The sequence below is a fragment of the Actinomycetota bacterium genome, from assembly GCA_040757835.1.
Classification (GTDB): Bacteria; Actinomycetota; Geothermincolia; order Geothermincolales; family RBG-13-55-18; genus SURF-21.
This window is the reverse complement of the sequence record JBFLWJ010000016.1, coordinates 1-57671: the sequence shown is the minus strand read 5'-3', so window position 1 is coordinate 57671 and position 57671 is coordinate 1. Positions and strand designations below refer to the sequence as shown.

Genomic DNA, 57671 nt, shown 5'->3' with positions numbered 1-57671 from the left:
CCCCCGTCCTCGATCTCGCTCTCGTGCTCGAAGAGCACGTCGCTCAGGATGTCCAGGGGTTCGACCCTGGTCACGGTGCCCGCTGCCTGGCCCGCCTGCGCGTATCCCAGCAACGACTCCGTGAGCTCGTCCATGCGCCTCGCCGCCGAGATGATGCTCTTCAGGTAAGCTTCCGTCTCTTCCACCGAGTTTCCCTCGGCGCGCATCAACTGTGCATACCCCTCGATGAGGGCCAGGGGGGTGCGCAGGTCGTGGGAGACCGTTGAGGCGAAGGAGTCCAGTTCCTGGTTCCTGGCCCGCAGCTCCTCCTCCATCAGCTTACGCTCGTTGATGTCGCGCGAGTTTACTATGAAGCCGCCCACCGCGGGATCCTCCAGCAGGTTGGTGATGATGGCCTCGTGCCAGTGGTAGGTGCCGTCCGCGTGCCTGAAACGCCTCTCCGCGGCGAGGCTTTTCCCCGGGTTGCCCATGATGAAGTCGTGGTCTTTTCGGGCACCCTCCACGTCATCGGGATGAAGGAAGCTGAGCATGGACTTGCCGTACACTTCCTCCCAACCATAGCCGGTGATGCGGGCGGCCGAAGGGCTGCCCCAGACGAAACGGAAGTCGCGGTCGAGGACGGAGATCATGTCCGCGGCGTTGCGGATGAGGGAACGGTAGTAGCTCTCGCTGCGCTGCAGCTTCTGCTCGACGGCTTTACGGTCGCTTATGTCCCTGGCGGTGAGGACCATACCTGATACGGCGGGATTGTCGGTGAGGTTGATGCCTTGCGCTTCGATGCTACGCCACGAACCGTCCGCATGGCGGTAGCGTAACTCCATCCTGATGGCCCGTCCGGGCGTGACCACGCCCACGGTGAAGGAGATAAGAAACTTGTCGAAGTCGTCTGGATGGATGTACTCGAAAGCATTGGCCCCGGTCAGTTTCTCGCGGCTGTACCCGGTTATCCTCTCCACCGAGGGGCTCACGTACTGTACCACACCGTCCTGGCCCAGGATGAGCAGGATGTCATTGGAGTTCTCGAGCACGACGTTCAAGGCCTCCATCCCTTTCTCGAGGGCCTTCTTGATGCGGTGCAACTCGTTCTCTGACCGCTCGAGTTCGCTAACGCGGAGGCGCAGCGCCTCCACTTCCTCGCCTGGACCTTCCCCCTCTTTTTTCTCGTTCATATCTCTCCTATGAGATCGCAGGGGCCGCGGGCGGGCCGCCGGGCTGCTCCCTGCCTCGACCATCCATCGATAGAACTCCTCAATATCGCTTTTCGGCACATGTGCGGACTTTGACAACCCTCTGGGCCTTCGCCTTGAACCAAACGCTGCCAGGGAGTTACAATTTCACCGCAACCGCAGAGAAGAAACGAGCTCTCCGAGTCGAGCCGCCTAAGGCGACAGCTAGGGCACTCGACCGCCAGGGTGCAGGTGGAAACGCCGGCGCCTCCCATGCTTGGAAAGGAGAGGGGATTGGTGGAAGAGGTACGCCCGCCCTCTCGGGACGGGCTTTTTTCGAGAGCCGACCGCCCCCGGATAATCACCATCTCCGGTGCGAACAAAGATATCGGCAAGAGTTCCCTGGTCGCTTATCTCGTCAGCCATTGCCGGGACTGCTCCGCCATGAAGGTGACGTTGCACGAGGAGCGCCCGCCCGGCGAGGCGGTGCTCGAGGAAAAGGAACCCGACGGGAACGGCGCCGACACCGCGAGGATGCTGGCGGCGGGGGCATCCCCCGTGTTCTGGATACGCACCACCGTGGACGGGCTCGCCGCGGACTTGAGGGAGGCCTTCTCCCGTTCGCAGGCCTCGCTGGTCATCGTGGAGGGAAACAGCGTGCTCGAGCACCTGGAGCCTGACTTCGCGGTGTTCATCATGGGCAGCGGGTTCGAGGACTTCAAGCCCTCGGCCTTCAAGGCCATAGAGAAAGCCCACACCATCGTGGTCAATGGAGAACGCCGGCTGTCGGGCGCGGAAGTCCTCGCTCTGGAGAAAAAGATCAAGGCGATGAGCCCCAGGGCAAAGATGGTGGTCGTGTTTGAGCTGGGCCGGGAGAGAGCCTGGGAGATAGTGCTGTCCCGTGCCGCGGGCAGAGTGGGAGGTGAATTGATGTCAGGCGAGATCGACGAGAAGGTTATGGAGGCCGTGAAGGCCAGGGCCGAGGAGGGCCGCATCGCGTGCGCGGTGGCCCTCAAGCTGGCCGAGGAACTAAAGGTCCCCACCGGAGAGGTGGGGAAGGCCGCGAATGCCCTGGACGTGAAGATCGTGAAGTGCTCGCTGGGGTGTTTCTAGAGAAAGCTGAACACTACCGGACAGGTACATTGACAACCGAGGTATAGACGCATCGGACCTCCGAGCTCCGTTCCTAAGGCCGCGTGAAACAAGGGCTATGGATATGAGCCGAAAGGGTATGGGGGGAAACCCCCATGCCTCCCGTGCTTGGAAAGGGGGTGGCGGTATCTGAACCGTGTTGCCCGCCTCCCGGTGGGCTTTGTCGTTGAAATGGTCAATTGAAGAAGGAGATGCAGCTATGAGTAAGAAATGGTTGGTTTTCACCATCGTGCTGCTGGTGGCCATCGCCATGGTCGCGATGATCGCGGGGTGCGGGGAAGAGGAGAAGACGGAGCCGGTGGAGAGGAGCGAACTCATCCTGGCCACCACCACCAGCACCCAGGACTCCGGCCTGCTCGACGCATGGGTACCCATGTTCGAGGAGGACAACCCGTACACGGTGAAGGTCATCGCCGTGGGCAGCGGCGCGGCCATGGAGATGGGCAAGAACGGCGAGTGCGACGTCATGCTGGTGCACAGCCCGGCCGCGGAAGAGGAGATGGTGGAGGCCGGTGAAGCCGTCGACCGCAACGCCGTCATGCACAACGACTTCATCCTCGTGGGGCCGGCTTCCGATCCGGCGGGGGTCAAGAGCGCCACCAGTGCGGTGGACGCTTTCACCAAGATCGCGAACTCGCAGTCCGCGTTCATCTCCAGGGCTGACGAGTCCGGCACCCACACCAAGGAACTGGCCATCTGGAAAGCGGCCGGCATCACGCCGGCGGGTACGTGGTACGTGGAGAGCGGCAAGGGCATGGGAGACACCCTGCGTATCGCCAGCGAGCAGGGCGCCTATACCCTCAGCGACCGTGGAACATTCCTGAGCCTGGAAGACGAGCTGGACCTGGTGATCCTCAATGAGGGGGACCCGATACTCTTCAACAACTACCACGTCATGAACGTGAACCCGGAGAGATGGCCGGACGTGAATTTCGAGGGGGCCCAGGCCTTCAACGACTTCTGCATCTCGCCCGAGGCGCAGGAGTTCCTCAACACCTTCGGCGTGGAGGAGTACGGCGAGCCCCTGTTCTTCCCCGACGCTCTCTGATCTGGATTAATATGATATAGGTCCCAAGGCCCCGGCGCCTGGCGCCGGGGCCACGTTCCGGCGGTGGCGGTCGTGGTGAGAGGTGGCGATCAACATGGGAGATATCTGGGAAGGCCTGGTCGAGGCCATCAAACTGATCTTCAGTTTCGACCCCTACGTGATGAAGATAACCCTCTTCACGCTGTACGTATGTGCCATTGCCACCTTTTTCGGGATGCTCATCGGCATCCCCCTGGGCTCGGTGCTGGCGCTCTACCGCTTTCACGGCCGAAAGTTCATGGTCACCCTGGTCAACGCGGGCATGGGGCTGCCCCCGGTGGTGGTAGGGCTCTTCGTCTATCTGCTGCTGAAGCGGAGGGGACCCCTTGGCTTCCTCGGCTGGCTTTATACGCCCAGGGCTATCATCCTGGCCGAGATCGTGCTGGCCATGCCCCTGATCGCGGGCATAACCATGGCCGCCATGATGAACGTGAATCCCAAGCTGAGGCTGCAATCGAAGTCGCTGGGGGCGGGTGAGGTACGCTCCACCATGACCCTGCTTCGCGAGAACCGCCTCTCCCTGGTCGCCGCGGTAATCGCGGGTTTCGGCGGCATCATCTCCGAGGTGGGAGCGGCCATGATGGTGGGGGGCAACCTGCTCGTGAACGGGGAGCCTTACACCCGTACCCTGACCACGGCGACCGTGCTCGAGGTCAGCAAGGGCAACAGCACCTCGGCCATCGCCCTGGGGATAATCCTGCTGGCCATCACCGTCCTCCTGGTATGGGTGATGACCCTGATCCAGCAGGGCACCCTGCTCAGCTTCCCGGCGCGCATCGCGCGCAACATGATGTCCCGGCATCGCAACGAGGAGGCAGTTTGAGCGCCTTTCTCAGGGTCGAGGGACTGCAGCACGCCTACGAGGGAAGGCAGGTCCTGGACGTTGACAGCCTCGAGCTCGGCGAGAGGGAGATACTCGCCGTCATCGGGCCTAACGGCTCCGGCAAGAGCACCTTGTTGCGCATAATGAACCTGTTGGAGAAGCCCACCGCGGGTGAGCTGACCTTCTGGAACGGCGTCCGCCTGTCCACCATGAGCCGGCAGGAGAAGAAGGAGCTCTCGGGCCAGATGGCCATGATCTTCCAGGAAGCCCTGCTCTTCAAGCGCACCGTGCGGGCCAATATCGCGTACGGGCTCAAGATGCACCGCATACCGAAGGAGGAGAGGAACAGGAAAGTGCAGGAGATGCTGGAGAGGCTGGAAATCGAGGACCTGGCCGGGCGTGACGCCATGACCCTGTCCGGCGGGGAGGCACAGAAGGTCACCCTGGGACGGGCGCTGGTGCTGCAGCCTCGCCTGGTGTTCATGGACGAACCCCTGGCCTCCCTCGACGTCCCCGCCCGCAAATCGCTGCGCGCGGACATATCGCGCCTGGTGAAAGAGATGGGAGTAACCGCCGTTTACGTGACCCACGACTACCACGAGGTGCTGGAGATAGCCGACCGGCTGGCGGTGCTGCTCGACGGCAAGCTGCAACAGGTGGGAAAGCCCACGGAGGTCTTCGCGCGGCCGGTCAGCGAACAGGTCGCCGAGTTTCTGGGGGCGGAGAACCTGCTGGAGGGAGAGGTGCTGGCATGCCGGGAAGGCATGGCAGATCTGGATATCGGCGGGACAAGGATAGAAGCCATTTGCGAGCAGCCGCCGGGCTCCCGGGTCAGGGTACTGGTACATCCCGAGGAAGTGGTGCTGCTGGCGGATTCCGGCGATGCCGGGTCCGCGCGCAACCGCCTGCCCGCCCGTGTGGTCGACGTGAAAGCCCTGGGAGCACTGGTGAAGGTGGACCTGGATTGTGGCTTTCCGCTGGTCGCCTACATAACCCTGGCCTCGCGGGAGGAGATGGGCATCGAGCGCGGACGCAGGGTGACGGCGGTGATCAAGGCGACTGCCGTCCACGTCTTGCCTTATATAGGTCCCAGGGCGTAAGGGTGTCCGTTGCCCGGGCCGCCGGGTGACGGTCTCCACTCCGCTGACACGCTAACGGAGGGACGGCGTTGAAGATCGGTTCCTTCGAGTTCAACCTGCATGAGCTGGCCGGATCTATGGGCGACTTCGGCACCCTGCTCCCCCTGGCCATCGGATACATCGCGGTATGCGGCCTCGATCCCGCCGGGCTGCTGGTGATGATGGGTCTGGCCAACATCGCCACCGGGCTGATCTACCGGCTGCCTATGCCCATCGAGCCCATGAAGGTCCTGGCCATTGTAGCCATAGCCCACGCTTGGTCTCCTTCCATGGTCTATGCCTCCGCTTTTGCCATGGGTATCGTGTGGCTTGTCCTGGGGGCGGCCGGGATCATGAAGAGGATAGCGCGAGTGACGCCGCTCTCCGTCATCAGGGGCATCCAGGTATCGCTGGGGATCCTGCTCGCCATCGAGGCTTTCAAGCTGATCAACGCGGGAGCCGCTGGGTGGATGATCGGCCTGGTTTCCGTAGCCATCGTACTGGTTCTGAGGACCAACCGTTACGCTCCCGCTGCTCTGGTGTTGGTGGCAATGGGCCTGCTGATCATGCTATTCAAGGGGGAATTCCAGAATATAGCGGGACCAAGCTTCACCCTTCCGAGGCTCACCAGTTTTTCCGCGAAGGAGGTGTGGCTGGCGCTCCTCGCCGGCGGTTTCGCACAGATACCCCTCACCGCCACTAACGCGGTCATCGCCACCTCATCCCTGATCAAGGAGTACTGGCCTGAGCGCGAGGTGACGGTTCGGCAACTCTCTCTGAACATGGCGGTCATGAACCTCGTATTCCCGTTCTTCGGTGGCATGCCCCTGTGCCACGGCGCGGGAGGTTTGGCGGGACAGTATTACTTCGGCGCTCGCACCGGCGGAACGAACCTCATCGAGGGCACGATCGAGATCGGGATGGGATTGTTCCTGGCCGCCTCCATCGCGGCGATCTTCGCCGCCTTTCCCAGCGGTATCATCGGGGCCATGCTCTTGATGGTCGGTCTCGAGTTGGTGAAGTTCGCCAGGAATATCCGCTGGAGGAAGGATCTTGCGCCCATGGCGACCACCGTGCTCGTCTCCGTATTCACCAACATGGGCTACGGATTCGCGGCGGGGCTGGCGGTTTATTACCTCCAGAGGTTCTATTTCAGGAAAAGAAACCGGTGCGCATGCGGTAGTGAGAAGCACGCCTAGAGGTTTAGCTTAGAGCGATGTACCTGATATGCAAGTGCTTTTCCGGCCCGGCGACAAGGCTGGTCGTCGTCGCAAGCTCCTCCGAGCACCTTGCTCGCCGGGCAAGGGACAGCGCAGATGGAGGTCGCCCGGACGTCGCGACGCCCCGGGGTGTTGGTTCTTATAAACAATACCCGGACCTGTACTCCTGACTTCTACCGCGGCTATACCCGTTCCGCTTCGACCGACCTGGTAGTTCTCGGGCAAGTGGTTGCGCAGACGGATTTGTCCCGACCGACCTCGCAGCGTAGTGTAGAATAATCTCCATGAAGAGAAAGGCCTTTCCTTTACTCGCGATGCTTGTTGCCGCATCGCTCCTCATCGCGCCGGCTCTCGTGACCGGTTGTGGGGGCGACGATGCCCCCCTGGTGTTCGCCGCCGCCAACGACCTGGAGGGAAGCGGCGTCCTGCAGGCCTGGGTGGAGGACTTCCAGGACAGGTCGGGCCGGCGCATGGAACTGGTGGTGGTCCCCGACGCGGAGGCTTTCGCCATGGCGCGGCACGGGGAGTGCGACGTCATCCTTACCCACATCTACGAGGCAGGACTGGAGCTGGAGCGGCTCGGTTTTCTCGAGGGCGGGCAGGACGTGATGGTGGGCGACTACGTCGTCCTCGGTCCCCCGGGGGACCCGGCCGGTATCCGGGGCATGGAGAGCGCCGTTGACGCCTTCGCGAAGATCGCCGCGGCGGGCCAGACCTTTATCCTGCGCTTTGACGGTTCAGGCACCGCCGACCGGGAGAGCACCCTCTGGAGCGTCTCCGAGGCCGGGACGACGGGAAACTGGCTCCTGCCCACGGACGCCGGCACCGAGGGGGCCTTGCGGGAGGCATCACAGCAACAGGCCTATACCCTGGCCGACCGCAGCACTTACTACAGGCTGGCGGACGAGCTCGACCTGGAGATACTGGTGCAGGGGGGAGCGGAGCTTACGGATGTCTACCGCGCGGCCGCGGTGAGTTCCGTTACCTATCCCGATGCCGACCAGGAGGGGGCGCTGGAGTTCATAGACTACCTGCTCTCCGAGGACGGCCGGTCTTTCCTGGACATGGGGGCATGGGTACCGCCGGAGGAGCAGAGCGAGACCGCCCCGCGGGAACAGGGCGAGGAATGAGAGAACGTGGAGGTTGCGTGAGATGTTGACGGTCGACGAGGCGAGGGAAAAAGTGCTGGGATCCATCACCAGGCTGGAGGAGGTCGAGCTGCCGCTCCTGGAGGCCCTGGGGCTGAACCTGGCGCAGGACGCCGTGGCGCCTTACCACATCCCCCCCTTCGACAACTCCGCCATGGACGGGTACGCGGTGAGGGAGGCCGACATCTCCGGCGCCTCCCGGGACGAGCCGGTCGAACTGGTAGTCCTGGGGGACCTCCCCGCCGGCTACACCGCTGACACTACGGTCGGAGAGAGACAGGCCCTGCGCATCATGACCGGGGCGCCACTACCCGGCGGGGCCGACACCGTTGTCCCCGTGGAAGCTACGCGAGTTGAGGGCGACCGCGTCCTCATCCTGGAGGCCCTGCCCGCCGGATTCCACGTGCGCCGGGCGGGGGAGGATGTGCGGGAGGGGGAGACGGTGATGGCGGCGGGCACCGCCATCGGCCCCGCCGAGCTGGGCATGCTCGCCAGCCTGGGCTACGCGCGCCCGCGCTGCACCCGGCGCGCGGTGGCCGGGATCATCTCCACCGGTGACGAGCTGGTGGGCCCGGAGGAGGAACTCGCCCCCGGCAAGATCCGGGACTCCAACAGCTACACCACCTACGGCATGGTGCGGGAGGCGGGTGCGGAGCCGCTGCGCCTGGGCGTGGTCCGGGACGAGGCGGCCCTGCTCGAGCGCACCATCCTCGATAACCTGGAGCGTGTCGACCTCTTCATAACCAGCGGGGGCGTCTCCGTCGGCGATTACGACATGGTCAAGGACGTGCTCGCGAAGCTGGGCGAGATGAACTTCTGGAAGGTGTCCATGCGGCCGGGCAAGCCCCAGGCCTTCGGCCATATTCACGGCAAACCCCTCTTCGGTCTCCCCGGCAACCCCGTGTCGGTGATGGTCTCCTTCGAGCAGTTCGTGCGCCCGGCCCTGCGCAAGATGATGGGATGCCGCGAGCTCTTCCGCCCCCAGGTCACCGCCGTCCTCGACTCGCCCCTGGGCCGCAAGACGGGAAGGACCGAGTTCATCCGCGTGGTGGCGGAATGGCGCGACGGCGCCTACCACGCGCGGGCCACCGGCCCCCAGGGCAGCGGCATCTTAAAGTCCATGGTGCTGGGCAACGCCCTGGCCATCCTGCCGGAGGATATCGGGCGCCTGGAGCCCGGCGCGGAGGTCACCCTCCAGCTCCTGCGCTAGGGTTATATTTCATCGTGCCCACAGGCCGCCTCAAGCTCCGCGAGTTCGCGGGCGAAGGTCTTCCAGGCAAATTGATCTTCTACACAAGGCGCAACGAACCACGACCGCGATCCAGCGATTACCATATCCTGGAGGTCACGGATTCTACGTTCCTCAGGGGACTGCTCTCGTCGGCCCCGGGGGCAAAAGCTGTCGTAAGAAAGGAACGCACCGTCTATCTGTTCCAAAACGTGCGCATACATCTCGACAAAGTCGACGGACTCGGGACCTTCCTCGAACTCGAGGCCTTGCTGGATGAAGACTATCTGGAAGAGGAAAGTCCGCGCTTGCTCGGGGAGCTCATGCGGGAGTTCTGCATCGCGGAGGAAAACCTGTTGAGCGAGTTCTATTGCGAACTGATCGAGGAAAACCGCGGTTCGTTATTGGAAAGGCTGTAGACTACAGACTCTAGATACTCTCCGTTAGTCCGGTCAATCCCACAGATGAATCCCTCCTCGATAAATCCCAGCTTCTCGAGACAGTGCCTCATCCTTCCGTTGAAGGAGTAAGTGCTGGCTATCACGGATTCGAAGCCCATCCCCTCAAGAAGAGCCGTTGTCATTAACTTGAGGGCGGCAGTCCCGAGGCCCCTGTTCTGGTTCTCTTCTCCTGCGATCAGGATATCCAGTGACGCAAGGTCTTTCCGCCCATCCAGGTCATGACTATCGTTGGTATAGGAGATCGTTCCGACAGGTCCTGACCTATCTTCGATAATGAAACACCTGCCCTTATCCGGTTCGCTTTCGTCGAAGTAGTCCGCCCAATCGCGAAGAAGCTCTTCCCGCTCAATCCTTCTGTGACTCCCATACCAGAAAGGAGAAACGGAATCGTCGTTGATCCAGAGCAGCAACAGGCCGATATCATGGTTGCTCATCGGTCTTATTTCGATTTCGCTGCCTCTCAAATACTCCATTTCGTATCGCCTCGACCATATTTTATAACGCGGGTATGACGCTTGCGGAAAAGACTCCGGGAGGAGCCGGCGGCCTTGCCAACATCAAAAGTAGATAGTAAGATAATATCCACGGGTCATAATCACTAGCTAATAGACGGGAGGTACCATGCCTGACTATGACGTGGTGGTGATCGGCGGAGGGATCGGCGGCCTGTCCACTGCCGCCCTGTGCCAGAAGGCGGGCATGAAGACCCTCGTGCTGGAGCAGTCGGACCGCATCGGCGGTTGCTGTTCGACCTACGAGGTCGAAGGGTTCAACTTCGATGTGGGAGCGAGTGTTGTCGAGATGCCCGGCGCCTTCGAGGAACTCTTCAAGCGCCTGGGCCTGGAACGCGAGAAATACATCCCCTTCGTGGAAGTCGACCCCATCTATGACTACTGCGATATCAACCGGGGCATGCGCTTCAATTACCCCACCTCGGTGGAGGGCACGGCGGAGGTGATCGCCAGGTTCGCACCCCAGGACGCCAAGGCCTTTCTGGATTTCGCCAAGAAGTTCACGCCCATCATCAGCGGGCTGGTGGACAGCTTCTTCTACGTGCCCTGCATGAGCTTCCTGGACTCCGTCAAGCTGGTCATCCGCTATCCCCAGATGATCAAGGTGCTGCCCATGTTCGTAACCACTCACCAGAAGGTGGTGGCCAAGTACTTCAAGAACGAGGACGTGCAGGCCTCCATGGCCTTCCAGTCCTTTTACGGCGGCATGCCGCCCGACCTCTGCGCCGGCCTCTACGCCATCATCGGCTTGCTGGAGCACGAGGGCATCTACTACCCTCCCGGAGGCATGATCCGCATCCCGGCCGGGATACAGCAGGCCTTCGAGGACCTGGGCGGGGAGACCAGGTTCGATGCCCGCGTGGTGCGCGTGATGGTCGAGGACCGCACCGCGAAGGGAGTAGAGCTGTGGGACGGCACGGAGATAACGGCCGGCAACGTCGTAGGGTCCATAAACGCCAGGAAGATGTACATGGACATGATCGGCAGGGAACATCTTCCCTGGCACGTGTGGAGGGGGATCAAGTCCATGGAACTCTCCATGCCCTGCCCCATGATCTACCTGGGCGTGGATTACGAACCCCCCCTGGTCGCCCATCATACCCTCAACCTGACCAGCCCCAAGGTGATGAACGATTACTGGAGCGACTACTACCTCAAGGGCAAGCTCTACGAGGTCGATGGCAAGCCGGAGATCATGGGCCTCGTCTCCTGGGCCTCCAAGATCGATCCCTCCCTCGCGCCCGAGGGCAAGCACGTGCTTACCCATATGGGCCTTGCACCGTATAACCTCGCCGGAGATGACTGGGACAGACTGAAGGAGCGCTATATAGACGCGGCCATCGCCACCATTGAACGCAACATCATACCGGACCTGTCCAAGCACATCGTCTACCGGGACATGGCCACGCCGCTGGACCTGGAGCGCATGCTCCTGCATCCCGCCGGAGCGGTTTACGGCATCCAGACCGACATATCCCACATGGCGGTCTTCCGCCCCGCCAACCGTTCCAAGGCCATCAGGAACCTCTACCTGGCGGGGGCCTCGACACACCCCGGAGGCGGCATCCCGGGTGTGCTCGCGGGGGGGATCATCACCGGCGGCCTGGTCACCAGGGACAACGCGTAAGGGGTGTAACGATGATGAACATGGGGATAAAGACCAAGGTGCTGGTAGCGGCGGGCCTTGCGGCGGTCCTGGCCGCTTATCTCGCGACAACGACTGGACCATCGGACTGGCGTTACGCAAAACAACTTGCGACCAACCTGCCCAAGATGCCGTTCCGTTATTTCGTTTGAGATACACATACGGATGAGCGCGGCCGGGTCACAGGGGGCCGCTGCGGCGTGCATAGGGCCCGGCATGCATTGAGACGTCCGGTCTGGGGGGAACGTCCGTGGCATCAGAGATGGAACCGTTCTTCAATCCTACCAGCGTGGCCGTGGCTGGGGCCTCGAGTTCGGCCATGAAGCTGGGCAATGTGATCCTGGCCAACCTGCAGCGCTTCGGGTACGCGGGCAGGGTGTTCGCCATCCACCGCGACGCCGGGGAGATCATGGGGTTTCCCGCCTTCCCCTCCGTGCGCGAGGTGGGACAGGAGGTGGAGACCGCCGTCGCCCTATTGCCGCGCGAGTTGATACCCGGTTTCGTGGAGGACTGTGCCGCCGCGGGCACGCGCAACGTCATCGTCTGTGCCGGCGGATATACGGATGCGGGGCCCGAGGGCGCCGAGATGCAGCGCCGGCTCCAGGATACGGTGCGCGCGCGCGGCATGCGCATGATGGGCCCCAACAGCGTGGGTACCATCAGCACCGGTTCCGGTTTCGTCACCTCCCTCATGACCCTGCAACCAATCAAGGCGGGCCCGCTTTCGGTGATCGCCCAGACCGGCCTCTTCGCCGGGGGCTATGCCCTGTGGGTGAGCTCGACCCAGCACTTCGGCCTCGCCAGGGTGGCCTGCCTGGGCAACAAGGCGGACATCGACGAGGTGGACGTCCTGGAGTACCTGGAAGGGGACTCAGGCACCGGCGTCATCGCCGTCTACTCCGAGGGCATCGCCAGGGGAAGGGAGTTCCTCGAGCTCGCTGCCAGGGTCTCGCGCTCCAAACCCATCGTCCTGCTCAAGGGTGGGCGCACGAGGCTGGGCATGGACATGGCCGCCAGCCATACCGGCTCCCTGGCCGGGGAGGACGCCGTGCTGCGTGGGGCCCTGGCCCAGGCCGGGGTGGTGGCGGTGGAAGGCATAGACGGCCTCTTCGATAGCGCCAAGGCCCTGGCCTATTGTCCCGCCCCCGCTGGCCCCGGCCTGGGGGTGATCTCCATCACCGGGGCGGGGACCGTGATGGCTGCTGACGCCTGCCAGCGCCGGGGGCTGCGCCTGCCGCCGCCAGCGCAGGACACGATGCGGCGGTTGCGCGCGGGACTGCCCGGCTGGGCGCGGCTCGCCAACCCCATGGACATCTGGTCGGGGACCCTGCAGGGCTCGGTGGAGGACTCCTACCGCGTCATCCTCGATGCCTTCTGTGCCCAGGAGGACATGCACGCCATCCTGGTGGTCTTTTCGCTGGTGCCGGAGGCGGAGTTCGACGGTGCGGGGATGCTGGCGGAGGCGAAGGCGGCACACCCCGAAAAACCCTTCCTGGCCTGCTTCATGGGGGCGCCCGAGGAAGACCGCAGGCGCTGGTTCCTGTCCATGGAGGAGAAGGGCGTCCCCGTCTACGATTCTATTGAACGCGCCATCGACGCCGCCGGGGCCCTTGCGGCCTATGGCGGCTGGCATAGAAAGAGCAGGCATGAGTAAGGGGGTCAGGGGGAATGGAGGTAGTGGCATGAGTACGCGACAGATGGAGAGGCTGCGGGACGCCGTCGGTTCCGGCGTGCTGACCGCCGATGCGGCCGACCTGAAGGCCTATTTCGAGAAACCGCCGCCGGGGTTCGACCTTACCCTGGCACGGCCCCGTGACAGTCTGGAGCTGGCCGGCCTGGCCGCGACTGCCTACGAGAACGGCGTGCCCATCTACACCCACCGGCGCGGCACCCTCGCCGCGGAGGTGGCGAAGTCGGGAGGAGTCCTCATCGACCTGACCGGGATAGACGATATCGTGCGCATAGACGAGGCCAACCTCCTCGCCTTCATCGAGTACGGCGTTACCTTCGAGCGCCTCAAGGAGGAACTGGACAAGCTGGGCCTCCGGTTGCTCATGCCGGCCTCGGCCACCTCTTCCTCCGTAGTGCGCTCCTATATCGACCGCGACGTCATCCTGGCCAACGGCGCCACCCGCCCCTACCAGTTCACCACCTTCCACGCCATCCTCGCCGACGGCCGGCTGTGGATGAGCGGTACCGACCAGTACACCCCCGACGGCCACGCCGAGTTCCGCGAGGACCTGGGGCCCATGTACTCCAACCTCTTCCATGCCAGCGAGGACATCTTCGGCATGCCCTACGCCATGAAGGCCTGGATCTACAAGCGCTGGGAGGAGCGGCGGGTCACCACGTACGCCTTCGATGACGCGCAGTCGGCCATCGCGGCCGCCCGGCTGGCCTGCCGCCACGACCAGGTCTTCGAGTGCGTGGCCGCCGACCGGCGTTACCTCTCGGTGCTGCTCTCCGGCGGCCCGGAAGAGGCCGATGCCCTGGCGGGGGAGCTACCGCCCTGGAGTGTCGTCTTCGGCTTCGACAACCACCCCTCGCTGGTGGAGGTGTGGGACCGCCAGACCCGGGAGATGGCCGCGAGCTGCGGCGGCAGACTTAACGGCGGAGAGCTCGCCGCCCTCATGCAGGGCAAGTTCGAGTGGCCCTGGTACGTGAGCGAGCGCGACTACTACCGGGGCGGGACGGAGACCATCGACTATTTCACCTTCGCGGGCAAGGCGGCAGGGCTCTTCGAAAAAGCGGCCGCATTGCTGGGGGACCGTCCCGTCGGGCAGGTGGCCATCCCCTCTTACTACGGGGCCGCCTTCTACTGCGAGACCGACATCTACCACGAACCCGGCGATGCGGAGCTGGCCGGGACCTGGACCGGTGCCTACAGGGCTCTGCTCGACGATGGAGCCCACGTCAGCCGCCCCCGCGGCGAGGTGGCCGGGGAGGTCTATTCGCGCATGGACCCCGAGAACATCCGCCTCATCCGCAACCTCAAGAAGGTAATGGACCCCGAGGGTTTGCTCAACCCCGGACAACTCATGGAGGGGGTGTAGGCCATGGACAAGGGACTCACCAGGAAGAGGGAGAAGCTCACCGACTACCGCGACGACTACTGGGTATGCGGCAAGTGCAAGATGTGCCAGTCCATGAACGTGCAGGTCTTCGAGAGCGCGCGTTTCTCCGCCAACTGCCCCTGCGGCACCCGCTACCGTTTCGAGTCCTATTACGCGGCGGGGATGATGGAGATCGCCCGGGCCGTCACCAACCTGGAGTTCGACCCCTCGGAGAAGACCGCCGACATCATCTACTCCTGCAACCTCTGCGGACTGTGCCAGGAGATGTGCTTCCCGCTCAAGGGCATGCACACCACCCGCACCATCCAGCTCATGCGCGAAAAAGCGGTGGACGAGGGGTGGGGCCCCCTGGAAGGCCACCGGGCGCTGCTGGAATCGACCTCGAAGAACGACAACCCCCTGGGTCTGAAGGAGGGGTTCAAGGGCAAGGCGGTCAAGGGAACGGGGGCGAAGGATGCCACCAGGGAGCAGGTGGAGGACCTCCTCTTCGTGGGTTGCGCCTATGCGGCCGGCAAGGAGATGCAGGGCAAGCTGGACTCGCTCATAAAGGTACTGCAGGCAGCGGGCCTCGACTTCGGCGTGCTGGGCGATTCCGAGCCCTGCTGCCGCGCCTTCAGCCTCGCTCTCGGGGACCGCGACGGCTTCGAGGAACATGCCCTCGAGAACATCGAGCTCTTCCGCTCCACCGGAGCATCGCGCATAATAACCGCCTGCCCCCACTGCATGCAGGCCCTCGAGGACGAATACGGGCAGGCCATGGACATCGAGGTGGTGCACGCCACCGAGGTCCTGGCCCGGCTGCTAAAGAAGAAGAAGCTCGAGTTCAAGGGAGAGGCCCGGGTCAAGGGCGCCTACCACGACCCCTGCCTGCTGGGGCGCTGGTGCGAGGTCTACGAACAGCCGCGCAAGCTCCTCGCCGCCCTTCCCGGTTTCGAGCTGCTCGAGTTCCAGCGCAACCGCGAGAACTCCTGGTGCTGCGGGGCCGGCGGCGGCGTGAAGGCGGGCAAGCCGGAACTGGCCGGGTGGACGGCGGCGGAACGCCTGGAGGAGGCCAGGGCGGTGGGGGCCGAGGCCGTCGTCACCGCCTGCCCCCACTGTGAAGGCCATTTCGCCGGCCAGGGAGACCTGCCGGTCTACGACATCTTCGAGCTGCTGGCCTCGGGATTGGAGGAGGTGGTTTAGATGAAGGGCAAGGACCTCCAGCAGGACCTGCGCGAGCGCAAGGTGATCAAGGTGCCGGTGAAGCACGAGATGGAGGGGGACCACAACCTGCCCGAGAACCTGGAGAGGGCCTACCGCGCCCTGCAGGAAAAGCTGGGCGAGGAGTGGGTGTCCAACGACATCAACATCACCGTGGCCTACGCGCGCGACCAGTCCGTTGTGCCCATGAACCACCCCCACATCGTGGCCCTGCCCGGCTCCACCGAGGACGTTGCGGCCATCCTCAAGACCGCCAACGAGTTCCTCGTCGACGTGACGCCTTACGGCACCGGCCTCAACACCCTGGGCATGACCATCCCGCCTTACGGCGGCATCCTCTGCGACCTGAGGCGCATGGACGAGATCGTCGAGATAGACGAGGAGAACATGTTCTGCACCATCGGCCCGGGGGTCACCTTCGCCCAGCTGCAGACGGAGACGCTCAAGCGCGGCCTGCGCCTCATCAACCCCTCCACCTCGGCCAACGCCTCGGTGGTCTCCAACATCATGATGGGCAACATCTCCACCCTGGCCAACAAGTACGGGGTGGGGCTGGACCACATCATCGGCTACAAGCTCGTCCTCCCCGAGGGGCAGGTGATGACCGGGGGGCCGGCGGCCTACGGCGCGGACCTGGCCCACATGCCCGGGCCCGGGCCCGACGTGCGCGCTTTCCTGCGCGGCTCCATGGGCTGCATGGGCATCGTCACCGAGATGACCCTGCGCCTCTACCCCAACCCCAACGAGGTCAAGCTCACCGTGCCCATCAGCGACTCCGATAGCTGGGAGAACATAGCCCCGGCCCTCAAGGCCATCAGCCAGCGCAACATCGTCATCGAGAACGCGTACTTCCAGAACACCTACATGGGCATCTTCCTCGCCGAGACCAACGCCGAATCGGAGAAGCTCATCCCCATGTTCCCCCGCCACTACGTGGTGCCGGTCACCGGCGGCTACTCGATGGAGGAGACCGAGGTGAAGTGCAAGGTGTGCGAGGAGGACATCCTGGCGGTGGCGCCGGAGTTCGAGTTCATGGACTGGGAGGTGGTGGAGGACATCTCCGCCGGGCGCATCCTGGGCGTGGACAAGTTCACCAAGTTCTTCCGCGAATCGGTGCGTGTGCAGCGGGTCAAGGGCTCTTTCTTCGTGGGTTTCGGCCTGGACCACCTGGAGAACCTGGTGAACATCAACAACGACATGATGAAGGCCATGACCCAGCAGGTGGGCACGGACGACAACGTCATCTCGGCGGATATGATCGCCACCTACTTCCAGCCCTACGACATGGGGCGGCTGGGCTTCATCGAGTTCGACATCTTCATCGACCAGTCCAACCCCGAGGACAGCCTGCGCACCATCTCCGGGACCCTGGCGGCCATGGCGGCGTCCTTCCGCAACGGCTCCGGGGTGTGCTTCGGGGTGTGGGCGCTGGTCGAGGGGGCGGGGCCCCTGCACGACCTCATCGGTTTCATCTTCCCCCAGGCGGGCACCTACGTGGACACCTACCGGGACATGAAGATGATCTACGACCCCAACAACGTCTGCATGCGCAGGTTCGATTACGACACCCTGCGCATGAAGAAGGCGGCACTGTGAGATGCCAACGTCACCATGAGGCGGTGGTGAAAACGTCATCGCGAGGAGCGCAGCGACGTGGCGATCTCTACCACGCCGGCTATGTCGCCGGGCCAAGGCATGTCAAGATGCGAGACCCTGGGAACGGTTGTTCGACGACGAAGCGATAGGAGGTTTGATTCATGGGGGATTACGACGCGATAGTGATCGGAGCGGGATGCGGGGGCATCAGCGCGGGCGCCCTCCTGGCCAAGCAGGGGCGCAAGGTGCTGGTGCTCGAGCAGAGTGAACGGGTGGGCGGCTGCTGCTCCACCTTCGAGAAGGAGGGGTTCAGCTTTGACGTGGGGGCCTCCATCGTGGAGGTCGTCTATCCCGTCGAGAAGGCCTTCGAGGCACTGGGCACCACCTTCCAGCAGGAGGTGGACCTCATGCCCTGCGACCCCATCTACAGCTACATCTTCGAGGACGGCTCGCGCGTCAACTACCCCGTCTCCCTGGAGGGGACGGCGGAGGTCATCTCCAGCATTTCCCCCCAGGACGGAAAGCAGTGGTTCGACCTCGCCGACTACTTTGCGGACATGATGAAGCAGACCATCGCGGCCTTCTTCACCAATCCCTGCAACAGCATGGTGGACCTCGCGAAGATGGGCATCAAGAACCCGCGCATGCTCAAGTTCCTGCCCCTCTTCGTCAACTCGTATCAGGACGTGATCAAGAAGTACTTCAAGAACGACATCGTGCAGCAGACCATGTCCTTCCAGTCCTTCTACTGCGGCCTGCCCCCGGAGCTGGCGCCGGGCTTCATCGCCCTCATCCCCTACTCGGAGCACGAGGGCATCTGGTACCCGCGCGGCGGCATGATACAGATCCCCAAGGCCTTCCAGCGCGTCGGCGAGAAGCTGGGCATGGAGCTGCGCCTGAACACCGACGTTGACCGGGTCATGGTGCGCGACCGCAGGGCCGAGGGAGTGAGGCTCAAGGACGGCACGGAGATCACCTCCGACGTAGTCATCTCCAACGTCAACGCCAAGAAGCTCTACCTGGAGATGATCGGCGAGGAGCAGCTGCCCTGGCTGGCGCGCTTCGGCATCAAGAGCTACGAGGTGTCCATGTCCTGCGTCATGCTCTACGTCGGGCTGGACTACCGCCCGCCCCTGGAGGCCCACCACAGCCTGACCATCGGTCCCCTGGAGATGATGAACGACTTCTGGTGGAACGACTTCGTGAAGGGGCGCATGCCCGAGGACGTCTACGGCCTCATCTGCTGGCCCACCGAGTCGGACCCCTCCATGGCGCCGGAGGGCTGCCACGTCCTCAACATCATGGGCATGGGTCCGTACGACCTGGCGGACGGCGACTGGGACAGCATCAAGCAGGGCGTGGCGGAGAAGATGATCCACGGGCTCTCCAAGACGGCCATCCCCGGCATGGAGGACCACGTCAAGGTGCTGGAGGTATCGACCCCCCTCGACTTCGAGCGCAAGCTGCAGAACCCCAAGGGCGCCATCTACGGCCTGACCATGGACCTGCCCAACCAGGCGGTCTTCCGGCCGTCGGCGAAGTCCAAGTCCATCAAGGGACTCTACCTCACCGGCGCCTCCACCCATCCCGGCGGCGGCGTGCCCTCGGCCATTGCCTCGGGCTACATCGCCTCCCAGCTTGTTGACAAGTACGAGTCGCGTTAGTGGGGGAAGGAGGGGTGAGACGAGGCGGTCGGGAAATCGTCATCGCGAGCGCGAGCGAAGCGATCTCCAACAAGCCGGTATCGTCAAGATGCAGGGGCGCGGAAGATCTGAGTAGTATGACGGGCCGTATGAATGTCACCGCGAGCGCGAGCGAAGCGATCCCTACCACGCCGGTATCGCATACGAGTGAGGTATGGTAGGTGCAGATGGTAATACATAGTGATTTGGATCGCGATAATCCAGGAGGATAGGATGCTCAAGAAAGAAAGCGCGGAAGTAAGCGGAAAAGGCCTTGTCAGGAAAGCTGTGCCATTGCTCCTGTTGGGCATGGCGGCCCTGCTCGCATTGCAATTCGCGCAACTGGACGAGTCCAAGAAGCGGTTCATCGTCCACCTCGCGAAGCAGGCCCCGTACCTGCCCGGCCGCTACTACGCCTGAACCCTCAGGCTGCCGGACAGACGGCCGTAACCGCGGTAATGGACGGCGGGGGCGGTGCGCTCAATCCGCTTCGCTCAGTAGGCGCTCGCAGAGCTCCCCTAGAGAGAGCCGGTCGCACCATCCGCGGATGTACTCGATATCCAGGGTGTCCTGCTGCACCAGGACTATCCCGAGGGCATCTTCGTAATGCTTATGAACACCTGAGCGCTTGAACCAATCAAGCTTGATGACGATCAAATCCTCAGGCATAGAGATAGAAACGGGAGTGCCTTCCAGGGTCTCCTCTTTCCTGCGCGAGAACCTGCTATGGTCGAAGGCCGAATCCTCGAGCATCCAGAAATCGACCTTGGTTGTTGTCTCGTTGTGGATGAGATTGAACATGGAATGATGCCGTATCGCATCTTCGATCATGTCCATGCTGACATAATAGTCGTTACCAAATGTATCGAATATTCTACCTGCATCATGTTGGCCGATCTCGACCACCAGATCGATATCGTGTGTGGAGCGGATCCTGCCATAGAAGCTGGTTGCGAAAGCACCGCTCAACATGTAGGGGATATTCAGCCCATTCAGTCGTTCAACCACCTGCAGCAGGATATCTAAAGGGCTCATCCGTATATCCTTCTCAGTAGTTCTTCCCGCAGCCCATCTTCGGTGATCCCCGGATGATCGTGCTTGATGCCGGCGATAGCTATCTTCCTGACCGACTCGCTGAGAGCCACCGCCGCTTTCAGTCGCTCTTCGCAGCTCATCTGCCGAAGTCTATCGAGATATATATCCTCGGTTTCCGCAGCGAAACAACCGAAATGATCGGGCACGGTTTAGACCTTTCCGCTCGATGCGTCATTTCCTATGCAATCCGTAGCGTATACAAGGTAATTATAATCTCCCTGAAGACAAAGCGGAGTCATTCCTTACCAGGCACCCCATACTCCCCCAACTTCCGATAAATCGGGTTATCGGAAGTAACCCGCCATACTATCCTGGGCTTTTATGCCTTTTCGCCCGGGGTTATCTCCCCAAGAAACCGCGAATTTGCCCATACACAGCTCATTTGAACCGGTCCAGGGCTTTGGCCTTCTGCGCGAAGGCTTTGACCCTCGTGCGGTCGTAGCCGGCGAAGTAGGCAGCCAGGGCCCGCCTGAGGATCTCCGATTGCGATACCCCCTCGAGGTGCGCGGTGACCTCGAGGGCATCCGCGAAGTGTTCGTCCATGTAGAGGAGCTTCTTGAGCTTGGGCGAGCCCTTCCCCCCGAGCGTCTTTCCGCCTTCTTCCGCAGCGCCTTTCATAATACCTATATTATAACATAAGATATATCATAATATATATTACATGAAGAGCAATATCATAATTCTTCTGAGTTTGGTTAGATCTGAGCAGAAAAAGGAGCGAAAAGGTTAAAAATCACGAGTTAATATATCATTTTCTTCAGCGGTGGCGGCTTTACTCATCGTGCCTTTCGTTGCCATAATACTGTCCCTTGTGAAAATAGGCTATCGGCCCTATTCGATTAACCTTAGTATTTCTCAATTATCAGAAGGACAATGCCTACCAGCGGTAGAATAACTGCTCATACATTTGCTAAGAATGTATCTGCAGCAAATTGCGCTTCTCTCAAGGGCTAATAGATTTCATTGGGTGGATAGGGAGGTAGTCATAGGCTATGGGGTAAGGAGTAGACTATGAAAAAATCGAAGGGAATGACCGCGCTCACGTGTGTTCTGCTTCTGCTTTCAAGCGTACTGACGCTCTTTGCGGCCGGCTGCATCAATTACGGCAGCTCAAGCAAGTCTGTTGACCTGGCGGAAGCAGCTCCGGGGGAAACGCTCACCTATACGCTGAACATCATCAACTCCGGCGACGAGTCCTCGAGCAATACCGTCATCACCGACCAGATAGACCAGAACCTCGAGAACGTGGGAAACATTACGGGGGGGGCGTTTATAACTCCGGCACCAGGACCATCACCTGGAGCCTGGGCACCGTCCCCAGCGGCGGGGGGACAACCCTCACCTTCACCGCCGATATCGTCTCCACGACTGCGCCGGGGACGGTAATACAAAACACCGCGAGTATCTCCTATACTGGAGGCGGCCCGCTCGCGAGCAATACCGTCCAGACCACGGTCATCGCCGCAAATCCCTTGGACCATTTCGAATTCGCTCCCATATCCTCCCCCCAGACCGAGGGCCAGGCCTTTCCCGTGACCATCTACGCCAAGGACGCATCCGGACAGACGATATCGGATTTCGAGGACACCGCCAGCCTTTCTGACCTTACGGGTACCATCAGCCCCACCGTCACCCGGAACACCTACGTGGCCCTGGATGCGGGCTCCCACCATAGCCTGAGCATAAGCTCGGGAGGTTCGCTGTGGGCATGGGGGAACAACGACCAGGGGCAGACAAACGTGCCCGCCGGCAGCGACTATGCGGCCGTCTCCGGAGGCGCCAACCACAGCTTGGCCTTACGCACCGATGGTTCACTCGCCGGTTGGGGGTTCAACAACCATGGTCAGGCGACCCCGCCGGCAGGGAATGATTTCACCGCCGTTGCCGCGGGCGGGTTCCACAGCCTCGCCCTACGCACAGACGGCACCCTCGCCGGATGGGGAGAGAACCTCTACGGCCAGGCCACGGTGCCATCGGGGAACGGGTATGCGGCTGTCTCAGCTGGATTCTATCACAGCCTGGCACTGCGCACGGACGGTACCCTCGCAGCCTGGGGCCTCAACAACTATGGCCAGACCACTGTGCCCGCGGGGAATAATTACGTAGCTATAGCCGCCGGCAACTATCACTGCCTCGCCCTCCGTTCGGATGGCACCATCGCCGGCTGGGGGTACAACGACCACGGCCAGGCCACCCCGCCCGCGGGAAGCGACTTCGTGGCCGTCTCCGCCGGCAACTACCATAGCCTTGCTCTCCGTTCTGATGGATCGCTTTTCGCATGGGGCAACAACTCCTACGGCCAGACGACGGTTCCCTCCGGCAGTGACTATACCGCCATATCAGCGGGAGACCACCACTGCCTGGCCCTCAGGGAGGACGGCACCATCGCCGCTTGGGGATATAACGGATACAGCCAGACCACGGTACCGCAGGGCCACTTCACGGGCGGGGTGTTCACGGGCATGGTGACTATCGGCGCCCCTTACACCTCGGACGTCATCACCGCCGAAAGCGATGGCAAGACCGGAAGCTCGAATGCCTTTACTGTCATGCCGCTGCTGCCCGATTTCGGAGCCTCTTTGAAGCAAGTGGGCACGGCTGAGGTCACCCCGCAAGGTACCCTCGCCTATAGCCTGCAGATAATAAATGGTGGGGCTGGGCCGGCCACCCAGGTCGCAGCCGTCGACTACCTGGATTCCAACCTGGAGAACATCACGGACATCAGCGGGGGAGGCGTATATGACCCAGGCGGGCACAAGATCACCTGGGAACTGGGCACATTGAACCCCCTGGGCCAGTGCGAGCTTGCCTTTTCCGCCCAGGTGAAGGCCACAGCAGCTCCCGGGACGGTCATCTTTAACCAGGCGCAGATAGGTTGCGCCGAGGCGAACCCATATCCGACCAATACGGTGCAGACCGCGGTGGTCCCCGGACCGGTGGACCACTTCGCCATCGCCGAGATAGCCAGCCCCCAGACCGCGGGCGCCGCCTTCCCCCTGGCCATCACCGCCCTGGACGCCTTCGGCAACACCGCGACCTCCTTCTCCGGCTCTGTTAACATATCCGACACCACCGGCACCATAGCCCCGACGCTGAGCGGCGCGTTCACGAATGGTTCATGGACGGGTGAGGCAGTAATAGAACAGGCGGCGGCCTCCTGCACTGTGAGTGTGGACGACGGTGCGGGCCACCTCGGCCAGTCCAACTCCTTTCAGGTGATCGAGGATACCACCTACCCGGAAGCAGATATCACCTATCCTACCGAAGGAGAAGTCATAACCGCGCCTTCCCTCATGGTGACCGGCACCGCCTACGACCTCCGGCTCACCTCATGGCAGCTCACTTGCAGGCTCGAGGGCACGGAGGATTGGGTGCCCTTGAGCGCTCCGCATACCGACCCGGTGCAGGTGGGGGACCTGGAGACCTGGGACCTTAGCGGCCTCCCTGACGGCATAGTCCACCTGAGGCTCGGCGTTGTCGACGAAGGTGGGCTCTCAAGTGAGGATATCGTGAGCATCGCGGTCGAAAGGCAGGACCCTATAGCAGCGATAACCTGGCCCGAGGAGGGCGAAGTCGTGGGTGGCACAGCCCAGGTCACGGGTTCAGCCTCGGACGGCAACCTCCTCCGCTACCTCCTCTCCTATGGCGAGGGTACGGACCCCCAGACCTGGCATCCCATACCTCCCGCACCCGCAGGTCTCGAAGTCGCGCAGGAGACCGGGAGCAGTGCCTACGGCCTCTACCAGGCCAGCAGTTTAAAAGACCTTGGCCAGGTCTTCAGGGTATCGGATGGTCATCTGGATAGGATCGAGCTTCTCCTGGGGAGGACCGGGGCCGCCGACGCCGAGATCGGTTTGAAGGTATGCGAGGTGGTCTCCGGGATCCCAACCTTCAACGTGGTAGCTGAATCCTCGACGACATACGGTTTCTCTCAGATCTCCACCACCGCCACCTGGTATGCCTTCGAGTTCCGGGGCGAGGAGCTGCAGCCGGGTACCGAATATTGCATCGTCCTTACCAGATTGGACGGAGTTACCGATGGCTTAAATTACATCACCTGGCGCTTCTCCAGCACGGATGTCTATGCCGGCGGGGCGGCCTGGAGATACAACGTCAGCGCCTGGAGCAGCTGGACGTCCTATGACTTCGCATTCCGCGCCTACACCTATTCGGAAGAAGACCTCTACGGCTATGAGGACATCGAGGACGGCGTGCTGGCGGCTTGGCGGACGGCGGAGACCCCGGACGGGCCGTATACCCTGAGACTCCAGGTCGAGGACGCCTACGGCAAGCAGGCGGCGGACCAGGTCCTGGTGGAGGCCGACCGCACCCCACCGCTGGTCCAGATCATCTCTCCCCAGGGATACGGTTATATGCGAGGTACGGTGGACATAACCGGAACGGCGACCGATAGCCACTTCCTCTCCTGGCAGCTCTTCTACGGTGCCGGTGCCAACCCAGCCCAATACCTGCCCCTGTCTGCGGAGATGACAGCTCCAGTTGAGGAGGGCACCCTCTGCACCTGGGATACGACCGCCTTGGCTGATGGGCTCTACACCATAAAGCTCGTGGCGCACGACCAGGCCACCTTGATGAGCGAGACCGCTTTACAGGTGACCGTGGACAATACCCATCCTGCCGCCTCTATAGCCTCACCCGCTCCCGGCGAGGCCGTATGCGGGATGCTTTTTGTTCATGGGGAAGCATCTGATACCAATTTCGCGTCTTACTCTCTCAGATATACGCAGGACCCCGACCCCGACGCGCCAGGGGCGCAATGGACTGAGATAACCTCAGATACCCTGCCGCCGGGGGCAAACCTCGCGAGCCTCGATACCGCGACCATGGTCGAGATCCCCCTGTGGCTGGAGCTTTCCGCTTCTGACAAGGCCGGAAATACCTCAGTGACCAGAACGAACGTCAACCCCGACAACACCTTCCCCGAGGTGTATATAAGCAGTCCGGAGGAGGGGAGGGTGTGCGGGGAGGTGCGCATCTCCGGGGTAGCCTACGACCGCAACCCAGCCTCCTATTCCCTCTACGATTGGGACGGGGAAAACCTCACCACACTTATCGAGGATCAGGCTGGCGGTACTGGCACCGCCCCCACAGACTTATTTTTCTGGAATACAAGCGCCATAGCCGATGGCGAGCACGTCCTCGCCATCAAAGCTACCGACGCTGCCGGGCACGAGAGGACAGCCATCCAGCAGGTGCGCGTAGACAACGTTCCGCCCAGCGGCAACATCCAGATCATGGGCAAGGATGCAACAGGAGAGTTTACAAATACGGGCTTCACTCAGCTGAAGCTCAACACAGTAGACACGGAATATATAAAGATATGGAACTACGATGCGGAGGACCCGGACCATATCCCAGAGGAAGCTTATCTCGTCCAGGCAGGCGGCGGCTCTTACACGGGCTTACTCACTCGCAACTGGGTGCTGCCTTCCGCCTTCCTCAACCACATAGAGGGTGTAAAGGAGGTGCGTTGCCAGTTCATCGATTCGGCTGGGACGGCATCGGCGGTATACTCAGATACCGTGGTATTCGAGACCACGCAACCGATCATCGCTGTCACTTCACCGGCAAGGCAGAGCACGGATCCTAGCGGAAAGGTCCATTTCGATTTCTCCCTATCCGATCCAGAAGTCTCAGGGATCAGGTCTGGACTCGAGCGGGTGGAGATACACCTGACTGTCGGAGGGATGCCGCTCGAAAAGATATTCGAAGAACAGCTGAGCGGAGAGGACTGCGCAAGGTCAGCGGACATTGATATTTCCACCCGGGGCTATGGCTACTACGATTTCATTATTAAGGCCTTTGATAGGGCAGGAAACGCCTCAGCCTCGAATACCTTCTCCTATAACTATGCGGGTTACTCCGAGTGGCCGATGGCTGGCTATGATGTGAGGAATTCCCGCTACAACTCCGGAGTAAAACCCGACGAGATGCTCTGGCCATACAAGATTGACTGGGCAAGCAACCAAGGCTTTGGCGGGTATTCGAGCAGAGGGAACATCCTGGAGAGCGATGGCTACCTCTATTTCAGCGAAGTCGATCACGACCATGATAGGTCGGCGATCAGAAAGATCAGGATAAGCGACGGTGATCAGGTTGCGGAATACCCCATTAACGACCCTGCCGATTACAACATACAGGGCATATGCCTGACGGGAAGCGGTACGGAAGATGGCCGCGTGATCGTCCTGACACAGAAGAGGGTCATTGTCCTTAATAGGATAGCATTGGAATACATCGATTCCCGGGACATGGCCTCCTATTATAGTGATGATGGGACTTTCAGGGGCATGCCGGTAACTTCAGGTGATTTCCTCTATTTACCTATTTATAAGAGCGATCTCACCAACGGAAGCCGTATGCTGGCCGTGAATATCGATACCCTGGAAAAGGAGTGGGATTATTATGCTACCCAGAACGCGCCAACAAGACCGGCGCTAACAGAAGGAAAGCTTATCTTTGCATGCAATCCCTATCTATACGTGCTCGATGCAGCGACCGGTTTGGACCTTCACCCTCCTCTTGCCATTGAGGGCACTTATAAGGGTTATGTCGGTGTGCCCACTGTCTACAACAACCATATCTATCTGATGACAAGGACCGCCTACAGCGGGTATGCCTTATCGATTATAGAAATGCTGCAGGTAGATGATGAATTTCAGCTTAATGTCGTTGCGGTAACAGAGAACATCAATGGCATGAAAGAGGAACTTGCTTGCGCCAACGGCATGGTCTATGTGGTATCTACATCCGGCTCTTCCCCATATCCGATCATAGTAAAAATGTGGGCCTTCGATGCCGCAACCGGTTCCACGATGTGGGTCAAGGATTTCACGATGGAGTCTCTTTTTGGTGCCAGGAGTATAGGGACACCTGCGATAGCTGATGGGCTGCTTTTCGTGGGCTTTACAGATCGTCCTGGCTTCTTCGATATACATCAGTCCTATTTACGTGTATTCGATGCATATACTGGCCAGCTCCGTTATAGTTCTGACGGTATGCAAACGACTAACACCTATATTGGAAACCCAACCGTAACCGTGTCCAAAGGAAGAGCCTTCTTTCACATCAATTCCAGCGCATCTGTTTGTTTCAAGCCCGGATACACGGTCAACAGCCTCAACGCTCTGGGCTTTGATACCTTCTGCGGCTTCTACGGGGGAGTCAATACCTCTCTAGGTAGCTTTACCCAGGAGATAACGGATGTCAGTTTGCCTGGCCGGTGCATCGATGTTGAAATCAAGCGCACCTACAACTCCTACAAGCCCGATACGGGTTACACAGACAACGGTTTCGGGAACGGCTGGGATTGGAGCTATAACGTCTATCTCGAGCAAGAATATGATAACAGCAACCCGCCCGCCCTGACCGCGCTCAAGGTTCATCGTGGAGATGGACGGGTGGATATATATGCCAAGGAAGGCGATACCTTCAAACCACCACCGGGTGTCTTCGACGACCTTGTTGCGGGATGGTTCCCCTTCGCGGGTAGTGGCCAGACTACCCTATACACCTTGAAGGATGCAAGCGGGAAGCTGTGGGAGTTCGATACAAGGGGTGACGAGATCAGGCTTGTCCGGATCGTGGACGACCATGGCGCCGCAGATAACATCCTCACGCTTGACTACGAAGAAGACGGCATAGATGACAACAAGGTGGATAAGATCATCTTACCTGACGGGAGAGAGACGGATATCGACTGGACAGGAGAGCACATCACTTCAATCACCTATGGCAATTCATATACGGTAGCCTACTCATATGATGGCGCCAAACTAGCGAGCGTGACCGACATCTATGGCGGGCTGACGCAATATGCATATAACGGAGAAGACAGGCTGCAGAGCATCACCGAACCGATGGAGAACGTCTCCAAAACCATCGCATATTACCCGGCCGAAGACCCTAACGCGGGCATGGTCAAGGAGACCAAAGACGCCAACAATGCAGCCACCCAGTTCTCTTATGCCACCACCTCGCACATGACCATGATCACTGATCCCCGGGGCTACACCAACACTCACCGCTACGACACCCTTTACCGACTTATCCAAGAGGTGAACAACGCAGGTGAGTCCACTACCTATTCCTATGGGGATGACGGTAACGGCAAGTCAGTGCGCGACGCACGAGGCCGCATCACCCAGTACATCAGCGAAGAAGGAAAGGTAAAGCGCATTGTTAACCCCGACGGAGGCATCAGGGACTTCACCTATGACGAGCGCGACCGCCTCGTATCCGAGACCGACGGGGCGGGACATAGCAAAACCTATAGCTATATTGACAAAGACGGAACCGATATAAACAGTGTTACTTCCATTACCGACTTCGGCGGACAGGTAACGAAGTTCTTCTATACAGATGTTGACAACCCAGGTCTCCCCACAGTGAAGGTCATGCCGCCCATAAATGGGAAGAACGGACCAAATCCTACGATGGAATACCTATACCATGATACGGGGTCATTATGGCTGGAAAGCCTCTTCGAAGACTGGAACGAAAATACGAGTGATCCCCATGGGTCAGGTGGCGTTTCCTTCAATAGGTATGAATATGACATTGCCGGCAGGGTGACCGAAGAGGACCTTGGAAAAACTAATCCATTGAACCAAGGTCTCGTGCGCTATTCGTATGAATACGATGATAATGCCTCAGATGGCATGCGTGAGGTCACTAAGACGAATGTATCTCCCGATTTGGGCTCGGTGGTAGAGCAACCAATCGAAATCACCCGCTATGATAAAAACGGCAGGCTGGCAGAAGCTATAAGAAACAGGGGCGATACTTCCCCCGATTCCCACATGATGTGGATAAGGACCTCCTACGCCTACGACGGCAACAACCGCGAGATCGGAAGGGAGCTTTACACCTCAAGCGAAACTGACCCCCCTCTACCGGGCGCGCAGCTGGACCAGGCCTACTCCACCGCCACCAAGGCCTACTTCACCAACGGCCTCCTGCAATCTGAGAGCGATTATTCCGGCAGGACCACCTACTACGCCTACGATGATGCGGGCCGCCTGGCGCAGCAGACGGACGCGGCGGGGCGCACTACCCACTACGAGTATTTCGCGGACGGCCAGCTACAAAGAAGGATAGACCCCAACGCGACCGGCTATGTTGAATACTCCTACGATGATGTGGGAAGGCTCGCCTCGGAGGAGAGGCGCTTCATATCCGCGCTCTACGGGGAGATGAGCTATAAGACCCAGAAGACCTACGACACCCGGAGCAACGTTACCGAGGAGAGGACAACAAGGCCCGTGCCCGGTCCCACTATACCTGCTCTGAGCGCTCTCACCTATGACGAGGCCGTCACCACCTACACATATGATTCCGGAAACCGCGTGCTTGTCTCCGTGAGCACGACTGGAGAAGGGAATATAACCACCGCCTACGAATACGATCCGGCTGGGAACAAGATCAGCGAGACGCGCACTGGGCCAGGCTTGTCACCAGCAACCACAGCCTATGTCTATAATGCCCTTGGCAAGGCTATAGAGGAAGTGCAGTACTGTTCATTTGGCACTACTTCAGAAAACCCTATATTAACCTACCGTGCCTATGATACCTTGGGAAACATCACCTCTGAGACGGTATGTAATGGCACCGCTAACGAAGAGGTCCTCTCCCACAAGGCCTATACCTATAACGGCCTCTCAAAAATAAAACAGGTATACGCAGCGGTGGGGGCAGAGGCTAACGGCTTCTCGCTCGGCACTAAAGCCAACCTCGGCAGCCTGACTACAACCCAGATATTCGACTACGAATATTTCGCGGATGGCCTTCTCTCCTGGGAGACCAGGTATAATCTTGATGGCAGCGGTATTTCCCCCACCCAGGAGATCACCTACTCCTACGATGCCCTGGAGAAGAAGACCAGGGAATCGTGGTCAGTGGATGAGACAGCCCGCTACGTACGCACCTATTCATACGACGGAGCAGGGAACGTTCTTAAGGAAGAGATAGGCGATGGCACGGACATGCGTGAAATCGCCTTTGAATACGACGGAGCAAACCGCACAACCAAGAAGATCCTTCCCAATGCGGGAGGCGAGACAGAAGGAGAGCGCGCCCATACCTTCGAGTATAGGGACGCCGAGCGCAAGGTCGAAGCGACCGACCCCGAGGGTAGGAAAGTCATAAGCACCTTAGACGACCTGGATCGGGTGGAGGTATCAGAAACCACAGGGGAAGACGGCTACCTCGTCCTGCGCGCCTACGATCAGGCAGGAGGGGTCATCCGCGAATCCGCCCGCCAGGCAAAGAACCCGGATGGTACCGACCTCTTCTGCGAGGCCTTCCAGATATTCGACGACATGGGCAGGCTCACCGAAAAGCAGGTTCTCTCCGAGGGCGGAGGATCTCAGGTGCTGCTTCCCACCACCTATGCCTACGACCACGCCGGAAACCTTGTATCCACCACCACCCCCGCGGGAGCCACTACTACTTATACCTACGACACCCTGTCCCGCCTAAGGCACCAGGCCCTGCCTCACGATGGCAGCACGAGCATTGTGACCTCCTGGGCCTACGACGCCCTCTCTAGGAAGACCCATACCTTCGAGGGAGATACCGACCCCGACACAACCCGCTACACCTACGATGGCCTCTCGCAACTCAGGCAGGTGGAGCAGTGGTCCGTTCCCTGGACGGGGACGGAGGGCGTTTATACGGCACCTGGCGCACCGGATGCGGTGACCACTTACGAGGTGGACCTTACCGGCAACCTCGTCTCCCAGACAGACGCAAAAATGAACACCACCTCCTACACATACGATGGCTGCGGCTGGCTCACAGGCAAGACCGACCCCCTAGGTAGGAGCGAGAGTTTCACCTACACGAAATATGGAGAGACGGCGAACCATACATACGTAACCATCGATCCCGAACCTCCCGCGCCTGCGGTTCCCGACCGCGCCATCTCCTACACCTACGACGGGAGGGGCAGGCTTACGGCCGAAAAAGCTTCTGATGGCACTACCACAAAAGACGAGATAGCTTACGCCTACGACCACGCAAACAACACTACCGAAGCAATATATAGGGTGGCTGGCGGGGTGGATATTGAGGATCGCAGCCTGGATCTGGCCTACGACGCCTCGGGGCGCATATCCTCCGTCTCCAGCGCACTCGGGGGAGCAGCAGGCAGCTACTCCACCTCCTACTCCTACCTGGACTCGGGCGAGATAGAATCACGCACCCTCTCCTATGCGGAGGGGGGGAGCAACGTGGAGCTCACCTCAAGCTATACCTACGACATCTCCGGCCGGCTCACGCAAGCCTCCGCGCCCGCGCAGGGAGGCACCTACGCCTTCTCATGGGATGCTGACTCTCGCCTCACCCAAGTGGACCTCCCCAGCTCCGGGGGACATATAGACTACACCTACTACGGGGAGGGCCTCACCGCGACCCAGACCGCCTACTCGGGGGCGGGTACCCCGCAGGCCTCCTACGACTACGCCTACAATGACCGGGGCCAGAGGTCTGATATGGATGTGACCCTCTCGGGCAGCTACGCCGCTCTCAACGGCAATTACCACTACGAATACGACGGTATGGGCCGGCTCAAGGGTTTCAACGCCCCGGGAGAGGATAACGACATGAGCTACGTATATGACGAGTGTGGAAACCTCGTAACCAGGGAAACCGCTGCCGTGACCGAAACCTATACCTACGATGCCGCAAACCAAATAGCATCGGGCCCAGACAGCACATACGTATACGACCCCTTCGGCAACCTCATCCAGAAGGGCACGGAGACCATGACCTACGACGGCTTCGACCGCCTGGTCACAACTAGCGGGACCACAGGAACGGTCTCCTTCAGCTACGACCCCCTGGGAAGGCTCACGGAAAGAAAGGTAGGCGAAGCCACAGAGCGCGCCTTCCGCTACGACGGCACTTCCCTCTCCCAAGCCCAGGAGACCGACGGGGCGGGGAACGCAACGACCACCTATGCCCTCTCGCCCTCAGGTACCCACCTCGCCCAGGACAAGGGAGGCACCATCTCCTACTTAGGCCTCAACCCTCACACCGACGTGTCCTTCACCCTGGGCAGCCAGGGGAGCCTCACCGGTGCCCTGGTATATGACCCCTACGGGAACCCCTTGGCGAATAGCGATCTCGACTCCTCCCTGGGATACCAGGAGGACTATACCGACCCCGCCTCCGGCCTCGTCTGGATGGGCGCCCGCTGGTACTCACCCGAACTGGCGAGGTTCCTCTCGGTAGACCCCTTGCCCGGCTATACGGACGAGCCGCTTTCCCTCAACCCATACCTCTACTGCGAAGACGATCCGATGAACTCGCTCGACCCCCTGGGAACGGACGACGACGATGACAGTTTCATGGATACAATCAGCGAATGGGTCGAGGAAGGCGTTGCAGCAGTAACCACTGTTGTATTTGGCAGCTCAAGCAACCGCGACAAGCATGCACAGAAGACCAACGAGAAGAAGGACAAACCCAAGAGAAGCTGGTGGCAGAAGGTCGGCGGTTTCTTCAGCGACGTGTGGGAAGGGATAAAGTCCGGGGGCAAGGCGATAGTAGGGGGCGTGCGAAAAGCCTTGCACAGCGTCTATAACGAGACTAAATGGTACCATCACTCCAATCTATGGGAGGGGATAAAGAAAGCACCCGCCGCCGCCAAGGGATTCGTGGTGGGACTGGGCAAAGGTGCCTACAACACCGTAAAGGGCACGGCAACCGGCATCTATGACCTGGCAACGGGCAAGATAAGCCTCAGTGAGTTCTTCTCCGGTATCAAGCAAGGGTTCGTGGACTCCTGGAATAAGATCACCGACTTCGAGCTGGCCGCGCGCGACCCCTATGCCTACGCCATGGGCATAGGGGAGATCACCGGCAGCATCGAGACCGGCATTGCCATGTCGGCGGGGCTCAAATACCTCTGGAGCAACTACGCCTCCCCTGCCCTCAGCAAGGCCTGGGCCGCGATCTCTGACAAGTTCTCGGGAAGCGCCCTGGGCTCAAGGCTCACCTCCGCCTTCAGCGGCGAGGGGGGATATATAGGGTGGGGAGATAATCTAGACGATATTTCGATCGAAACACCACGTGGTCTTGCATATCAAGAGATGTCGGAGCAATCTCTGAACCTGCGACAAGATGTGATGAGTGGTGGTAAGATATATCGGGCGGGTTCATTCGAAGGAGGATCATATGGACCCAGGGGGCAATTCTGGGCTCCAGAGAATCCAATCAACACTCCTGGATATATGAACAAATACGGGGCTACTGTTAGCGACTATGATTTCGTTATATCTGGAAAACCCAACCCAGGTGCACCTTTTGTTACAAGGACTGCACCGCCATATGGCACTAATATTGGCGGTGTTCCAGAGGTTGTTGTTAACCCGGGAGATGTTGTCGTACATGAGGTATGGATTAATGGCCAACCGGTTGTTACGCCTAATTAAAGTGTACACAGGAAAGTGATAAATAATGGAAATAGACAGCTTTGAAGAGTTGAAGCATGCAATTGACACTTTGACTGAATCATGGAGCAAGAGAGATTCTGAGGTGTCCTTAAGATATTTACGCCAAGGGTGGCCGATGTTGACGGGCTTAACAGATGACTGGTGGCGGCTGATTGATGCACTAGTTAGGATAAGGGAGAGTCCAAACGCTAACTTGACAATCGAAGAGAGAGATACTTTAGAAAGTCTTATTTCATGGTTAGAGAAAGCTGTATACAAATAGATTGAGATATGATGGTCAGCCGTCAAATAGCTGCTGATTTCTTGATCGATTGTGCATAATCTCACAAAGAGCTGTTCAATTAGCGAATAAAACGTTTGGGAGAGGGAGGCTGCGTGGACGCTTATGAGTTCGGACAGGCCGCAGGAGGAATAGTCGGGGTAGTACTGATTATCCTCCTTGCCGTATATCTCATCTCCAGGTTGACAGGCAAGGGAAAGAGCAAGGCCGGGAAATCTGCGGTAGTATCGAAAGCTAGAAACCAAAGACCTACCGATTATCCTTCCCCGAGCAAGAAGCCGGAGAAAAGGGCAGCACCAGATAAGGTAAACGTATCCGGCAATGATCCCGAACGAACCAGGCAAAAATGGGTCTGAAAAGGGAGGGAGCCGTTTCCTGCTAGCTTTAGTAATACAGCTCGCTCCTTACGATTGCCAGTTCCAGAAAACCGCCTCTTTTCTAAACTGCCTTCAAAATAGGCATCTATGAAAAGGTAGCCGCCGTCAAGCCACCTCTTTCTTCTTGCTCGGAGAATTCTCTCCTGTCATTTGAGCGAATACAGTTCATGCATCTATGAAAAGGTAGCCGCCGTCAAGCCACCTCTTTCTTCTTGCTCGGAGAATTCTCTCCTGTCATTTGAGCGAATACAGTTCATGCATCTATCCGTGCTTTCAAGCACATTATGTCTATGCGAACCGGAGCTGCTCAATCACACAATTACGGGCTTTTACAATGCCCAGCCTATTTTACGGGCTCACCCCAGATCGCTCTTTAGATGAGAGATTACCTCCTCGTAGGTCTTGCCCTCGGTGAGCATGTGGAACACGTAGGTGGACATCTTCCTCGCCACCGCCACCCGGGCTATCTTGTTCCCATTCCTTCGCTGCAGCCGGAGGTAGTGGTCCCGCAAGGGGCCCGGGTAGCGAGAGGCATGGATGGCGGCCTCCACCAGGGCCCAGCGGAGCCAGGGGGAGCCCTGCCTGGTTATCCTGCCATGCCGTACCGTCCCCCCCGACTGACTAGTGGAGGGCACCAGCCCGGCGTGCGAGGATAGCTGCTTCGCACTATGAAACCTCGATATATCCCCGATCTCGGAGAGGATGAAGAGGGAGAGCAGGGAGCCCACCCCGGGCATGGTCGCGAGCAACCTCGCCTCACCCGAGGCCTTGTACTCCCCCGAGATCCTCTTATCCGCCCGGGATATCTCCCGCGTGAGGTCTGCGAGCACCCTGAGATATCCGTCCAGCAGGAACCTCTTCTGCGGCAGGAGCTCAAGACCCTCAAGGTAGGCGAGCCCGGCCCGGCCGAAGAGATCGCTGTATGGGTGCTGGATGTTGCCTCTGATGAGCAGGGCGTGGACGGCGTTCTTGGTCTTGGTCCTCTCCCGCACCAGGAAGGCGCGGTAACGCATGAGTTCCCTCAAGTCCCTAATCTGCGCCTGCGGCTTGTAGGATTGGGGGATGAAGTCTGCCCGCAGGAGCTGGGAGAGTATACGTGAGTCCAGCTTGTCCGTCTTTATCTTGGCGGTGGCGATGGCCTTGGTCTTCAAGGGGTGGCAGAGGATGTTCTCTATCCCGCAGTCATCTAAGAGGTCGCACATCCACATCCAGTTTTGCCCCGCCTCAAGCACCACCCTTGCTTCTTCGCCCAATCCCTTGAAGAAGGCCAGGTGCTCTTCCTCCTGGTTCTCTAACTTTCGCCCCGCGACCACTTCCTTGCCATCATCATCTACAACAGTCACTACCGAGAATCGCTTGTGCATGTCCATCCCCGCGTGTAGCATGGGAATCAGCCTCCTTTCACTGCTACGCTCCTTCCCGACAGAAAGAGAGTAGCACGGGAGGCTACCTTTTCATGACATCACTTTTATATCCTGCATAAACGCCTGCCACGGCCAGGCGCAAATTGAGGGTTTAAGTTAAGAAAATACTACAGGGGGCTCTTCCGGACTCTTTTTGTATTGAAATTGAGCGCGCGGCCGCGGCCGCATGGGGGAGATCCGGGTCCGCAAGGCCCGGCTGCCAGAGGGGAGCCCCCGCGGGGGCGACTTACTCATGCCGGCGGGGGAGGGGAACCAGTCGGCGAAAAGCGTGGCTCTTTCCGCTGGCAGGATAAGAGGGGATACATAAACAGGGGAAAAAACACCGAAATCCGGGCCCCAGCTGCTCTTGCCCCAAAGGGCCAAAATCCGGCGCTCTGAGAGGCCTTCTAAGGGCCGATTCCAGCCGGGTAAGGGGTTTTGCCCGGGGCATTTTTCAGCGCCAGCGATAGGGGAGGGGCGCTGAGATCTCACCGGCGGGGGAGACCCTCTATACAAAATCCTACAGGTGGCGGTAGAGAGCGACGACTTAGATTGTCGCCTTTTCGCCGAAATCGGGTGTCCACTTTTCGCAAGTGAGGCCGGCGCCGGATCCGCAGGCGAGCCTGGCAAGGGCCAGAGACATCGGTGAATCTGCAGGAATTTCTGCCACCAGGCGGACCCGCGCAAATCTCATCCACTCAATGCGGCTGAAAGCCATTTATCATAATATTCCCAGCAAAGCAAGCTATGCCGATAATATTTATTCTGTAAAGCAGATGGCGATTCTGCCTGCCCTTTAAATGTTTTAGTCTCCCCGTTCCTGCGGGGCATCAAGCGCTTTCTCGCCCTCAGGAGCCGATGTTCACCTTGGTGCTGATGCGCTCGATGCAGGCGTCGATGAAGCTCGGGTCGTCGATGCGGATGCTGATGGCCTCCTGCTTGCAGACCATGGCGCAGCGGCCGCAGCCCTTGCACTCCTCGCCGATGACCGCCTTCTTGTTCACCAGCTCCATCTGCTTGAAGATGCACGCCTTCACGCACTTGCCGCAGCCGTTGCATTTCTCCTCATCTACGGTGATGGAAAGACCTTCCATCTTCACCAAGATGTCGCGCGCCTCGCGAGACGCTAGTGGTATGCTGGTGGAGATACAGCAGCACGGGCAGCAGTGGCAGATGGTCATGAGGTCGTGGTGGTCCCTCTGTACGCCGAGCATGATGGCGTCACCCTTGAACTTTCCCACGCAGGAGACGAGGCCCGCCTCCGTTGCCTGGTGCAGGTGCTCCAGGGCTTCCTCCATGCTCACCAGGCGCCCGACCTCGGGATTGACGTATTGCACCGCCGGGCCCAGGAAGGTACAGCCGAAGGAGGGATCGAAGTCCTGGCAGTCATTGCCGCTGCGGCAGGGACAGCGCGACAGGATGAGGCGGTGGCTCGCGTTGCGGATGAAATGCTCGATTATCGAGGTCGGGGCGGCGGCCCCGGTGGGCAGTTCCATGTTCTCATACACCGGTATGTAAGTGAGGGTTGTATTATCCGAGTTCATCGCACGGTGGCCCAGTTGCTTGAGGATAGGATAATTGGTGAGTTTGAACACGAAGTCCTTGTGTTTATACTGGCTGAGTATAAAGTCGAAACTCCTCTTGCCGCGTCCTTTGTGCCTGATGATCATGGCGACTCCCCCTGTTTTCCGACACAGCCTCGGTTTGATGCAAGGATATTACCATGCGAACATTATTCGACGCAATGTCGGTTTACGGAGAAAGTCTCAAGCTTGCATCGCCTGTCGTTCCATCCTAGTATTGGATGATCTCGTGCAGGGAGAGTATATGGAGGTAAACATGCAGCTATGTCCCAAATGCGGTTCCGAGAATTCCGATGGCGCCTCCTTCTGTTCCCTGTGCTATCAGCCTTTCGGCGCAAGTGTGCCCTCTGCCGGCAGCGGGGATGAAGCCACCGCCAAAACGAGCCTGAAGCATCAGCGTATACCGGTGCCACCGGACACGGGCAGAGAGGACGGTGCATATGCTCCAATGCCTGAGTTCAGAGAAGACAAAGCCCTCATTAGGATCCCGGGCGTGGTCGGGATCGAAGGGATCTCCGAAGGCCAGCTGAGACAGGAATTGAAGCAAGGCGGCAAGTTCGTGGTCTTCCAGTACTGCTGTTCCCTGCTTATCGTGACGTTCAGGAGGGTTTCGCCGGTCTTTTTCGTTCGCGCCGGGAGGAGCGGTATCCTGAATGGCATGAGGTATTCGCTGATCTCTCTTCTGTTGGGGTGGTGGGGATTCCCCTGGGGGCCGGTGTTCACAGTGGGATCCTTGTTCAACACTTGAAAGGCGGGATCAACGTAACGGGTGAAGTGGTCAGGGGAGGTAGGGTCATCGTCCCGCAGGACCTGTTGAGTGGCAAAGATTATCATGAACGGAAGCAGTATTCACGGCCGGTCCGTATCGCCGCAGGGGTAGCTATAGGCCTGATGTGGCTTATCATCTTCCTGATCATCTATTCCACGTTCTTTGAGTGATCGCGACGAGGGACGCCCCAGTCCTCGATCGATGGAGTCCCGTCCTACCTTACGGCTTCCTCCAAAGCGAATCGGGCTGAGACCACGTCGGTGGCGAAGATGGGCGGGACCGAGAGGTGGGTGATGGAGTAGCCGTCCCCCAGGGTCTCAGCCGCCATGTGCCACGCTTGCGGCAACGAATCTGCGGCCTCGAAACCGAGGTGTTCCACCACCTCGCGTTTCTTCGCCCCCACCACGATGACCCGCTCCAGGTGCTCCATGGCCAGGCCGCCCCAGTACCAGACGTAGAAGGGGTGCACGCCGTGGTAGGCGTGGTGGTGGCGGTATGCCTCGATGTACTCTTTGCGGTCGGCGAAGTCCTCCTCGAAGCGGACCTCCATCTCCCGCGAGTCGCGGGTCTCGGCCAGTACCTTCTCGTAGAACTCGATGTAGGGGAGGTGGTGGCGCTGGTGGAAACCGGGGAGGAAGGGCTGCATGAGCACCAGCACCCCTCCCTTGCGCACCACCGGCTTGCGCATGTGCAGGTTGAAGACGTAACCAAGGGCGGAGTTCATGGCCAGCAGGGGGTTCATGCGCGAGAAGGCAGCATAGGGGCAGATGTTGGGCAGGGCCAGGAAGAGGGCGTCGCTCTGGCCCTCCACGCGCACGTTCTGCTGCCGGAAAAGCGCTTCCAGGGTTTTATCGTGCACCGCTTCCGGGTCGCCGGCGTGGACGGCCATGGGCGCGTAGGCGCTCCGCAGGGCGGAGGAGACGGCGGACTTCACCGCCTGCGGGAAGTGACGGGACAGCTTGAAGGGGAGCGGCACCCCGTTCCTCTTCAGGGAGAGGTAGGAGTCGAGGGGGCCAGGCCACACCCGGTTGTTGAGCACCGTCTCTACGCTCATCACCTTCGCATGCCGAGCCAGGTATCTTCCCTGTGCGCGCAGGATATCGTGGAAGTGGCTCCCCGGGTCCATGATGGTGCCGCCGTCTATGAGCACGGAGGCGTTGTGGTGGGGGCGTATCGAGCGGTAGGTGCCCAACCCCACCATGTAGCTCTTCCAGCCTCCGTTCATGCTCGTCCAGTTGACGTTGACGTAGATGGTGAGGTTCGACTCCAGCAGGGCGCGGTTTACCTCCACCGGGTATCCCTCCGCGGTGCTTCCCAGGTCCACGGCGCCCACCGGATCCTCGGCGTCGTGGTTGGCGATATGCGACGGCCCCATCACCGCCCACACCCGCCTGCCGAGCACGTGCCTGAGTTCACGCTCCGTCCACTTGCGGTGCAGCCCCACGGCGCAGATAAGGGATACCCGCTCCCTTTTCACCCCCAGGGCGAAGAGTTCCTCCAGCACCGCCTCCACTGCCAGCCCGCGCGGGTCGCGCAGCACGGGTGGGAGGGGAAGGCAGGGGTCGTCGAAGGCGATGGTCACCCGGGACTCCGGGCCCACCAGTTCCGCCAGGGGTGAGCAGCCCAGGGGGTCACGCAGCGACGCCCTCACCGCGCCCTGGTAGTCCACCAGGGGAGCTACGGGAGGCGGCGCCTCGATAACCCGGGTATGCTCGGGAAGCTCCACCCGCACGATGTCGTCGCCGCAGAAAACCAGCCTCTGCATGACATACCTCCGTATCAGAGGTCAGGTCTTAGATTTTGGATACCCTGGTATGTAATGGTATAAAATGGCAAACATACCCTTATCGTATAGCGATTATGGAAGCGGCATCCTCACTCGAAAATCCAAGATCCAAGACCTGACCCCATTAACCCATGATGCCGGAGGAGAGGACCTCCTCCACCTGCGCGGCGTCCTTGCCGAGCACCGCCTCCAGCAGCCAGCGGTTGTCCTGTCCCGGGGAGGGGGCGGGGCCACGGGGCCTGATCTCGCTGCCCAGGGCCTTCATGGCCGAACCGAAGATGGGTATGGTCCCAACGCCCGGCTGCTCCAGGTCCACCAGCATCCCCCGCGCCGCGGTATGGGGGTGCTCGACCACCGTTTTGACGTTGTTCACGGGCGACCCCGGGACGCCGTGCTCCCGCAGCAGATCCCATATCTCTGCGTCACTGAGGCCGGAGGCCCACTCCTCGATGATCTTCTTCAGCTCGGCCTCGTTGGCGTTGCGGGCCATGAGGTCCTTGAAACGCTCGTCCTCCGCCAGTTCCGGCTTGCCCATGGCGTTGCACAAGTTGTGGAAGGGCTGGTCCCCGATGCAGATGAGCATTACGTAGCCGTCCCGGGTGGCGAAGGCATCGAAAGGGGTGACGTAGGGGTAGCGGTTGCCGGTGCGCTGGGGGATGTTGCCGGTGACGGTATAGTCGACGAACTTGGCCTCCAGCAGGTTGATGGCCACGTCGTACATGGAGACGTCCAGGTAGTCCCCCTCTCCGCTGCGCTCGCGCGCGAAGAGGGCGGCGCAGATGCCGTAGGCAGCGAAGAAGGCGGCGGAGATATCCACGATGAGCGTCCCCGCCCGGGTGGGAGGCCCGTCGGGATAGCCGGTGGTGGACATCAACCCGCTCATGGCCTGGATCACTGCGTCATAGGCGGGAAGATCCGAGAGAGGGCCGTACTGCCCGTATCCCGAGATAGAGCACATCACCAGCTTCAGGTTGACCTGCTTGAGGGCTTCATAGTCCAGGCCCAGCTTCTTCATCACGCCGGGGCGGTAATTCTCCACCAGCACGTCCGATGCGGCCACCAGTTCCTTGAATATCTCCACGGCACGCGGGTCCTTGAGGTCCAGGACCACGCCGCGTTTGCCGCGGTTGAGCACGGCGAAAGAAGCCGAGAAGCCGTCCTTATAAGGCGGGAAGAGGCGCGCCTCGTCACCCAGCCCCGGCCGTTCCACCTTGATCACCTCCGCCCCCATGTCCGCTAGGAAGAAGGTGCACCCCGGCCCGGCCACGGTGTTGGTGAAGTCTATGACCCTTATCCCTTCCAGCATGGAACGCATCGCCGATACCTCCTCTAATTCGGGTCGTGGACTCTGCATCATATTATTCCCCATGTGATTGCTTTGATGCATACGTGGGTCGTGGGGTTTTCCTCCACGATAAAAAAGGTGATATTGAAATTTGGTTAAGCGCACTGGCATCGCGGAGGGTGACCTGGCGGAGCTCGCTCGAGAGGAAGGATTGGGCAATGGGCAATGGGACATGTCCGAAGTGTAACGGGGCCATGGATGGCGGGGGGCCAGCTGCTCGCGCGGCTACTTCCTCTACAAGTCCAGACCATCAAGACCCGAAATCTGCGACCACGCCCATCGGCAAGGCGCAGGTCTGCTTGCAGTGCGGCTATGTGGATCTCTTCCTCGACCCCGCGCAGCTCGGGGAGAACCTGAAGGGCAAGACGAAGGGCCCCCGGCTCTGGTGATGCATGCGGAGGCCGCGCTTCGTGTGATTGACACGCAAATACGGCGCGCGTGAGAATAGCGGGTATGTTGCAGAGAACCCGGCTGGCCGTGCGGCGCCTGCTGACCATGGCCAACCTCTTCGAGAACCTGGCCGTTATGTACGGCGACCGCGAGGTCCTGGACCTGGCGGAGCCCCTCGGCTACAGGCTTTTCCCCCACGCCGTGCTCAACAGCGGCGACTGCCTGCGCTTCACCAACCTGGCGGCGGAGGCCTTCATCCGCGACCTGGACCTCAAGAAAGGGGAGCGGGTTCTCATCCTCACCCCCAACAGAGGCGAGTTCATGCTCCTGGCCGCCGCTACGATCAAGGCAGGGGGCATTGTGGTTCCCCTGGACTCCACCCTGCCTGCCGGCGAGATACGAGGCCGCGCTGAAGGCTGCGGAGCGACCCTGGCCGTGGTGGAGGGAAGGATCCTCACGGAGCGTCCTGAGCTTATTGGTAATACGCCGGGGGTCGAACGCATCATGGCCTCGGGTCCACGCTCCGGTGCGCCCGACCGGGTACCTTCCCTGGACGAGGCCATGCAAGTCTCCTCCGGGTTCTTCCTCCCCTACACCCTCAAACCGAGCAACGTGGTGGGCCTGTTCTACAAGGAGCTGGGCGAGGGTTCGCTCAAAGCGGTCATGGCCACCAACCAGGGGCTGCTGGGCCAACAGCTCAAGGTGATGCCGATGATGCCGCCACGGCCGGGAGACCTCTGCCTCCATGCCGCGGGCCTGGATACCACCGGCGGTTTCAGCGCAGCCGCGCTGGGGTTGTGTATGGGGTTGCGCATGCGCTTCGTCCCGTCGCCCGGCCCCGCGGGCATCCTCACCGCCCTGGAGGCGGAAAGACCGGCGGTGTTCATGGCGGCGGCCGGTACCTATACCGGTCTGCTGCAGGCTGGAGCGGACAAACGCGACCTCTCCTCCGTACGCCTCTGGCTTGCGGCGGGAGAACCGCTGCCGCGCGATGTGCCGGAGGCATTCCGGGGGTTGTCTCGGGGGCGGCCCGCCGCATTCCTCGAGGCATACGACGCGGGGGGGAGGGCGACGGTGCTCGCCCTCAAACCGGCCCTCTCCTTTATCGCCTGGCCTGAGGGGTGCCCGGGCCTGGTACTGCCGCCCAACCGCGCCGGGGTGTTCGACGAGGAAGGCAGGCCGGTGAAGGGTGGCGGCGAAGGAGAGCTTGCCATCAGGGGCCCCGCCGTCACCCCCGGATACTGGAACGACATAGAGGGGACCCTTGCGGCCAAGCGCGACGGTTGGTTCCGCACCGGCATCAAAGCTTCCATGAGCCGTTGCCTGATAAATCTGCGATAGTGGTCCGCACCTACCCAGATCGTCTCAAGCAAAGAGCCGTGCATATCAGAGCTGAATCGAGAACTCGGTTCGGGTGTCGCCTATATATAACCACTTTCCCGAGATCCGGGAGTCGGTCTGAGATGAAGGGTGTCTTCGCTGCTCCTGGCCCGAGAACTACCAGGTCGGTCGCAGCGTACGCGCAAATCCCAGGTTTCTTTTGCCCTTGAGATAACACTGCCAACGACCACTACTTCTCCATCTGGGCGTACGCGCAAATCCCAGGTTTCTTTTGCCCTTGAGATTGGCTGCGCGTTAAGCGAGACCGTTACCTGGAGGCTCGGGCCGGAAATGGACCGATGGAGAAGACGGATAGCTCCGGGCTCGGGAACCTATTGGGCCTGGACGGCGGGTTCCTCGGCGGGCTGGTCCTCCTCGACACTGGCGACGACCTTCCTGCGCTGGATGCTCCTCTGCGCCTCCAGCACCGCCCGCCGCACCGTGTCGCTACGGTCGCTGCTGAACTGTTGGAGGATGTCACGGCACTCGTCGCTCCCTATCCTGCCGAGGGCCAGTGCCGCCGCCGCGCGCAGCTCGTCCCTCCCCTTGGCCAGGAAGGGGAAGAGGGACCGCTTCTGCAGGATGCTCTGGCAGTAGGGGATGGCGGAATAATCGCCGATCTCCCCCAGTGCCCACAGCGCCGCGGTCTTCACCGTGTTGCTGTAGTGGCGTTCCTTCTTGAAGCTGCGGGTGGGCTTGATCACGTTCATGAGGATGGGCGCGGTGGAGACATCGCGCATACGCCCCAGCCCGATACATGCCTCCCGCTGCACCTGTTCGTCCCGGTCGCCCAGGGCCTCCACCAGGAGCGCGGTGGTCTCGGGGGTGCGGATCTTGGATAGCGCCTTGATGGTCTCCCGCCGCACCTCCGGGTTCTGGTGCTTGATGAAGCGCGCCAGGGACTGGATGATGGAACGGTTCCCGATCTCCGCCAGGATGGAGATGATGTTGCGGTACATGTGCCAGGGATTGTACTTCTCCAGGTCGTTTATGAGGGTGAGGATGGCGTCCTTGCCGATGCTCTCCAGGGCCTCGAATGTCACCCGCTTCACCAGGAGGTCCTCGCTGTCCTTGAGCACCTGGATGAGGGGCTGCACCGACTTGTCCTCGAACTTGATGAGGATCTCGGCCACCTCGGTGATGGTCTGGATGTCGCCCTCGCGCAGGATGTCGGCCAGGTTGTCCAGCACCTCGTCGTTGGCTACCGTGGCCACCGCCTCCAGGGCGATGCGGCGCTGTTCCGGCTTGCGCGTGTCCTCGGCGCTGTTGTGCCGCCAGAAGGTGTCGATGATCTGCAGTGCGGAATCGTAATCCTGGGAGAGGATGAAGGTGGACGCCAGGCTGGCCAGGCAGGCGGAGAGGGTGGTATAGACCTCGCTGAGCTCGCGTTCCCGCTCCAGGCGTTCCAGCAGGCGGTCCTTCATCTCGTAGGCCACCGGGAACTCCTGCAGGCGGCGGCTCATCTCCAGGGCCGCCGGGATGTTGCGCAGGGTTTCCGCCGTCTTCAGCCTGATCTCCGGGCTCATATCCTCCAGGTTGTCCAGCAGGTTCTCGACCAGCTTGAGCACGGTATCGTGGCGACGGGCACGGTAGAGCTTCTGCAACAGCCGGGGGATGTTCTCGTCGATGGTCAGGTCGGCGGTCAGCTCGTCGATGTCCAGGGTCAGGCCCTCGTTCACCAGCATGTTGCTTATCTGGTAGACGAGGGTGCTGGACCCGGCGTCGCCCTTCTCGCTGGTGCCGTTGACTATCTTCTTCCACATGTCCGCCTGGAAGATGCGGTCGCTCACCCGCGACTCCCAGGGCTTGCCCACGGAGGCCTGGTAGATCTCGTCGATGAGGGAGGAGAGCATCCCGTAGCGCAGCTCCTGCTCGGGGGCGAAGGCGGTCTCGGGGTCGTTTACCACCCTCTGCAGGGCCTCGTGTTCCCGGATGGTGCTCTCCAGCAGGTCGAGCACCTTGTTTTCGCGCAGGATCTCCAGGATGTTCTTGCGCATCTCCAGCTCCCGCAGCGCCTCGGGCTTGTCCATGAGCAGGAACCCCTTGAGCTCCGACGGCTCCAGGAAGGCCGCCGCCTTGGCGATCTCCTCCGCGTCCATGCGGCGCAACTCCTCGTCGTCCAGCTCCTTGAGCAGCAGGGCCGTTTTCTCCAGGGTCTCGCAGATCTTGTCCAGGGCCAGATCCGGGTCTTCCTCCTCGACCACGATCTCGCGCACCGCCTGGCGCAGCAGCAGTCCCAGGCGCGGCGGGTTTCCCATGATGTCCCGGATGGTGTCCTCGCCGGTGTTCTCACGGCTCTCCTTGCCGGTGATATAGTTGACGAACCTCTCGTCCTTGAGCTTCTCGTTGAGGCGGCGCAGCTCTTCCTCCTTGAAGCGGGTCTCGCCCTCCTTATCCTCCTCGCGGGCCTCCGCCGCTATGATCTCGTCGTCGGCCACGGAGACGAAGCGCTTCTCGTTGACCAGGATGTGATAACAGCCCTGCCTGCCCATCTCCTCGGCCATGCCGCCCAACTGGCGCAGTTCCTCCGGCTCCTTGGCCATGATGTAGAGGAACTTCAGGAACTCGTCCTGCTCCATGCCGACGGAGAAGGTGATGCTGTAGATGTCCCTGCGCCGCAGGCTGTCGAGGAAGGAGAGCACGGGCGGCCTGACCTGGTCGCGGTCGTGCAGCTTCTCTCCGTTCACCAGGAGCAGGTTGTCGGCCTCTCCCAAAGTCAGCTTGCCGGTCTGGGTCAGCAGGGGGTCCATGCGGGCGTAGGCGGTCTCCACCGAGGCGGCGATCATGTCGCTGGTTGGAGGGTACATATGGATGTTGATGGTCGCGGCGTTGAGGGCGATTAGGAGTTCCACCGCTTTGCGCGCGAGTTCCTCTTCGGCTTCTCCGCTCCCTGTCTCGCCTCGACCTACCTTATCTTCATCCATCTCTCTGTCCACCCGGAACCATGGAAACGCCTCTCTAACTATTGATTATCGACAGCGACCAGAACCGACATTAGAATATTTCACGCCCGCGATGCCATCTCCTCCATGTGACCGATGGCGGACGGCTATAATAGCCCTATGGTGGAGATTATCCGGTTTCAGGACGTGGACCAGGACGCCCTGCTCTGGCGGTGCGAGGAAACCCTTGCCGCGGGCGGGCTGCTGGTCATGCCCACCGATACCGTTTACGGGCTCGTGGCGCGGGCGGACATGGCCGCCGCCGCGGAGGCCGTCTTCGCCGCCAAGGGCAGGGATGCGGAGAAATCGCTGGTGGTCATGGTGGCCGGCGTGGAGGAGGCGGCGTTGCTCGCCGCCCCCCAGTTGCGGGGACCGCTGCGGAAGCTGGCCTCGTTCTGGCCGGGCCCGTTGACCCTGGTGGTGGAGGCCGGGGACGTGCCCTGGCGGAGTAACGTGGCGCCCGCTTCCGGCTCGCTGGGGATAAGGGTGCCGGACAGCCCGTTTCTGCTGCGCCTGCTTGCCAGGAGCGGACCGCTGGCCGTGACCAGCGCCAATATGGCGGGAGAGAAGGAGCCGGCCGGCTTCGCCGCCATCGATCCGCGCGTGCTCGCGGCGGCCGCCCTCGCGCTGGACGCCGAAGAGAGCGGTTCGGGGACGCCATCGACCGTGGCGGAGATAAAGGAAGGCGCCGTAAGCGTCCTGCGCCAGGGCGCGATCACGGAAGATGAACTGAACCAGGCGCTGATGGCGGGGGAGAGGGGCGGGCATACCGCGCACGCCTCGTGAAGAAGAAAGGGAAGTGATCGAGCTGCTGGACATACTGTTCGTGTGCACGGGCAACCTGTGCCGCAGTCCCATGGCCGAAGCCATGTTCCAGGCGAAGGTGATAAACGACTACCCCGCACTGGCGGCCCATACTCTCATCCATTCCGCCGGGACTTCCGCCATCGACGGCAACCCAGCCACCTCGTCCGCCATCCAGGCCATGGACCTGTGGGGGATCGACCTTGAGCCGCACCGGGCCTCGGAGCTGACCGCTGGCATGCTGCTCAAGGCGGACTTGGTGCTGGCCATGGCCAGGGAGCACCTGCTCACTATAGGACGCCTGGAACCCCAGGCGCTGAAGTGGAGCACGACACTCAAGCACCTCGCCTCAAGATCGGACATGATAACCGGGCGCCTGGGCGGGGAGACTGTGCATGACGAGATAGCGGCACGCGCCCGCATCAAGAAGGTCTTCGAAGTGCTGGGCGAGCGGGCCGGGGGCGAGGACTTCATGGCCGATGCCCAGGCGCGGGGCTCTGATATAATTGACCCCATTGGAAGTTCCCTGCGGGTCTACCTTGGAGTAGCCGAGGACATCGAGAGCGCCATCGATGACGTACTTGTAGCCATATTCGGGCAGACGGAGACGGCGGGCGAGGCATAAGGCGTGGGCCGCACGGGACGTACCGACCGGGACCATGGGAGTGACAAGAGAGATGAAAGTAGCCCTGGGGTGTGACCATGCAGGCTTTATGCTCAAGGATGTCGTGGCGGCATGCCTGGCGCAGGCGGGGCACGAGGTGCTGGACGAGGGCACCGATTCGGACGCATCCTGCGACTGGCCCGATTTCGCCGAGCGGGTGGCGCGGCGCGTTTCCACCGGCGAGGCGGACAGGGGCATCGCCCTCTGCGGCACCGGCGTAGGCATGGCCATGGCCGCCAATAAGCTGCCCGGCGTGAGAGCGGCTCTCTGCAACGACCTCTATACCGCCCGCTACAGCCGCATGCATAACGATGCCAACGTGCTGACCATGGGGGCGCGGGTCATCGGGCCGGGGGTGGCGGAGGAGATAGTGCGCACCTGGATGGAGGCGCCGTTCGAGGGGGGCCGCCATGCCCACAGGCTGCAGAAGCTGGCGGAGATCGAAAGCCGATACGGAGGAAGAGACGCATGAGCGGTGTGGGCGAGATAGCGAAGGTGGACCCCGAGATAGCGCAGGTGGTGCGGGACGAGCTGCACCGGCTGCGCCACAAGATAGAGCTCATCGCCTCGGAGAACTTCCCCTCCCTGGCCGTACTGGAGACGGCGGGAACGGTGCTGACCAACAAGTACGCGGAGGGATACCCGGGCAACCGGTGGTACGGTGGCTGCGAATACGTGGACGTCGCGGAGGAACTGGCGATAGCGCGCGCCAGGAGCCTGTTCGGGGCGGAGCACGCCAACGTGCAGCCCCACGCCGGGGCGCAGGCCAACACCGCCGTCTATTTCTGCGCCCTCAAGCCCGGCGACAGCATCCTGGGCATGGAGAAGACCGCCGGCGGCCACCTCACCCACGGCACCTCCGCCAACATCAGCGGCGCCCTCTACGACGCCCACTTCTATGGCCTCAACCGCGAGACGGAGATGCTGGATTTCGAGGAGATAGCCGCGGTGGCGCGGCAGTGCCGCCCCAGGCTGATCATCGCCGGTGGCAGCTCTTACCCCCGCGACATCGATTTCGCGGCCTTCCGCGCCGTGGCCGACGAGGTCGGCGCCATGCTCATGGTGGACATGGCGCACTTCGCGGGTCTGGTCGCGGGCAAGGTCCATTCCGACCCGGTGCCCCACGCCGAGTTCGTCACCACCACCACCCATAAGACGCTGCGCGGCCCGCGTGGAGGCATGGTCCTCTGCCGGGAGCGCTTCGCCCAGTCGCTGGACCACGCCGTCTTCCCCGGCGTGCAGGGCGGGCCGCTGATGCACATCGTCGCGGCGAAGGCGGTGGCGCTGCTGGAGGCATCCAGGCCCGAGTTCGCCACCTACGCGCGGCAGATCGTCAGCAACTCCAGGGCACTGGCGGGCGCCCTGCGGGAACGCGGCCTGCGGCTGGTGTCCGGCGGCACGGATACCCACCTCCTGCTCATCGACCTCAGGCCCCTCGGGCTCAGCGGCAGCGAGGTGGAGCAAGCCCTCGACGCGGTGAAGATCACCGCAAACAAGAACAATATCCCCTTCGACGACAAACCCCCCGCGGTGACCAGCGGCATCCGGCTCGGAACACCGGCGGTGACCACGCGCGGTATGCGGGAGGCTGAGATGGCCGAGATCGCGGACCTCATCGCCCTGGTGGTGCAGAACATGGGAAAGGAAGAAGTGCTGCGCCGGGTGCGGGAGAGAGTCGAAGAGCTCCTGGCCGGCTTTCCTCTCTACCCCGAACTTTAACGGCGCCGGAGCCGCGGCGATTCCGGGAGTTATGACATGACCAGGCCGAGTTGGGAAAGATACTTCATGTCCATCGCCAGGCAGGTAGCCATGCGCTCGACCTGCCTGCGGCGCCAGGTGGGCTGCATCGTCGTCCTCGAGAAGCGCATCGTCTCCACCGGCTATAATGGCGCGCCCTCCGGCCTCCCCCACTGCGAGGAGGTGGGCTGCGTGCGCGAGACGCGCGGGGTCGCCTCGGGAGAGAGGCACGAGTTGTGCCGGGGCCTGCACGCCGAGCAGAACGCCATCATCCAGGCGGCCATGCACGGCACCGCGGTGCGCGGCGGGAGCGTGTTCTGCACTCACAAACCCTGCATCCTCTGCACCAAGATGCTCATCAACGCGGGGGTAGAGCGCGTCTATTACCGTGAGGGCTACGAGGACGAGATGGCCGACGAGATGGCACGCGAGGCCGACCTGCTCCTCGTCCACCTGGAAGACGAGGGGGCCTGAGGTGATCTACATCCTGGCCTTCGCGGCCTCCCTGGTACTGGTGCTTGTCCTGACCCCCCTGGCCCGCCGCCTCGCGCTCTGGCTGGGCGCCATCGATATGCCCCACGACCGCAAGGTGCACGAGAACCCTACGCCCACCCTGGGGGGCGTGGCCATCCTGCTCGCGGTGGTCATCTCCCTGCTTATCTGCAAGGTGCTGGTGACCTATTCCTCGGCCCTGGCCAAACCGGAGGGCATGGTGGACGCCCTCTCGTCCTACCAGCTGCTGGGCATCATCCTCGCCGCGACTTTCATCGCCATGATGGGTGCCGTGGACGACATGCGCCACCTCTCTCCCTGGATGAAGCTGGCCGGACAGGTGATGGCGGCCCTGGTGCTGGTGTCCTTCGGGGTGGAGGTCACCAGCCTCGCCCTGCCGCGCGGCAACGTCCTGGACCTCACCGCCAGCCCCGTGCTCTCCATGCTGCTTACCATCGTATGGATGGTGGCCTTCACCAACATCATCAACCTCATCGACGGGCTGGACGGCCTGGCGGCCGGTATCGTGCTCATCTCCGCGGCCGCCTTCTTCTATTACGGCTCGCGCGTAGGCGGCGACCCCAACACCCTGCAGGCCATGGTGATATCGGCGGCCGTGGGCGGGGCGTGCCTGGGTTTTCTGAGATACAATTTCTTCCCCGCCAGCATCTTCATGGGGGACTCCGGGGCGCAGTTCCTTGGTTTCATCCTCGGGGCCATCAGCATCCAGGGCATCCTGAAGCGCACCGCCGTCGCGACCATGTTCACCCCCATCATCATCCTGGCCGTCCCCATCATCGACACCGGGCTGGCCATCTTCAGGCGAGCCAGAAAAGGGAGGCCCTTCCACTACGCCGACAAGGAGCATATCCACCACCGCCTGCTCTTCATCGGCCATTCCCAGCGCCAGGCGGTGCTGATCATCTACCTGTGGACGGCGCTGCTCACCGGCATCGCCCTTTCCCTCGAGTTCGCGGCCAACAAGACGGTCGTCCTTATCCTCCTCGGCGTCGGCCTGCTCGTCTTCCTGGCCACCACCCTGCCGCGCATCGTCATCGGAGGCAGGGAGATGGAGAAGGAAGAAGAGGAAGAGGAAGAAGAAAGAGGCGGGGCACTGGAGGGCGGGGGAGACGTTTGAACGTATCGGCCTTCCTGCCGTATGGCGCAGCCGTAAAACCCATCCCGGCCCGTGGCTTCCGGCCACTGCCTTCCGCCTCCTGCTGAGTCCTGTCATGCCCGGCCCGTCCCTATGGTGGTAATCTTGTGGCGGCCGGGATGCGTGCCCAAGATGGTAATATAATATGACTTTATAGTATAATAACACTAGCCATTAATAGGTGTTGATATATGTGCCGAAAGAGAGTAAGAAATGGATTTGGCCCCGGCCTTCGCGGGGGCCGGCTGACGCAGCAATATAAGCAGGAGAGGTGTTAACCGCAAATGCCGCAGACAGTGATACGAGAGCGCGAAGCGAAGCTGACCAGGAAAGCGCGAAGGAACTTCTACCAGGCACTCGGCCCCCCGACCTTTCCCATCTTCATGGTCGCGGGCGGATGGATCCTCAAGACCATCGGGCCGCACATGCCCTTCATCAAGTTCGCGCGCCCGGACAGGTTCTCCTACCACCTGCCGCCGGTGAAGTCGCACGCTTACGAGAGGTTCTACCGCAATATAATCGACCGGGGGTTGGGCAGGGAGTGGGGTCCCCACGCCGTGACCATCGCCGTGACCCATGACTGCAACGCCCACTGCGTGCACTGCAGCGCCTTCCGGCGCAGCAGCGAGGGGACCTTGACCACGGGGCAGTGGTGCGGCGTCATCGACCAGTGCGCGGAGCTGGGCATCACCGACATCATCATCACTGGCGGAGAGCCGCTCATGCGCACCGACTTGGACGTGCTCATCCGCCGCATCGTCGAGAACGACTGCGTGGCCGACGTCTTCACCAACGGGTCCCTACTGAGCGAGGAGAACCTGGACAAGCTGCAAGCAGCCGGGTGCGACACCATCTTCGTCAGCCTGGACAGCCCGGTCCCCGAGGAGCACGACCGGCTCAGGGGGGTGCCGGGCCTCTACGACCGCGTCATAGATGGCATCGAGAGGGCGGTCTCCCGGGGCATGGCAGTGGGCATCTCCACCTACATGAGCCGCGAGACCATCGCCAGGGACTACCACCACAAGTTCCTGGCCCTCTGCCGGGAGCTGGGCGTGAAGGAGCTCACCGTCTTCGACCTGGTCCCCACGGGCAAGTGCATAAAGCAGGACGAACTCATCCTCAGCGACAACGAGCGGGAGGTCTTCCGCGTCATCCAGGAGGAGCAGTGGAAGGACTTCAAGGGGCCTCGAGTCTGCCTCATGTGCCACGTCAACGACCCTCACATCATGGGCTGCTTCGGTGTCAAGTGGCAGATACACATCACCCATAACGGGTTCGTCACCCCCTGCGACTTCAACCCGTTGCATTTCGGCAACGTCAAGGAGGAGCCGCTGTGGGACATCTGGCACCGCATGAAGCTGCATCCCGAATACGACCGTAAGACCATGACCTGCCGCATGCAGGACCCGGAGTTCAGGCGCAAGTACATACACAAGATACCCGACGGCGTGGAGCTGCCCTTCCCCATCGACATGGTTGACGGCGAACACCGCGAGGCCGCCTCGCGGCGCTGAGCCGCCGCAGGGAATAGAGCATTTCTTTCCAAGCGTGGTGACTATACCTTAAAATAATCGTGGGAACGGTCAGCGGCTGCGTTCAAGGGCTCGAGGCATAGATGGGAAAAAGCACGCGTATCGCTTTCATCGGATTCAACCCCAGCTGCGCCCGGCTGGTGCAGGTCCTTTCATCCGCTCCGGGCGTGGAGTTCACGGGTATCCTGGAAAAAGAGATCCCGGCGGACTGGCCTTCCCAGGAGAAAGTCCCCCCGCTCTTCACCGCCCGCAAAGAGCTGTTCTCAGCCGCCGACCCCGACCTGCTGCTGGTCGCCGAGGATACGGGCGAGATCAAGGGCGCCCCGGCCAAGTGCCGCGTCCTCAACGTACACGAGGGCTCACCCACGGCCTGGCTCATCGAGCTGCTGCCCGCGTCGCTCCAGGGTGAGGCGGCGGGAGAAAAGGAGATGCTGGAGATCGCCTCGATCTGCGCCAGCGTGAACATAGTCGAGGCCTATTCCGATCCCATGCCCAAACTGGTGCAGCTGCTGGACCGGGCCATGGCCATCAGCGGGGCGGAGCTGGGCGTGATCCTGCTTCCCGGGGACGTCCTGGACGAGCTGGACGTCGTGCTCGCGCGGGGCCAGGGAGCCCATGAACTGGTGGGGCGAGGACTGAGCGCCACCGGCTCGTTGTGTGGGGTGGCCTTCGATACCGGGGTCATGCAGCAGGCGGAGCTGCACGGGGGCCTGGAGGAGGCTAGTTACCTCGAGGGGTGCGGTGTCGGAAGGATCCTGGCCCTACCCCTGCGGGCCGAGGGCAGGGTTATCGGGGTCTTCGCGCTGGGGCGCGGCAGCGGCACGTTCGACCCGCACAAGACTCCCCTGCTTACGCTGGTGGCCGACCAGGCGGGGCTGGCGGTGCTCATCTCTCGCCTCTATTCCGAGCTGGAGACCAACGTGGTCAAGGACTCGGCCAGCGGCCTCTTCAACCTGCACTACTTCCAGCACCAGTTGAGCCAGGAGGTCAACCGCGCCCGGCGCTACAGCCTCAACGTCTGCCTTCTCTTCTTCGAGATCGACGACTACGAGGGGTATATCGAGCGCAACGGCCGTTACATGGCCGACTTCATCCTCTCCGACCTGGGTAATATCGTGTTGCGCAACACCAGGGAGGTGGACACGGCGGCCCGCTACGGGGAGAACCTCTTCGCCGTCCTGCTGCCCGAGACCAGGCGGTTGGGGGCCATGCGGCTGGCGGAGCGCATCCGCAAGGTGGTCGAGGAATACCCCTTCCCGTCCCGGGAGAAGAAAGAGGTGGAGAGCCTCACCGCGTGCGTGGGGATATCTTCTTTCCCCGCCAACGCCGACAACGACGTGGACCTCATGAACAAGGCCATGGCCGCGCTCACCGCCGCCAAGGCCGCGGGCCCCAATAACGTGCGGCTCTACTCCGAAAGCGCCAGCGAGGACACCGCCTGATCAAGGAGCCCCGGGCCGCTGGAATCCCATCAGACCACTGGTGAGTCCCCTAACAGGCCAATAAGACGATCTCTTACATGCGCAAACAGATCAGCCTCATTGCCAGCCGGCATGCGCCGTGATGTTGAGGACTTCTCTTCGAGTGGGGAGAAGAACGCGGTCTTACAGCCGGGTGGCGCTTATGCGCGGCGCAGGTCGGCGTACTTGCGGCGCAGGCCCCAGACGACGCGCAGGCCCTCCCAGAAGATATCAGAACTCATCTTGGATTCCCCGCCCTCGCGGTCGACGAAGAAGATGGGCACCTCGGTGATGCGAAAACCGAGGGTCTCGGCCACGAAGGTCATCTCGATCTGGAAGGCATAGCCCTGGGAGGTGACGCGGTCCAGGGGGATGGCCTCGAGCACGCGGCGGGAGTAGCAGCGGAAGCCGGAGGTGGTGTCCACCGTCTTCGTACGCGCGATGAGCTTGGTGTAGAGGTTGCCGCCGCGGCTGATGAGCCAGCGGAAGAAGCTCCAGTCGGGCGCGCCGCCCCCCTTGACGTAGCGCGAGCCCACCGCCGCGTCCGCCTTGCTGGCCGCCTCGTAGAGGCGGGGGAGGTCGTCGGGGTTGTGGGAGAAGTCCGCGTCGATCTCGAAGCAATACTGGGCGCCGCGCTCCATGGCATAGCGAAAGCCGGCGCGGTAGGCGGTGCCCAGGCCCTCCTTGCCCTGGCGGTGCAGCACCTCGATGCGCTCGTCCGCGGCGGCCAGGCGGTCGGCGATGTCGCCGGTGCCGTCCGGGGAGTTGTCGTCCACGATGAGCACGCCCAGGTCCAGGGGTTGCTTGAGTATGGACTCCACGATCCGCTCGATGTTCTCGCGTTCGTTGTACGTCGGTAAAACTACGGTTAACTCGCGCATGGGAAGATTATAGCACCTGAAGGCCCCCCGCTCATTAACCTCTCTTGTAGTTGACTTACCTAGCATTGGATTGAGGGCGCTGGATATGATGTAGCGCTAAGGGAACCAAAAGGTCCCGACTTTTTCTCACTCTCAGGAAGGACAATGCCTACCAGCGGTAGAAAAACTGCTCATACATTTCATAGAAATGTATCTAAGGCAAATTCTCTTCTCTCAAGGGCTATTTGAAGAACTGGCGGATAGGGAGGTCGCTATGGGCTATGGGGTAAGGAGCAAGCCATGAAAAAAACCAGGGGAATGACCGCGCTTACGTGTGTTCTGCTTCTGCTTTCAAGCGTGCTGACGCTCTTTGCGGCAGGCTGCATCAATTACGGCAGCTCAAGCAAGGATGTTGACAAGACAGAAGCAGCCCCAGGGGAAACGCTCACCTATACGCTGAATATCATCAACTCCGGCGACGAGGCATCAAGTAACACGGTCATCACCGACCAGATAGACCAGAATCTCGAGAACGTGGGAAACATAACGGGGGGGGCGTTTATAACTCCGGCACCAGGACCATCACCTGGAGCCTGGGCACCGTCCCCAGCGGCGGGGGGACAACCCTCACCTTCACCGCCGATATCGTCTCCACGACTGCGCCGGGGACGGTAATACAAAACACCGCGAGTATCTCCTATACTGGAGGCGGCCCGCTCGCGAGCAATACCGTCCAGACCACGGTCATCGCCGCAAATCCCTTGGACCATTTCGAATTCGCTCCCATATCCTCCCCCCAGACCGAGGGCCAGGCCTTTCCCGTGACCATCTACGCCAAGGACGCATCCGGACAGACGATATCGGATTTCGAGGACACCGCCAGCCTTTCTGACCTTACGGGTACCATCAGCCCCACCGTCACCCGGAACACCTACGTGGCCCTGGATGCGGGCTCCCACCATAGCCTGAGCATAAGCTCGGGAGGTTCGCTGTGGGCATGGGGGAACAACGACCAGGGGCAGACAAACGTGCCCGCCGGCAGCGACTATGCGGCCGTCTCCGGAGGCGCCAACCACAGCTTGGCCTTACGCACCGATGGTTCACTCGCCGGTTGGGGGTTCAACAACCATGGTCAGGCGACCCCGCCGGCAGGGAATGATTTCACCGCCGTTGCCGCGGGCGGGTTCCACAGCCTCGCCCTACGCACAGACGGCACCCTCGCCGGATGGGGAGAGAACCTCTACGGCCAGGCCACGGTGCCATCGGGGAACGGGTATGCGGCTGTCTCAGCTGGATTCTATCACAGCCTGGCACTGCGCACGGACGGTACCCTCGCAGCCTGGGGCCTCAACAACTATGGCCAGACCACTGTGCCCGCGGGGAATAATTACGTAGCTATAGCCGCCGGCAACTATCACTGCCTCGCCCTCCGTTCGGATGGCACCATCGCCGGCTGGGGGTACAACGACCACGGCCAGGCCACCCCGCCCGCGGGAAGCGACTTCGTGGCCGTCTCCGCCGGCAACTACCATAGCCTTGCTCTCCGTTCTGATGGATCGCTTTTCGCATGGGGCAACAACTCCTACGGCCAGACGACGGTTCCCTCCGGCAGTGACTATACCGCCATATCAGCGGGAGACCACCACTGCCTGGCCCTCAGGGAGGACGGCACCATCGCCGCTTGGGGATATAACGGATACAGCCAGACCACGGTACCGCAGGGCCACTTCACGGGCGGGGTGTTCACGGGCATGGTGACTATCGGCGCCCCTTACACCTCGGACGTCATCACCGCCGAAAGCGATGGCAAGACCGGAAGCTCGAATGCCTTTACTGTCATGCCGCTGCTGCCCGATTTCGGAGCCTCTTTGAAGCAAGTGGGCACGGCTGAGGTCACCCCGCAAGGTACCCTCGCCTATAGCCTGCAGATAATAAATGGTGGGGCTGGGCCGGCCACCCAGGTCGCAGCCGTCGACTACCTGGATTCCAACCTGGAGAACATCACGGACATCAGCGGGGGAGGTTCATACGACCCAGGCGAGCACAAGATCACCTGTCAGACAGAGGTTTGCATTGTCACGCTGCTTTTGGCGGTGGAACGCCTGGCGTGTCTGCAGGCGCTCTTGTCAATAAGGCTCCGAGCGTGGAAGGAAAGAGCACGACTGGAGTTGAGGTCGGATATTGGGTAGAGTATGGTGAATACATAATATTGGATGAATATGGCAACGAGGTTGGTCGCCAAACCTATATAGGCGGATCTATTGGCCCTGGATTCTGGGTAACATTGTCTGAAGTAGAGTTGTTCTAACCCTTCAAAATCATTATCGAAATATTGACTTGCATGCCCTCGGGTATTATCAAGGAAATAATATGGCAAATAATCGAACAAATGAACAGGCAGATTGGATAGGATTATTATGTACTGGGAGATAGGCTTACGTAGCGTGTTGTTCCTACTTCTGTCAAGTGCTATCTGCCTGATCATTGCATTTATATACTCCAGAGTTTTTAGAAACCCCGAAAGATATGCGGAATATTACAAGTTCTTCGGTATATATTTCTTGGGTAGCCCATGGGTATGGAAAAGTAGATATCAATTTGCAGTTGGTTTGTCCGTTGCCTTATCTTGTGCATTTTTTATAGGGGCGGTTATTGTTACCCTTCTCATTATTATCTAACTGTAGAATAATAGCCATAATATGGGAGAAAGAAGGTTGATCAAAATGCTAAGACTTAATAGAACTACTGGAGTGTGATTGTCTATTATGCGAGAGAGATCAACTTGTGCCTGCAGAAGAAAGACGAAGATCTTCCTCTTCATCATAGTGTCCATGCTTTTTGCCGGGACTTATCTTGGTTGTGGTATTAATAGGGACTTATCCTCTCCGGAGAAGGCGTTACCGGAGCGTGTCAACGATTATGAGACACCTACCTTGTGAATTTAGGGAGCAACCACCTCCTTCCCGGATACTAACGAGTTATCCTGCGAGTCCATCGGCTTGTTGATCCAAACCGCCAGCGGCAGC

Annotated in this window: 42 protein-coding genes, 2 pseudogenes and 2 riboswitches (1 of these 46 running past the window's edge); of the genes and pseudogenes, 31 read left to right on the top strand and 13 right to left on the bottom strand. The window is 60.9% G+C overall.

Annotation, left to right across the window (positions count from 1 at the left end):
* Positions 1–1169 carry the 5' portion of a PAS domain-containing sensor histidine kinase gene (locus AB1384_12245; protein ID MEW6555043.1) on the bottom strand. It extends 376 nt beyond the left edge of the window, so only the first 1169 of its 1545 coding nucleotides appear in the window; it begins with the start codon at positions 1167–1169; the stop codon falls past the left edge of the window.
* Positions 1170–1351: 182 nt separating this feature from the next.
* Positions 1352–1470, top strand: a riboswitch (molybdenum cofactor riboswitch).
* Between AB1384_12245 and AB1384_12240 the strand changes: the two genes are divergently transcribed.
* From AB1384_12240 to AB1384_12205, 8 genes are all read left to right on the top strand, one after another.
* Complete coding sequence (locus tag AB1384_12240; protein MEW6555042.1) at positions 1464–2279, top strand: hypothetical protein; 816 nt, start codon at positions 1464–1466, stop codon at positions 2277–2279. It overlaps the preceding riboswitch by 7 nt.
* Before the next feature lie 45 nt (positions 2280–2324).
* A riboswitch (molybdenum cofactor riboswitch) is annotated at positions 2325–2453 on the top strand.
* Positions 2454–2517: 64 nt separating this feature from the next.
* Positions 2518–3366: a substrate-binding domain-containing protein gene (locus AB1384_12235; protein ID MEW6555041.1), complete on the top strand. Its 849-nt coding sequence runs from the start codon at positions 2518–2520 to the stop codon at positions 3364–3366.
* A gap of 94 nt (positions 3367–3460) precedes the next feature.
* Positions 3461–4228 carry an ABC transporter permease gene (locus AB1384_12230; protein MEW6555040.1) on the top strand — a complete coding sequence of 256 codons (768 nt, stop codon included), beginning with the start codon at positions 3461–3463 and terminating at the stop codon, positions 4226–4228.
* Positions 4225–5328 carry an ABC transporter ATP-binding protein gene (locus AB1384_12225; protein ID MEW6555039.1) on the top strand — a complete coding sequence of 368 codons (1104 nt, stop codon included), beginning with the start codon at positions 4225–4227 and terminating at the stop codon, positions 5326–5328. The genes AB1384_12230 and AB1384_12225 overlap by 4 nt, the downstream gene beginning before the upstream one ends.
* Before the next feature lie 68 nt (positions 5329–5396).
* The gene (locus tag AB1384_12220; protein MEW6555038.1) at positions 5397–6545 is read left to right on the top strand and encodes a putative sulfate/molybdate transporter; all 1149 of its coding nucleotides are present in this window, start codon (positions 5397–5399) and stop codon (positions 6543–6545) included.
* Between the two features lie 305 nt (positions 6546–6850).
* On the top strand, positions 6851–7696 hold the full coding sequence (locus tag AB1384_12215; protein ID MEW6555037.1) for a substrate-binding domain-containing protein: 846 nt from the start codon (positions 6851–6853) through the stop codon (positions 7694–7696).
* Positions 7697–7718: 22 nt separating this feature from the next.
* Entirely contained in the window at positions 7719–8924 is a 1206-nt protein-coding gene (gene glp / locus AB1384_12210; GenBank protein ID MEW6555036.1) for a gephyrin-like molybdotransferase Glp, read from the top strand.
* 14 nt (positions 8925–8938) lie between these two features.
* A complete protein-coding gene (locus AB1384_12205) occupies positions 8939–9361 on the top strand; it encodes a class IV adenylate cyclase (GenBank protein ID MEW6555035.1) in 423 nt (140 codons plus the stop codon).
* Here AB1384_12205 and AB1384_12200 read toward each other — a convergent pair.
* A complete protein-coding gene (locus tag AB1384_12200; GenBank protein ID MEW6555034.1) occupies positions 9310–9876 on the bottom strand; it encodes a GNAT family protein in 567 nt (188 codons plus the stop codon). The genes AB1384_12205 and AB1384_12200 overlap by 52 nt on opposite strands.
* Before the next feature lie 148 nt (positions 9877–10024).
* On the opposite strand from AB1384_12200, the gene crtI reads away from it, so the two are divergent.
* The 8 genes from crtI (at position 10025) to AB1384_12160 (ending at position 19532) form a co-directional block, all read left to right on the top strand.
* Positions 10025–11542, top strand: a complete 1518-nt coding sequence (gene crtI / locus AB1384_12195) for a phytoene desaturase family protein (protein ID MEW6555033.1) — start codon at positions 10025–10027, stop codon at positions 11540–11542.
* An 11-nt stretch (positions 11543–11553) separates the two neighbouring features.
* Positions 11554–11712, top strand: a complete 159-nt coding sequence (locus AB1384_12190) for a hypothetical protein (GenBank protein ID MEW6555032.1) — start codon at positions 11554–11556, stop codon at positions 11710–11712.
* A 98-nt stretch (positions 11713–11810) separates the two neighbouring features.
* The gene (locus AB1384_12185) at positions 11811–13214 is read left to right on the top strand and encodes a CoA-binding protein (protein MEW6555031.1); all 1404 of its coding nucleotides are present in this window, start codon (positions 11811–11813) and stop codon (positions 13212–13214) included.
* A gap of 28 nt (positions 13215–13242) precedes the next feature.
* On the top strand, positions 13243–14613 hold the full coding sequence (locus tag AB1384_12180; GenBank protein MEW6555030.1) for an FAD-binding oxidoreductase: 1371 nt from the start codon (positions 13243–13245) through the stop codon (positions 14611–14613).
* A 3-nt stretch (positions 14614–14616) separates the two neighbouring features.
* Entirely contained in the window at positions 14617–15816 is a 1200-nt protein-coding gene (locus AB1384_12175; protein ID MEW6555029.1) for a (Fe-S)-binding protein, read from the top strand.
* Positions 15817–17430 carry an FAD-binding oxidoreductase gene (locus tag AB1384_12170; GenBank protein ID MEW6555028.1) on the top strand — a complete coding sequence of 538 codons (1614 nt, stop codon included), beginning with the start codon at positions 15817–15819 and terminating at the stop codon, positions 17428–17430.
* Positions 17431–17591: 161 nt separating this feature from the next.
* Entirely contained in the window at positions 17592–19094 is a 1503-nt protein-coding gene (locus tag AB1384_12165) for an NAD(P)/FAD-dependent oxidoreductase (GenBank protein ID MEW6555027.1), read from the top strand.
* A 252-nt stretch (positions 19095–19346) separates the two neighbouring features.
* Complete coding sequence (locus AB1384_12160) at positions 19347–19532, top strand: hypothetical protein (GenBank protein MEW6555026.1); 186 nt, start codon at positions 19347–19349, stop codon at positions 19530–19532.
* 60 nt (positions 19533–19592) lie between these two features.
* On the opposite strand, the gene AB1384_12155 is transcribed toward AB1384_12160, so the two are convergent.
* From AB1384_12155 to AB1384_12145, 3 genes are all read right to left on the bottom strand, one after another.
* A complete protein-coding gene (locus tag AB1384_12155; protein MEW6555025.1) occupies positions 19593–20147 on the bottom strand; it encodes a hypothetical protein in 555 nt (184 codons plus the stop codon).
* A complete protein-coding gene (locus tag AB1384_12150) occupies positions 20144–20353 on the bottom strand; it encodes a hypothetical protein (protein MEW6555024.1) in 210 nt (69 codons plus the stop codon). The genes AB1384_12155 and AB1384_12150 overlap by 4 nt, the downstream gene beginning before the upstream one ends.
* 232 nt (positions 20354–20585) lie before the next feature.
* Positions 20586–20825, bottom strand: coding sequence for a CopG family transcriptional regulator (locus AB1384_12145; GenBank protein ID MEW6555023.1), 240 nt, complete (start codon positions 20823–20825; stop codon positions 20586–20588).
* Positions 20826–21218: 393 nt separating this feature from the next.
* On the opposite strand from AB1384_12145, the pseudogene AB1384_12140 reads away from it, so the two are divergent.
* A pseudogene (locus AB1384_12140) lies at positions 21219–21464 on the top strand (DUF11 domain-containing protein).
* A 13-nt stretch (positions 21465–21477) separates the two neighbouring features.
* Here AB1384_12140 and AB1384_12135 read toward each other — a convergent pair.
* Positions 21478–21603 (bottom strand): hypothetical protein, encoded by a 126-nt coding sequence (locus AB1384_12135; GenBank protein MEW6555022.1) that lies wholly within the window; start codon positions 21601–21603, stop codon positions 21478–21480.
* A gap of 136 nt (positions 21604–21739) precedes the next feature.
* Here AB1384_12135 and AB1384_12130 point away from each other — a divergent pair, with 136 nt between their 5' ends.
* Positions 21740–33664 (top strand): RHS repeat-associated core domain-containing protein, encoded by an 11925-nt coding sequence (locus AB1384_12130; protein MEW6555021.1) that lies wholly within the window; start codon positions 21740–21742, stop codon positions 33662–33664.
* 396 nt (positions 33665–34060) lie between these two features.
* Positions 34061–34321, top strand: coding sequence for a hypothetical protein (locus AB1384_12125; protein ID MEW6555020.1), 261 nt, complete (start codon positions 34061–34063; stop codon positions 34319–34321).
* Between the two features lie 377 nt (positions 34322–34698).
* Here the strand turns inward: AB1384_12125 and AB1384_12120 are convergent, their stop codons facing one another.
* Both AB1384_12120 and AB1384_12115 read right to left on the bottom strand, forming a co-directional pair.
* Positions 34699–35727 carry an IS110 family transposase gene (locus AB1384_12120; protein MEW6555019.1) on the bottom strand — a complete coding sequence of 343 codons (1029 nt, stop codon included), beginning with the start codon at positions 35725–35727 and terminating at the stop codon, positions 34699–34701.
* An 866-nt stretch (positions 35728–36593) separates the two neighbouring features.
* Positions 36594–37415, bottom strand: coding sequence for a 4Fe-4S binding protein (locus AB1384_12115; protein ID MEW6555018.1), 822 nt, complete (start codon positions 37413–37415; stop codon positions 36594–36596).
* A 157-nt stretch (positions 37416–37572) separates the two neighbouring features.
* Here AB1384_12115 and AB1384_12110 point away from each other — a divergent pair, with 157 nt between their 5' ends.
* On the top strand, positions 37573–38076 hold the full coding sequence (locus AB1384_12110; protein ID MEW6555017.1) for a zinc-ribbon domain-containing protein: 504 nt from the start codon (positions 37573–37575) through the stop codon (positions 38074–38076).
* 235 nt (positions 38077–38311) lie between these two features.
* Here the strand turns inward: AB1384_12110 and AB1384_12105 are convergent, their stop codons facing one another.
* A complete protein-coding gene (locus AB1384_12105) occupies positions 38312–39862 on the bottom strand; it encodes a lactate racemase domain-containing protein (protein MEW6555016.1) in 1551 nt (516 codons plus the stop codon).
* 145 nt (positions 39863–40007) lie between these two features.
* Positions 40008–41198 carry a CoA transferase gene (locus AB1384_12100; GenBank protein MEW6555015.1) on the bottom strand — a complete coding sequence of 397 codons (1191 nt, stop codon included), beginning with the start codon at positions 41196–41198 and terminating at the stop codon, positions 40008–40010.
* Between the two features lie 483 nt (positions 41199–41681).
* On the opposite strand from AB1384_12100, the gene AB1384_12095 reads away from it, so the two are divergent.
* Positions 41682–42959, top strand: a complete 1278-nt coding sequence (locus tag AB1384_12095; GenBank protein MEW6555014.1) for an AMP-binding protein — start codon at positions 41682–41684, stop codon at positions 42957–42959.
* Between the two features lie 371 nt (positions 42960–43330).
* Here AB1384_12095 and AB1384_12090 read toward each other — a convergent pair whose 3' ends face one another.
* The gene (locus AB1384_12090) at positions 43331–45922 is read right to left on the bottom strand and encodes a HEAT repeat domain-containing protein (protein MEW6555013.1); all 2592 of its coding nucleotides are present in this window, start codon (positions 45920–45922) and stop codon (positions 43331–43333) included.
* A gap of 138 nt (positions 45923–46060) precedes the next feature.
* Here AB1384_12090 and AB1384_12085 point away from each other — a divergent pair, with 138 nt between their 5' ends.
* The 8 genes from AB1384_12085 to AB1384_12050 all read left to right on the top strand — a co-directional run bounded on the left by AB1384_12085 (position 46061) and on the right by AB1384_12050 (position 53767).
* A complete protein-coding gene (locus AB1384_12085) occupies positions 46061–46726 on the top strand; it encodes an L-threonylcarbamoyladenylate synthase (GenBank protein ID MEW6555012.1) in 666 nt (221 codons plus the stop codon).
* A 13-nt stretch (positions 46727–46739) separates the two neighbouring features.
* Positions 46740–47369 carry a hypothetical protein gene (locus AB1384_12080; protein MEW6555011.1) on the top strand — a complete coding sequence of 210 codons (630 nt, stop codon included), beginning with the start codon at positions 46740–46742 and terminating at the stop codon, positions 47367–47369.
* A 52-nt stretch (positions 47370–47421) separates the two neighbouring features.
* On the top strand, positions 47422–47880 hold the full coding sequence (rpiB, locus tag AB1384_12075; protein ID MEW6555010.1) for a ribose 5-phosphate isomerase B: 459 nt from the start codon (positions 47422–47424) through the stop codon (positions 47878–47880).
* Complete coding sequence (glyA, locus tag AB1384_12070; protein MEW6555009.1) at positions 47877–49127, top strand: serine hydroxymethyltransferase; 1251 nt, start codon at positions 47877–47879, stop codon at positions 49125–49127. Before rpiB ends, glyA begins: the two co-directional genes overlap by 4 nt.
* Positions 49128–49163: 36 nt before the next feature.
* Positions 49164–49619 (top strand): cytidine/deoxycytidylate deaminase family protein, encoded by a 456-nt coding sequence (locus AB1384_12065; GenBank protein MEW6555008.1) that lies wholly within the window; start codon positions 49164–49166, stop codon positions 49617–49619.
* A gap of 1 nt (position 49620) precedes the next feature.
* Positions 49621–50775 (top strand): MraY family glycosyltransferase, encoded by a 1155-nt coding sequence (locus AB1384_12060; GenBank protein MEW6555007.1) that lies wholly within the window; start codon positions 49621–49623, stop codon positions 50773–50775.
* Positions 50776–51077: 302 nt separating this feature from the next.
* Entirely contained in the window at positions 51078–52307 is a 1230-nt protein-coding gene (locus AB1384_12055) for a radical SAM protein (protein ID MEW6555006.1), read from the top strand.
* 101 nt (positions 52308–52408) lie between these two features.
* Entirely contained in the window at positions 52409–53767 is a 1359-nt protein-coding gene (locus AB1384_12050; protein MEW6555005.1) for a sensor domain-containing diguanylate cyclase, read from the top strand.
* A 179-nt stretch (positions 53768–53946) separates the two neighbouring features.
* Here the strand turns inward: AB1384_12050 and AB1384_12045 are convergent, their stop codons facing one another.
* Entirely contained in the window at positions 53947–54666 is a 720-nt protein-coding gene (locus AB1384_12045; protein MEW6555004.1) for a polyprenol monophosphomannose synthase, read from the bottom strand.
* 279 nt (positions 54667–54945) lie between these two features.
* On the opposite strand from AB1384_12045, the pseudogene AB1384_12040 reads away from it, so the two are divergent.
* Positions 54946–55188, top strand: a pseudogene (locus AB1384_12040) (DUF11 domain-containing protein).
* A gap of 16 nt (positions 55189–55204) precedes the next feature.
* Here AB1384_12040 and AB1384_12035 read toward each other — a convergent pair.
* Positions 55205–55330 carry a hypothetical protein gene (locus AB1384_12035; GenBank protein MEW6555003.1) on the bottom strand — a complete coding sequence of 42 codons (126 nt, stop codon included), beginning with the start codon at positions 55328–55330 and terminating at the stop codon, positions 55205–55207.
* A gap of 76 nt (positions 55331–55406) precedes the next feature.
* Between AB1384_12035 and AB1384_12030 the strand changes: the two genes are divergently transcribed.
* Positions 55407–56834 (top strand): hypothetical protein, encoded by a 1428-nt coding sequence (locus AB1384_12030; protein ID MEW6555002.1) that lies wholly within the window; start codon positions 55407–55409, stop codon positions 56832–56834.
* The last annotated feature ends 837 nt before the right edge of the window (positions 56835–57671 follow it).

What these genes read in the sequence shown, in the direction of transcription:
- AB1384_12090 (MEW6555013.1), bottom strand. Translation starts at nt 45,922, where the DNA reads ATGGATGAAGATAAGGTAGGTCGAGGCGAGACAGGGAGCGGAGAAGCC.
- AB1384_12085 (MEW6555012.1), top strand. Translation starts at nt 46,061, where the DNA reads ATGGTGGAGATTATCCGGTTTCAGGACGTGGACCAGGACGCCCTGCTC.
- glyA (MEW6555009.1), top strand. Translation starts at nt 47,877, where the DNA reads ATGAGCGGTGTGGGCGAGATAGCGAAGGTGGACCCCGAGATAGCGCAG.
- AB1384_12095 (MEW6555014.1), top strand. Translation starts at nt 41,682, where the DNA reads ATGTTGCAGAGAACCCGGCTGGCCGTGCGGCGCCTGCTGACCATGGCC.
- AB1384_12180 (MEW6555030.1), top strand. Translation starts at nt 13,243, where the DNA reads ATGAGTACGCGACAGATGGAGAGGCTGCGGGACGCCGTCGGTTCCGGC.
- AB1384_12190 (MEW6555032.1), top strand. Translation starts at nt 11,554, where the DNA reads ATGATGAACATGGGGATAAAGACCAAGGTGCTGGTAGCGGCGGGCCTT.
- AB1384_12215 (MEW6555037.1), top strand. Translation starts at nt 6,851, where the DNA reads ATGAAGAGAAAGGCCTTTCCTTTACTCGCGATGCTTGTTGCCGCATCG.
- crtI (MEW6555033.1), top strand. Translation starts at nt 10,025, where the DNA reads ATGCCTGACTATGACGTGGTGGTGATCGGCGGAGGGATCGGCGGCCTG.
- AB1384_12155 (MEW6555025.1), bottom strand. Translation starts at nt 20,147, where the DNA reads ATGAGCCCTTTAGATATCCTGCTGCAGGTGGTTGAACGACTGAATGGG.
- AB1384_12160 (MEW6555026.1), top strand. Translation starts at nt 19,347, where the DNA reads ATGCTCAAGAAAGAAAGCGCGGAAGTAAGCGGAAAAGGCCTTGTCAGG.
- AB1384_12200 (MEW6555034.1), bottom strand. Translation starts at nt 9,876, where the DNA reads ATGGAGTATTTGAGAGGCAGCGAAATCGAAATAAGACCGATGAGCAAC.
- glp (MEW6555036.1), top strand. Translation starts at nt 7,719, where the DNA reads ATGTTGACGGTCGACGAGGCGAGGGAAAAAGTGCTGGGATCCATCACC.
- AB1384_12065 (MEW6555008.1), top strand. Translation starts at nt 49,164, where the DNA reads ATGACCAGGCCGAGTTGGGAAAGATACTTCATGTCCATCGCCAGGCAG.
- AB1384_12165 (MEW6555027.1), top strand. Translation starts at nt 17,592, where the DNA reads ATGGGGGATTACGACGCGATAGTGATCGGAGCGGGATGCGGGGGCATC.
- rpiB (MEW6555010.1), top strand. Translation starts at nt 47,422, where the DNA reads ATGAAAGTAGCCCTGGGGTGTGACCATGCAGGCTTTATGCTCAAGGAT.
- AB1384_12055 (MEW6555006.1), top strand. Translation starts at nt 51,078, where the DNA reads ATGCCGCAGACAGTGATACGAGAGCGCGAAGCGAAGCTGACCAGGAAA.
- AB1384_12115 (MEW6555018.1), bottom strand. Translation starts at nt 37,415, where the DNA reads ATGATCATCAGGCACAAAGGACGCGGCAAGAGGAGTTTCGACTTTATA.
- AB1384_12235 (MEW6555041.1), top strand. Translation starts at nt 2,518, where the DNA reads ATGAGTAAGAAATGGTTGGTTTTCACCATCGTGCTGCTGGTGGCCATC.
- AB1384_12105 (MEW6555016.1), bottom strand. Translation starts at nt 39,862, where the DNA reads ATGCAGAGGCTGGTTTTCTGCGGCGACGACATCGTGCGGGTGGAGCTT.
- AB1384_12045 (MEW6555004.1), bottom strand. Translation starts at nt 54,666, where the DNA reads ATGCGCGAGTTAACCGTAGTTTTACCGACGTACAACGAACGCGAGAAC.
- AB1384_12100 (MEW6555015.1), bottom strand. Translation starts at nt 41,198, where the DNA reads ATGCGTTCCATGCTGGAAGGGATAAGGGTCATAGACTTCACCAACACC.
- AB1384_12120 (MEW6555019.1), bottom strand. Translation starts at nt 35,727, where the DNA reads ATGCTACACGCGGGGATGGACATGCACAAGCGATTCTCGGTAGTGACT.
- AB1384_12145 (MEW6555023.1), bottom strand. Translation starts at nt 20,825, where the DNA reads ATGAAAGGCGCTGCGGAAGAAGGCGGAAAGACGCTCGGGGGGAAGGGC.
- AB1384_12170 (MEW6555028.1), top strand. Translation starts at nt 15,817, where the DNA reads ATGAAGGGCAAGGACCTCCAGCAGGACCTGCGCGAGCGCAAGGTGATC.
- AB1384_12050 (MEW6555005.1), top strand. Translation starts at nt 52,409, where the DNA reads ATGGGAAAAAGCACGCGTATCGCTTTCATCGGATTCAACCCCAGCTGC.
- AB1384_12230 (MEW6555040.1), top strand. Translation starts at nt 3,461, where the DNA reads ATGGGAGATATCTGGGAAGGCCTGGTCGAGGCCATCAAACTGATCTTC.
- AB1384_12110 (MEW6555017.1), top strand. Translation starts at nt 37,573, where the DNA reads ATGGAGGTAAACATGCAGCTATGTCCCAAATGCGGTTCCGAGAATTCC.
- AB1384_12175 (MEW6555029.1), top strand. Translation starts at nt 14,617, where the DNA reads ATGGACAAGGGACTCACCAGGAAGAGGGAGAAGCTCACCGACTACCGC.